Raw genomic sequence first — 57,671 nt, 5'->3', positions numbered from 1 at the left:
TCCCCCCTGGGCACAGCGGCATGGACGAAGCATTCGGTGGTCTCGATCAACTCGTCGAGCCCGCCGACCCTGATGACCCCTTCGCGCGTTGCAATGGCGTCGAATGTCTCGATCGAGCCCGCGAGCGCGCCGGTGTGTGCCATCGCCGCCGCGCGGCCACCCTCGGAGGCCCCGAGCTTGAGCGCGATCACCGGTTTGCTCGCGGCGCGCGCCGCCTTGCAGGCGTCCCGGAATGCCTTGGTGTTGCGTACGCCTTCGAGGTAGACCACGATCACCTTGATGCTCGGATCCTCGGCGAAATAGCGCATCAGGTCCGGCGTCTCGAGCCCGGCCTCGTTGCCGGTCGTCACCATGTAGCCGACCCCGACACCGCGATCTTCCAAAGCTTGGCGGATCGCCATGACGATGGCGCCGGATTGCCCGGCAATCGCCACCGCGCCCTGTTCCATGGTGACGATACGGTCGTCGATATTGGTGAAGAGCTTTTCGCCCGCGCTCAAATTGCCGAGGCAGTTCGGGCCGGTGACCGCCAATCCCGTCTCGCGCACGGCCGCTTGCAGTTCGGCGGCGAGCTTCTGGCTTTCCTCATCCTGCAACTCGCTGAAGCCCGAAGTGACGATGGTGGCCGAGCGCGCGCCGGCCGCGGCGGCGTCGCGGATCACTTGCACGGCAAAGCGCGCCGGCACCAGCACCAGCACGTGGTCGGGTTTTTCCGGGAGGCTTGCAAAGTCCTTGTAGCAGGGGACACCCCAGATGGCGTCGCGTTTGGCATTGACCGGATAGAGCCCGCCCTCGTAGCTGTATTTGACCAAATTGTTCCAGATGCGCTCGGCGTAGTTGCCGGGCTTGTCGGTCGCGCCCACCAGCACGATGTTGCGCGGATGCAGCATGGCGTGGATGCCCTTGACGATGTCGCTGGCATCGGGCGCCGGAGACCATGGGCGCGACGAAGCTGAGGCGGCAGATACGCGAGCTTCCATGGTGTGACCTCACCTGTTGTTCTTGTTGGTGGTGCGTCACTCTGTTCTATGGCGAGTTCTTCGGACTGGCAACCACGTGGGCAGGTATGCCGTGCGGTGGAATGAGCGCGCGTCAAGCCCTGGTGGTGATCGACATCTTCGGATCTCTGCTCGCGCCGTGGTTCAGTATCTCAGCATGCCGAGTTTGTAGGCGTAGTGATAGGCCAACTGCTTCGCCAGATAAGGAGCGATGGCGCGCCGGATCTGCATCTGTGTCGGTTCGAAGCCGAGAACGCGTCGCCGCAGGACGCCCATCTCCCTGACGCCGACCGCATAGGTGGATGCCGTCTTTTGTGCGTCATGGATTCGGAAGCAGGCGAGAAATCGCGGCAAGCGTGCGAATTTGAATCCTGCGGCTTGCGCTCGAAGGATGAAGTCCCAGTCCATCGCGTAGTGTAAACTCTCGTCGATCGGCCCGATCCTGTCCCACACGCGCTTGCGCCAGAACATCGTCTCTTGCGGAATGTAGTCGGCATATCGCAACGCCTTGCCGTCGTGGGGCGGCAGCACGGCGCGGCCGACCTCGAGTCCCTCGCGATCGATGAAGACGCGATGGCCGTAGACGACGTCGACATGCGGATGTGCGATGAAGTAATTTGCGACATAGGCAAGCGTCCCGGGCAGCAGCATGTCGTCGCTGTTGAGATAGGCCATGATCTCGCTCTCGATGCCGGCGAAGCCGAGATTGATGGCGCTGGATTGCCCCTTGTCCGGCTCGCTCCTCCAGCGCAGGCTATCGCCGCGCCCCTTCAGGAGATCGAGCGTGCCGTCGATCGAGGCGCCGTCCTGCACGTGATAATACAGGTCCGGATAGTTCTGGCTGACGATGCTGTCGATCGTGGCGTCGAGATATGGCGCATGGTTGTAGCTCGGCGTGACCATCGCGATTCGGGGCGCGCCCGGATGGATCGCAGGTGCTGGCGGGAAAGCCGTCAGGTTGAGCAGACGCGGCGGATATTGCTCGAAGGTCCACATCGGCGGGCGGCGCCAGAGGCTCCGAAGCGAGGAGCGTCTTTGCCCGGCGGCGATAAGATCCTGGTTCCTCTCCAGGAGCGCGACGCGGTTTTCGAGCTGTTCGAGACGCTGCCTGAACTCCTCATCCATCCCCGTTCTTCTCGCAAATTGCAGCGAAAATGCTCAATGGGCCATTCTGATAGGTCTCCCGTCGACGGCGCCGGTTCACGGGTTCCATCATGCGGGATTGTCCCTACAGGCCGGGCGGATTCAAGAGGGGGGTGCGGATCGATTGCGAACCGCTATTCATCGGTTCCGATCAGGGTGGCATGCAGGATGTAGCGCTCGGGGCCGGACACGACGGCGTCGAACGGCCAGCAGGTCGCGAGCACGAGTTCGGCTGCCCGTGCCGCAGGATCGATGCCCGAGGCATCGAAGCGAACCACAGCGGAGGAATCCGCGCGAAAACGAAAGTGCTTGCCATCACTGCGTGTGACATCGATCAAGTCACCAATGGCGACATTCCGCAGGAAGCGGAAATGAGTGTCGCGGTGCGCTGCATATACGGCAACACCCCGCTCGCCCGCGTCAGCCGTTTGGCGGATATGGCCGGGACCGAAAGCGAGCGCCTGGCCGCTCGCGCCTTCCAGCACGATCGCGCTGGCGCCGATCCGCCTCACCTCGATCCGCGCGACCGGCCATGTGTCGGCCCATGACCATGGCCTGACCACTTCGCCGGTCGCAACGCTCTTGTCGAACGCGCGCTCCAGCAGCACCTGCGCGAGCCACGCCTTCGCATGGATGTAGGCGCCGTCGCCGAACAGGATGATGCCGATCAGGGCGAGAGCCAGGGGAGAGATGAAGCGGGGCATTGTTTCCACACTCGTCATTGCGAGCGAAGCGAAGCAATCCAGAATCTTTTCGCGGAGGCAGCCTGGATTGCTTCGCTGCGCTCGCAATGACAACAAAAAGGCGCGCGCGGCCGTTGGTGTGGGACGGGCAGCCGCGCGCGCTAACAGAGGAGTTCGGGGAGCTCCTCTCTCAAGCGGCGTCAGTGAGCAAGGACTGACGCCGGTTGAACACGAACAGGATCATGGCGAGCAGGATCAGGATCACGCCTGCGGTCATCTTCAACTCGGCCGAGGTCGCGGTCTTGGGCAGGCGGATCGTATCGGTTGCCGCCGGCGTCGGCCGCCTCGTGGCCGACTGGCTGCGCGCATCGGCGTGACGCTCGCGGAGTTGCGCCGGGACCTGCTGGCGTTCGCCAAAGACCTTCGCGAAATCCCAGCCGGCCGGCAGGTTGATCGGCAATTCGCTGAGCTTGAGCGGCTCACCCTCGGGACGGCTCGGCGTCTTGTCGACCGCGACGAGGCTGGTGAGTCGGGTGACGATCTGATGGTCGAGCGCCAGTGCCAGGATCGCCTTGTCGGAATCTTCGGGCGTCATCTCGCGCACGGTGCGCGCCACTTCGGCATCGTCGATCTTGCGCTTGGCCCAAAGCTTCGACAAGCCTTTGCCTTCGGCCGCATTTTGCAGCGGCAGCGTCACCGACCATGGGCGGTCGCCGACGCGGCCCTTGATCTCGACCGAGCCCGCGAGCGTGTCGAGCTTTGCGGCCAGCACCAGCGGCTCGTCGCGATAGACGTCGGGAATGATCGTCGGTGTGACGTCGGCCTTGGCTTCGGAGAACTTTGCGCTCAGGCCGGTCACGGCCGGGTTCTCGAGCTTGGCAAACAGGCCGCGCATGCGCTCCTCGATCTGCTCGACCGAGCCGATATGGGTGAAGGCACCGCGGCCGAGCTCGGCGGCGCGCGTCATCAGATAGGTGTTGGGCGCCGACCCGATACCGACCATGAACACGCGCGAGCGGCCGCGCATCGCCGTGATCGTTTCGAACAATTGCTGCTCGTTGCCGATCGCACCATCTGTCAGGAATACGACCTGGCGAACCATGCCGGCGTCGCCGAGCTTGTCGGTCAGCGCGGCCCGCATCGCCGGCACCATCTCGGTGCCGCCACGCGCCTGCAGCGCGCTGACGAACGAGGTGGCTTCACCGACACGCTCGGCATCCGCCGCCACGGAGGCCGGAAACAGCACGTCCATGGTGTCGTCGAAACGGATGACATTGAAACGGTCGGTCGGCTGGAGACGGGAGAGCGCGTAGGTGAGGCTCGCCTTGGCCTGAACGATCGACGTGCCGCCCATCGAGCCGGAATTGTCGATCACGAATATCACCTCGCGCGGCCGTGGCTTCTGCGTCGCCTGCTCGGCGGCGGGCGGGGTGACGAAGGCGAGCAGATAATCGGTGTCGCCGACGCGCTCGCGGAATAAACCAACCGACGGCGCCTTCGCGGCGGCCGGCTTCCAGGTCAGTTCGAAATCGCGGTCGGCAGGCACGGCACCGTCGGCAAGCGTGACGATTCGCGTCGTATTGTCCGGGCTCTCGACCTTGACGTTGTGGTGGGGGCTCTTGACCTCGCCGAGCGCAAAGCCGGCGTTCAGGCGTATCGTGATGCTGGTCGGGTTGACCGGTGCATTCCTGGCGGGATCCAGCACGGGCGGCGAGATGCGGTCGCGGTCCGGCACCGGGTCCGAATTCGTCGCGCCCCAGCCGGAGCCATCGTTGCGGAAATCGACGCTCTGGACGATCGGCGCCGGATTGTAGCGCGGTCCGACCACCAGCGGCAGGCGCAGCGAATATTCGTTGCCGGATTGATGCACCGGTTCCTGATACTCGATCTGCACCAGCACGGTTTCTCCGGGACCGATATTGGCGACCGAGTTGGTGAAGATATTCGGCCGCTCCTGTTCGGTGAGCGCGGCCTTCTGGCCGGCCCGGCGCGCCTCTTCGTAGATCACGCGCGCCTGCTGCCGCTCCTTGATGTCGCCGACGATGACGCGATTGCCGACCACCATCTTCAGCGAATCGACGGCACCGCCGGCGGGGAGCGGATAGACATAGGTCGCCTCGGCCCAGTCCTTGGTCGGATTGCGGAAGATCTGGGTGACGCGGGCGCGCAATGTCGGGCCCGACACCGTGATGTCGACGTCGATGCCGAGGCGGATCGCTTCCGTGTAGGCGCCATCCTCCTTCAGAAGCAGGGTGCCGGACTTGGCGTCGCCGGGCTGAAGCAGGCTGGCCTGCTCCGTCGTCGCCGACCAGCCCGGCTCCAAGCTCACCAGCAGCGCCACGAAGGCGACCAGCATCACCGCGATGCCCTGCGCCAGAAGGAACAGTCCGACCACGATGAGTCTGCCCAGCCAAGGGTGTTCGTTGCTGTCCGTCGTGTCGTAGGTATCCATTTGGCCTGCTCCCGAGGATGTTTGCTGGCTCTGAGCATCGGCCAGGACGGCGCGGTTTCGCGAGCAGAATGATCGGCAATGTTCCGCCACGGCCGGCCCGGCCGGCCGCCTCCGAGATGGCCAAGTGCGGTTTTGTGCTGGTTTGTCCGCCCTGCTAGGATGCTGTCCTGGAGCAGAGCCACGATGCAGACGCAGGACAAATTCACCGACAAGCAGCTTTCGGACGAGCAGAGCCGCGAGATTGCGGAGACCATCCGTGAGGAGCTCGCCAGGCGCCGGATCTCCCGGCAGGCGCTGGCCGAGCAGGCCAAGCTCAGCCTGTCGACGCTGGAGAAGGTGCTCGGTGGCCGACGGCCGTTCACACTGGCGACCACAGTGCGGCTGGAGCAGGCGCTGGGCGTCTCCCTGCGCAGAAGCGCCGCCGTGGTGACGCCTCCGGCCGCAAACGATGTCGCGCCCGACAGCCTCGGCTCCTATGCGCATCGCGCGGTGACCTGGCTCGAGGACGTCTACATCACGTTGCGACCGTCGTTCGGCGACAAGGACGCGATCTTCGCCTACCGCACCGAGATCGTCTGGGAGCCGAAGGTCTCCTCATTGGTGTTCCGCGAGGGGGAGCGGACCGATGCCGCCTATGAACACACCGGCGAGGTCGCCGTGCCGCATCAGTCCGGCTTCATCTATCTCGTCATCATCAAGCATGGCCAGCATCGCGTAATCACCGTGTCGCGGCCGACGGTCGCCGGCGAAATGTACGGGATCATCTCGACGCTCCGCGCCGGCCCCGGCTCGCAGCTGACGCCGATCGCAGCGCCGATCGCCTATGTGCCGCTTCGAAACTTCGCGAAGCCCTCGCTGGGTCGGGTCGCGCCCGGCGATGCCAACCATGAACTGTACCAAAAGCACCTGCGCCGAACGGTGGAAGAATCGTTCGCGCTGTTTCTGTCGGTATAGTCCGCAGGAAATTATCCGGAATGACGCGGCATGCGTCTATAAGGGGACATGCAGGACGCGCCCGCACTCGATGACGGCGAATCTCCGCTGTTCTCAATCATTATCCCGCTCGAATCTCACCGAGGGCAGTGGGAGATGTCCTGGCTCGGCTGGACGTCGCAGACTGCCGACAAATCGCTCTACGAGATCATTTTGGTCGTGCCACCGGATTTCACGGCACGCGAGCAGTTGAAGACGCTGGCCGGCAACAGGGCTCGACTCGAATTCACCGATTCCGAACACGACATCGGGCTCTGCGCATTTGGCGCGACGAAGGCGCGCGGCAGCTATCTGTTCTTCACGGAATCGCACTGCCGGCCCGAACCCGACGTGATCGAACTCTGCATTCGCGCGATCGATGCTCATCCCGACTGGGCCGGCTTTTCCTGCCGTTCGATCCCGATCTGCCATAACCGGTTATCCGTGGCAGAGGCCGCCATGTACAAGGCCGACATCGAGTTCGGTATGAAGCAGCATCCCTGGCGCAAGGTGCTGGATCAGTGTTTCGTGACGCGGCGAGACGTCTACTGGGAATGCGGCGGCCTGCGCGAAGAGCTCGGTCATTTCGCCGAATGGGTGCTTGCCGCCGCCTATCACGCGAGAGGCCATTCCATAGGCTATCTCGAGGAGGCGCGCTTCCATCACTACTATGTCGGCGAGATCGACGAGCTGAAGCAATTCACGCTCGACTTCGTGCAAGGCGAGATTCGCTATCTGAGCGAGGCCCGCAACGATCCCGGCAGCGAGCTGCTCGACGTTCCGATCGAGTGGAGCTCGCGGAGTGAGGCCGGCACGTCGCTCGCCCGCAATGCACTGAACGCGCTCCTGCGCTACAGCCTCGCTGGCGGCGGCCGAGGACGGTCTGGCGAGAAATTGCTGGCGTTATGGCGTTGGGCCGTGCCGGCGCTGCTCGGCGATCTCGGCGCGCGCGCTTTCACGCGGCTGGGGGCATGGCACGCGCGGGCCGTGCTGGTCGTTCTGACGGCCGCCGGATCGAGCGAGGCGATCGCGCGATGGATGCGGCGATACATCGCTGCGCTGATCCGGCATCAGAGACTCGATTGCATTCATCGTCTCGGGCGAGATGCGCGGTCTGTCGACGGCTTTCTTGGTGGCCACGTTATCGCGCAGATCGGATTCCATGCCGAGGAGTTCTCCGCCGGTTACACTTTCCGCTGGAGCGAACCGGAGGCTGCCGTGCGCATCAAGGGGATGCCTGGCCGCACCATCCTTCGCGTTCGAAGCCCCGCGCTTCGCGCGCCGCTGGATACGATCGACACGCGATTCTATGTCGACGGCACGCCCGTCGCTCCCGAGGCGGTCGCGACCGGTTATGACGGCTACACGCTGAGACTCGATCTGCCGCCGTCAGGTATCGCCACCCTCGCCTGGGCATGCCCTGTGTTCAGGGGCGTCGGCGATTCTCGTCGTCTCGGTCTGGCCGTCGCGGGCATCGACGTCGGCCACGACATAATCGAGGTCGAAAGCGCGGGACCCCCCCGCGCTCGCCGAAGAGAATAGCGGCCCTTCATGAAAATTCGTTAAAATTCCCTGGGGTTTCTTCTGGGGTGGAGCAGGCATGTCACAAAAGAAAAGCGCCCGCGAGAGGAGCGCTTTCATCAGGCGTTGGCGGCTTTCTTGTCGACTTCGGAAGTGACCGAGAATTCCTTGCGCAAGGTCGGCTTGTGGATCTTGCCGGTGGCGTTGCGAGGTAACGCGTCGACGAAGCGGACCTGGCGTGGACATTTGAACCGCGCGAGATTCGCCGCGCAGTGTGCGAAGACATCGGCCTCGGTCAACCGCTGGCCGGGCTTGGCCGCGACGATGGCGAGGCCGACCTCGCCCCATTGCACATCGGGAATGCCGATCACGGCGGCTTCCGCGATGGCGTTGAGTTGGTGCAGGACGTTCTCCACTTCGGCCGGATAGACGTTCTCGCCCCCGGAGATGTACATGTCCTTCCAGCGGTCGACGATGTAGTAAAAGCCTTCCTCGTCGACGCGTGTCGCGTCTCCCGTGTGCAGCCAACCGTCGGTGAACGACGTTTTGTTCGCCTCCGGCCTGTTCCAGTAGCCGGGCGTGATGTTCGGTCCCTTGACCCAGAGTTCGCCGAGCTCGCCGACATCGGCGTCGCTGCCATCAGGACGTACGATGCGCACTTCCGTGTGCAGCACCGGCTTGCCGGCGGAGCCGGCTTTCCGTGCCGCATCCTCGCGGTCGAGCACCAGCACGGCCGGCGAGGTCTCGGTCATGCCGTAGCCCTGCTGGAGCGCGACGCCGCGCGCCTCCCACACCTTGAGCAGCGGCACCGGCATTGGTGCACCGCCGACACCGCCGACGATGAGCCTGCCGAGGTCGGTGGTCGCGAAGGCCGGATGCTGGGCCATAAACTGGTAGATCGCGGGCACGCCGAAGAACACGTTGATGCCCTGCGCGGGATCGTTGATCAGACCGAGCGCCGCGCCGGGATCGAAGGCGCGCATGATCATCACGGTGCCACCGGCATGCAGCACCGGGTTGGTGTAGCAGTTCAGTCCGCCGGTGTGGAACAGCGGCAGCACGGTGAGCAGCACCGAGGACGGCCCGATGCAGGCGGGGCCGCCGAGATTGACGCAATTCCAGAAGGTCATGCCATGGGTGATGGTGGCGCCCTTGGGATGACCCGTCGTGCCGGAGGTGTACATGATGGTCGAGACGTCATCGAGGGTCACCTCCTCGATTTTCTCGAGTGGCTTTGCGGCGGCGATGCCGGCCTCGTAAGTCCCGCCGGGGCCAAGCAGCAGGCTCGTCTCAATGCCGCAGAGCCTTGCCACGGCAAGCGCCGTTTCGGCGAGATCGGTGTCGTGGATCATCACCTTCGGGGCGCAATCTGCGGTGATGAACTGGAGTTCGGGAACGGTGAGCCGGGTGTTCAGCGGCACGAAGATCGCGCCCAGCCGGCCGCAGGCGAATTGCACCTCCAGCGTATCGGTCGCGTTCAGCGCCAGCACGGCGACCCGCTCGCCGCGCGAGACATTCAGCGTATGGCGCAGAAATGAAGCGAGACGAGAGATACGCGCATCGAGCTGCGCATAGCTGAAGCGGCGCCCGCTCGCGAGGTCGATCACCGCGATCTTGTTCGGCGTGCGGCGGCCATAATGGGCGATCCAGTCATAGTAACGAACGGCCAAGAATTCCTCCCTCGGCGGTTTGGTGCCGCCCGCGTCCCTATTGCCATGCACCATGCCCGGCATGGCCCTGGGGCCAGCCGGAGTTTGTGCACCACGCCTTTTTTTGATCCGGAGTTGGCGCGCGAGCGGTGAAAATCGTCTTGCGTTGAGTTGCTAGAGCGGGCGCTGCTCGGAAGCGGCCGCCGGCCAGCCACTCCGCGCAAGTGAGCCGCCAAGGTTCCGGCCATGGTGGACGAGACGAATCCGCCAGCGAGGCGAGAGTGCGATGATGAGCCCGTTCTATACCGTCGAGCATGACGCCTTTCGCGAGGTGATGCGTCGCTTTGTCGACAAGGAGATTGCGCCCTTCGCCCACGAGTGGGACGAGGCCGGCGAATTCCCGCGCGCGCTCTATCGCAAGGCGGCCGAGATCGGGCTCTTGGGACTCGGTTTCCCCGAGGAATATGGTGGGATCGCCGCCGACCAGTTCATGAAGATCCTCGCCAGCCAGGAGCTGGCGCGGGCTGGCGCCGGCGGCATCAGCGCCAGCTTGATGAGCCATACCATCGGTTCGCCGCCGGTCGCGCGGGCCGCGCGCCCCGAGGTCAAGGCGCGCGTGCTGCCTCAGGTGCTCGCGGGTGAGAAAATCTCAGCGCTCGCGATCACCGAGCCGGGCGGCGGCTCCGACGTCGCCGGGCTTCGGACTAAGGCGCGGCGCGACGGCGATCACTACGTCGTGAGCGGCGAGAAGACCTTCATCACCTCGGGTATGCGTGCCGACTATCTGACCGTTGCGGTGCGCACCGGCGGCGAGGGCGCCGGCGGCGTCAGCCTGCTCCTGATCGAGGGGGATACGCCCGGCCTGTCGCGGACAAAGCTGAAGAAGATGGGTTGGTGGGCCTCTGACACCGCGACGCTGCATTTCGACGAGTGCCGCGTACCGGCGGAAAACCTGATCGGCGAGGAAGGCCATGGCTTCAAGATCATCATGCGGAATTTCAACAGCGAGCGCATGGGCATGGCGGCGGGCTGCACCGCGTTCGCGCGCGTCTGCCTCGACGAGGCGATCGCCTACGCCAAGGAGCGCAAGACCTTTGGCAAGCCGCTCGCGCAGCACCAGGTGATCCGCCACAAGATCGTCGACATGGCGCAGAAGGTCGCCGCTTCGCAAGCGATGCTTGAGATGCTGGCCTGGCGGCTGGAGCAGGGCGACAGCCCGGTCGCCGAAATCTGCATGATGAAAAACCAGGCGACCCAGACCATGGCATTCTGCGCCTCGGAGGCCGTGCAGATTTTTGGCGGCGCAGGCTTCATGCGCGGCATCAAGGCGGAGCGCATCTATCGTGAGGTCAAGGTCAACGCGATCGGCGGCGGCACCGAAGAGATCATGAAGGATCTGGCGTCGCGGCAGATGGGGTTGTGAAGGACGCCGTCTTTCCGGGGCGGCGCGTAGCGTCGAACCCGGAATCCATCGAGCCGCAGATGTCGCAGAAGAATGGATTCCGGGTTCGCGCTTCGCGCGCCCCGGAATGACAAAGGGAAAGCAATGCTGTTCACCGCCGACCACGACGAGATCCGCCGTTCCTTGCAAAAATTCATCGCCAACGAGATCAATCCGCATGTCGATGAATGGGAAAAAGCCGACATCTTCCCGGCGCACGAGCTGTTCAGGAAGATGGGCAGCCTCGGCTTTCTCGGGCTGAACAAGCCGGTCGAATTCGGCGGCTCCGGCCTCGATTACTCCTACGCGCTGATGATGGCGGAGGAACTCGGCGCCATCAATTGCGGCGGTGTGCCGATGGCGATCGGGGTGCAGACCGACATGGCGACGCCGGCGCTGGCGCGGTTCGGCTCGGACGAGGTGCGGCGGGAGTTTCTGGCGCCCTCGATCTCGGGCGATTACGTTGCCTGTATCGGCGTCTCCGAGCCCGGCGCAGGCTCCGATGTCGCATCGATCAAGACCAATGCGCGCGGGGACGGCGACGATTATGTCATCGATGGCGGCAAGATGTGGATTACCAACGGCACCCAGGCCGACTGGATCTGCCTGCTCGCCAATACCGGCGACGGACCCGTTCACCGCAACAAGTCGCTGATCTGCGTGCCCATGAAGACCAAGGGCGTCACCGTCGCGCGCAAGCTCGACAAGTTGGGCATGCGCTCCTCCGACACTGCGCAGATCTTCTTCGACAACGTCCGCGTGCCCAAGCGCAACCGGATCGGCGAGGAGGGCAAGGGCTTTACCTACCAGATGATCCAATTCCAGGAGGAGCGGCTCTGGGGTGCGGCGGCCTGCCTGAAGGCGCACGAATACATCATCAACGAGACCATCGAATACACCCGCAATCGCAAGGCCTTCGGGAAGTCGATCCTCGACAACCAGGTGGTCCACTTCAAGCTCGCGGAGATGCAGACCGAGGTCGAGCTGCTGCGCGCGCTGATCTATCGCGCCGCCGAGCAGCTGGTCGCCGGCGAGGATGTCACGAAACTGGCGACCATGGCCAAGCTGAAGGCCGGCCGGCTCGGGCGCGAGCTCACCGACGCCTGCTTGCAATATTGGGGCGGAATGGGCTTTACCAACGAGACGCCGGTCAGTCGCGCCTATCGCGATAGTCGCCTGACATCGATTGGCGGTGGCGCCGACGAGGTCATGCTGATGGTCCTGTGCAAGATGATGGGCACGCTGCCCGGCAGCAAAGGAAGTTCCTGATGATCACGCTCTATCATTGCGACGCCGCGCGCTCGTTCCGTCCGCTCTGGATGCTGGAGGAGATGGGGCTGCCCTATGAATTGAAGATGCTGCCATTCCCGCCGCGGGTCTTCGCCAAGGAATACCTCGCGCTCAATCCGCTGGGCACGATTCCCTTCATGGTCGATGGCGAGACGAAAATGACCGAGTCCTCCGGCATCTGCCACTATCTCGGCACCAGGCATGGACCGACGCCACTGATGGTCGGACCCGAAGATCCCGCCTATGGCGCGTTCCTGAACTGGATGTATTTCAGCGACGCCACGTTAACCTTCCCGCAGACGCTGGTGCTCCGATACACCCAGCTCGAGCCGGAAGAGCGCCGCAATCCGCAGGTCGCCGGCGACTATGCCAAGTGGTTCTTGGGCCGCCTGCGCGCGGTCGAGGCAGCCACCGCAAATACCGAGGCCTTGTGCGCGGGCCGCTTCACTGCCGCCGACATCGTGATCGGCTACGCGCTCCGCCTCGCGGACAATATCGGGCTCGCCAAGGATTTTGGGCCAAATGTCGCAGCCTATTGGGCGCGCTTGCAGCAACGCGATGGCTTCAAGCGCGCGGTTGCTGCGGAGCAACAAGCCGGCGTCGAGCAGAACGTGGCAGCAAGAGTGAGGGCGTAATTATCGTCCTGGCGAAAGCCAGGACCCATTACCCCAAGGATTTGTTTGGCGACGAGTCGCGGTTGTCGCCCTGGCGCTGCAACTTCCCACTGGAGTAATGGGTCCTGGATCGGCGCTCCGGTCCGCTGCGCTTGTCCAGGACGACGATGTTGGCACGAGTTCCGGGTCGTCCACCACGCTCCCGGACTGCCGCTGTTTTGCGCTTCATGATAGCGCTATCCCGCCGTGACAGCGCCCAGATTTCCGCTAAGGTGACCTCCGTCCGCAGCGGCCAAAGAGCCGCGCGAGGAGGATCCCAATGGAAGATACCGGTCGCGAATCCGACCATTTGATGCTGATCACGCCGGAGCGGGTGTTCTATGCCGGCCTGCTCGGCCGCCCCCGCAAGCGAACGCCCGGCTGCTGTCATGTCTATGTCGCGGTCAAGGGCAGCCTGCATCTGACGATCGACGATGCCCTCGCCACCGGCGAGCTGTTCGTTACCTTGCCGAACCAGCGGCATTCCATTGCCAGCGACTACCGCACCGCGATCAGCGTGACGCTGGAGCCGGAGAGCATGCCCGATGGCGTGATCGAGATCCTGGCCGAGCGGCTCACCGGACCCGACAGGGCCGTCTATGCCCGCAAGATCCTCGCCGCCTACGCGCTGCTGCGCCAGCGTCGCTACGGCGACATCACCACCGCCGAATTCGACGAGATGTGTTTTGGCGAAGCGCTGCCGCGCCGCGTGCTCGATCCCCGTGTGACGCGCGCGGTCGCCCGGATCGGCCGCTTCACGGGTGAACCTGTGACGGCGGACACTTGTGCGGCGGACGCCGGACTCTCCGCTTCGCGTTTCCTGCATCTGTTCAAGGAAGAGACGGGTATCTCGTTCCGCTCCTTCCGCGCCTGGAAGCGTGCGCGTCACCTGCTGCACTTCGCCAACCAGGACCTCAACCTCGCCCATCTCGCGCAGGACATCGGCTATCCCGATTCCACCCATTTCAGCCACTCGATCCGCCGCTTCTACGGCCTGAAGCCGCGCGCGATCTTCGTCGGCTCGCGGGATCTTGCGATTTATCGCAGCACCGAGACGGTGAGGCTGGCGGAGGCGAGTTGATCGCTTCGTATGGTGGATTAGCCGAAGGCGTAATCCACCAATTCTGCCTCCGAGGAAGCTTAAGAGGTGGGTTACGCCTTCGGCTAACCACCCTACGGCATCTCGTTTTCCAGCTTCTCCGCGCAAGAAGCCGCATGCCGCCCATCACATGATCGCAAACGTTGAATTATCAACGTGCGAGACATTCAAGGCATGAGCGACAAGGCTGTCATCACCTGCGCGCTGAACGGCGTGCTCACCGACCCGAAGCAGCACAACGTGCCTGTGACGCCCGAGCAGATGGCGCGCGAGGCCAAGGCTGCGTTCGATGCCGGCGCGTCCATCATGCACATCCATCTGCGCCAGCAGGCACCGGACAAGGGGCATCTGCCGTCCTGGGAGGTCAGCGTCAGCAAGGAGATCCAGCAGGCGATCCGCGAAGCCTGCCCCGGCGTGATCATCAACCACACCTCGGGCGTCTCCGGGCCGAACTACAGCGGTGCCCTGGATTGCATCCGCGAGACCAGGCCGGAGATCGCCGCCTGCAATGCCGGGTCGCTGAACTATCTGAAGGTGAAGGCCGACAACAGCTGGGCCTGGCCGCCGATGATGTTCGACAATGCGGTCGAGAAGGTGAAGGATTACCTCGACGTCATGAACGCGATCGGCACCATCCCCGAATTCGAATGTTTTGACGTCGGTATCGTCCGCTGCGTCGGCATGTACCGCCAGGTCGGCATGTACAAGGGCCCGCTCGAATATAATTTCGTGATGGGCGTCGCCTCCGGCATGCCGTCGGATCCCGATCTGTTGCCGATCCTGATCAAGCTGAAGCGTCCCGAAGGGCATTTTCAGGTCACCGCGATCGGCCGCGAAGAGATCTGGCCGCTGCACCAGCGCTGCGCCGAACTCGGCGGTCATCTGCGTACCGGTCTCGAAGATGCCTTCTATCTCGCCGACGGCAAGAAGGTGACGTCGAACGGCCAGCTGATCGAGGCCATCGCCGCCTGCGCCCGCCGTGCCGGCCGCGAGATCGCGAGCCCGGCGGAAGCGCGGAAGATTTTTGGGACGAATCGCTGAATGTAGCCCCAGCCGTCATTGCGAGCAAAGCGAAGCAATCCAGAATCTTTCTGTTGAGGCAGTCTGGATTGCTTCGTCGCTTCGCTCCTCGCAATGACGGGTAGGAAATAATCATGTCCATTCTCGAAAACACCATTTCCCCCGGCAGTGCCGCCTATCGCGCCAACCGCGACGGCATGCTCGGCCTGATCGACCGCATGCGCGCGCTGGAAGAGCGCACGCGTGCGGCGTCGGCGGCGGCGAAGGATCGCTTCCACAAGCGCGGCCAGCTGTTGCCGCGCGAGCGCGTCGCGCTGGTGCTCGATCCCGGCGCGCCCTTCATCGAGCTGTCCACGCTCGCCGGCTACATGTTCGACGTCTCAGATCCGGACAAAAGCGTGCCCGGCGGCGGCGTCATCGCCGGCATCGGCTTCGTCTCGGGCATCCGCTGCATGGTCAGCGCCAACGATTCCGGCATCGATGCCGGCGCGCTTCAACCTTACGGCCTGGACAAGACGCTGCGGGTGCAGGAGCTCGCGCTGGAGAACAAGCTGCCCTACGTCCAGCTGGTTGAGAGCGCAGGCGCCAATCTCCTGCGCTACCGCGTCGAAGACTTTGTCCGTGGCGGCAACATCTTTCGCAACCTCGCGCGGCTTTCGGCGGCCGGGCTGCCCGTCGTCACCGTGACGCATGGCTCTTCGACCGCCGGCGGCGCCTATCAGACCGGCCTGTCGGATTACATCGTCATGGTCCGTGGCCGCACCCGCGCCTTCCTCGCCGGGCCGCCGCTGCTAAAGGCCGCCACCGGCGAGATTGCAACCGAGGAGGAGCTTGGCGGCGCCGAGATGCACACGCAGGTTTCCGGTCTCGGCGATTATCTTGCCGAGGACGACCGCGACGCCCTGCGCATCGCGCGCGAGATCATGGCGGCGCTGGAATGGGAGCGGCCGGACAAGGGAGCCGCGCAATACAAGCCGCCGCGCTACGACCCGGACGAGCTGCTCGGCATCATGCCGATGGACCACAAGCGCTCCGTGGACATGAAGCAGGTCATCGCGCGCATCGTGGATGATTCCGACTTTACCGAGATGGCGCCGAACTACGGCCCGGCCACCGTCTGCGGCCATGCCCGCATCGAGGGCCAGGCGATCGGCATCGTCACCAACAACGGCCCGCTCGATCCGGCGGGTGCCAACAAGGCGACGCATTTCATCCAGGCCTGCTGCCAGACCCGCACGCCACTCCTCTATCTGAACAACACCACCGGCTACATGGTCGGCAAATCCTACGAAGAAGCCGGCATGATCAAGCACGGCTCCAAGATGATCCAGGCGGTGACGTCGGCGACGGTGCCGCAGATCACCATCTATTGCGGGGCTTCGTTCGGCGCCGGCAATTACGGCATGTGCGGGCGCGGCTTCCATCCGCGCTTCTGCTTCTCCTGGCCCAACGCCAAGACCGCCGTGATGGGCGGTGAGCAGGCCGCCGAGACCATGGCGATCGTCACCGAAGCCGCCGCAGCCCGCCGCGGCAAGCCGGTCGAAAAAGAAAAGCTCGATGCGATGAAGGCGCAGATCATCGGCGTGTTCGACGGCCAGATGGACGTGTTCTCGACCAGCGCGCGCGTGCTCGACGACGGCGTGATCGATCCGCGCGACACCCGCGCGGTGCTGTCGGAAGTGCTCGCCATCTGCCGCGAGGGCGACGCGCGCACACCCCAACGCATGCAGTTTTCGGTGGCTCGCCCATGAGGAACGGTTCAACGCAGCACCGGCCGTTCTTCAAGGTCCTGATCGCCAATCGCGGCGAGATCGCGCTGCGGGTGATGCGCAGCGCGCGGCGGCTCGGCCTCGGCGTCGTCGCGGCCTATTCGGATGCGGATAGCAATGCGCTTCATGTGCAACAGGCCGATCAGGCCGTACGCATTGGCGAGCCGCTGCCGGCGCAGTCCTATCTCAACATTCCCGCGATCGTTGCGGCCGCAAAGGCCAGCGGCGCGGATGCCGTTCATCCCGGCTATGGCTTCCTCGCCGAGAACGAGGAGTTTGCGCAGGCCTGCAAGGATGCCGGGCTCGTCTTCATCGGCCCCTCGCCGCAGGCGATCGAGGCGATGGGTAACAAGGCCGGTGCCAAGGAGATCATGAAAAAGGCCGGCGTCCCCGTCGTGCCCGGCTATCAGGGCGCAGACCAGGGCGACGAGGTGATGCTCGTGGAGGCCAAGAAGATCGGCTTCCCCGTGATGATCAAGGCGGTCGCCGGCGGCGGCGGGCGCGGGATGCGGCTCGTGGCGGATGCCAATTCGTTCCCCGACGCACTGCGGAGCGCGCGGTCCGAGGCGAAGGCGGCGTTTGGCGATCCGACGGTGATCCTCGAACGCGCCATCCAGAATCCCCGTCACATCGAAATTCAGGTGTTCGGCGACAGCCATGGCAATGCCATCCATCTTGGCGAGCGCGACTGCTCAGTGCAGCGGCGGCACCAGAAGCTGATCGAGGAGGCACCGTCGCCCGCAGTGACGCCGGAACTGCGCGGAAAGATGGGCGAGGTCGCGGTCGCCGCGGTGAAGGCGCTGCGCTACGAGGGCGCCGGCACGCTGGAGTTTCTGCTCGACGCGAGCGGCGAATTCTATTTCATGGAAATGAATACGCGCCTCCAGGTCGAGCATCCCGTGACCGAGGCGATCACCGGGCTCGATCTCGTCGAATTGCAGCTGCGCGTCGCGCGCGGCGAGCCGTTGTCGGTCAAGCAGCAAGACATTCACTTCACAGGCCACGCCATCGAGGTGCGGCTGTGCTCCGAGGATGCCGCGCATGATTTCATGCCGCAGTCCGGGCGCATGGCGCGCTGGCAGGTGCCTGACGGCATTCGCGTCGAGCACGCGCTGCAATCAGGCTCCGAGATTCCGCCGTTCTACGATTCCATGATCGCCAAGGTCATCGGCCATGGCGCGACACGCGAGGAGGCGAGGGCGCGCCTGATCGTCGGCCTGGAGCAGCTCACCGCTTTCGGCGTCACCACCAATCAGGTCTTCCTGATGGCATGCCTGCGTCATTCCGGCTTCGCCAAAGGCGAGGCGACCACGGCGTTCATTGGCGCGCACCGCGACGAGTTGCTGGCGCCGCGCGCGGACGCCGCATTCGATATCGCTTTGGCCGGCCTGCTGCTCTACGTCACGAACCCGCAGGCACCGGCGTGGCGCCGCGGACGGAGCCTCGCGGCAACGTTCCCGCTACCGGCGAAGATCGAGATCGCAGGCCATGGGTATGAGCTCGAACTCTGGCGCGAACGCGATGGCAGCTACATTGTTGGCAGCGACGGCCGGCAGGACAAGTTCGAGATCGACCAGCTCGATTTCGACGTGATCCGCTTCCGCCATGACGGCGTGACGGACAGCGCGAAATTCCTGCGCGACGGCGACCGGCTGTACGTCCAGCGCCGCGGGATCCCGGTCGCTGCCGCCGATTTCACGCTCGCCGCGCCAAAGGCGGCCGCAAGCAACGGCGGCGACGGCAAGGTCCGTGCCGCCATGAACGGCCGCGTCGTTGCCGTCCTGGTCAAGCCGGGCGACCGCGTCACCGCCGGTCAGCCGGTGCTGACGTTGGAAGCGATGAAGATGGAGCACGTCCACAAGGCCGGCATCGATGGCGTCGTCGCCGCGATCGACGTCGCCGAGGGCGAGCAGGTGACGACGGGGAAGATTGTCGCCGAGATCGGGGCTGGATAGAGCGGCAAGTGTAGCTATCGTAGGGTGGGCAAAGGCGCGCAGCGCCGTGCCCACCATCGTGCGGCGATTGCGATTGAATGGTGGGCACGCTTCGCTTTGCCCACCCTACGGCATCGCATTTGGTCGCCCCGTCCCTTCGTTGAGCAAGCACGCCACCCGGTGCCCGTCACCGGCATCCACCAACACCGGCCGCTCCATCCTGCATCGCTCCATCGCAAACCGGCAGCGGGTGTGAAACGCGCATCCCGGCGGCGGATTGACCGGGCTTGGCACGTCGCCGTCGACCAGCGGCACGAGCTTTTTGGCGAGGGGGTTGGCGACCGGCACCGAGGCGAGCAGGGCCTGTGTGTAGGGATGCCGCGGATTGCGGAACAGCTCGTCTTTGTCTGCAATCTCGACGATGCGACCGAGATACATCACGGCGACGCGGTGGCTGATATGGGCGACCACGGCGAGGTCGTGCGCGATGAAAAGATAGGAGAAACCGTGCTGCCGTTGCAGATCGATCAGGAGGTTGATCACCTGCGCCTGGATCGAGACGTCGAGCGCGGAGACCGGCTCGTCGCAGACGATCAGGCGAGGCCCGAGCGCCAGCGCGCGGGCGATGCAGATGCGCTGGCGCTGGCCGCCGGAGAATTGGTGCGGAAAATTGCGCATCTGGTCGGGCCGCAAGCCGACCTGCTCGAACAGCTTTGCGGTACGCGCCTCCAGTGCCTTGCCGGTCGCAAGGCCATGCACAGCCAATGGCTCGCCGACGATGTCGCCTGCGGTCATGCGCGGGTTGAGCGAGGCGAACGGATCCTGGAATACGATCTGCATCGAACGGCGGTGCGGCCGCAGCGCGGACTTGGAGAGATGGGTGATGTCTTCGCCCTCGAGCCGGATCTGGCCTGAGGTCGGCTCCACTAGCCGCAGCACGCTGCGAGCCACCGTCGATTTGCCGCAGCCGGATTCGCCGACGAGGCCCAGCGTCTCGCCGACCCCAACCGAGAACGAGACGCCGTCGACCGCATGCACCGTGCCGATTTGCCGACGCAACACGCCGGCGCGCACCGGATAGTGCTTCTTGAGATCGGTGACTTCGAGCAGTGCCTCGGTCATGCCACCTCCGCAATCTCGGCCGCGCGCCAGCAGGCGGCGAGATGGCCGCCGCCCCAATCGATGAGCGGCGGATATTCGGCCTCGCAGCGCTTGATCGCGAGCTTGCAGCGCGGCGCGAAGGCGCAACCCTTTGGCAGCCGCACCAGCGACGGGACCGTGCCGGGAATTTCGTTCAGCCGCGCCGGCGCGACGACGCCCGGCGCCGGCACCGTCGGGATCGACGCCATCAATCCGCGCGTGTAGGGATGTTTCGGCGCGGCGAACAGTGCCTCGACGCTCGCTTCCTCGACCTTCCGTCCCGCATACATCACGATGACGCGCTGCGCGGTCTGCGCGACGACACCGAGATCATGGGTGATCAGCACGAGGCCGGTGCCGAGTTCTTTCTGAAGGTCCAGGATCAGCGCCAGGATCTGCGCCTGGATGGTGACGTCGAGTGCGGTCGTCGGCTCGTCCGCGATCAGCAGTGCCGGCCGGCAGGCCAGCGCCATCGCGATCATCGCGCGCTGGCGCATGCCGCCGGAGAGCTGGTGCGGATATTCGCGCGCGCGCCGCGCCGGCTCGGGGATGCGCACCAGGCGCAGCATCTCGACTGCGACATCCTGAGCCTCTCGCTTCGACATCTTCCGGTGCAGCCGCACGGCCTCGACGATCTGGTCGCCGATTCGCATCACCGGATTGAGCGAGGTCATCGGCTCCTGGAAGATCATCGAGATGCGGTTGCCTCTGACGGCGCGCATCTCCGTTTCGTCCAGCGCCAGAAGATCAGTGCCTTCAAGCATGACGGAGCCGCCGACAATGCGGCCGGGCGGATCCGGCACCAGCCGCATCAGCGATAGTGCAGTGACGCTCTTGCCACAGCCGGATTCCCCGACGATCGCCAGGGTTTCGCCGCGCATCACCGTGAAGGAGACATCGTCAACGGCCTGGAAGAGACCGGAGTTGGTGAAGAACACCGTCTTCAGGTTCTTCACCTCGAGCACGAGATCGGATTTATCAGCCATCAGCCGCGCTGCCGGGGATCGAGGATGTCGCGCAAGGCGTCGCCGAACAGATTGGCGCCGAACACCGCGAGACTGATGGCGATGCCCGGGAAGATCACCAGCCAGGGCGCCGTGCGGACATATTCGGCGGCCGATTCAGAGAGCATGCGGCCCCAGGACGGGTACGGCTCGGGAATGCCGAGGCCGAGGAAGGAGAGGGAGGCTTCGGTGAGGATGGTCGAGCCGAGCTGGGCGGTCGCAAGCACGATCAGCGGCGCCAGCGTGTTCGGCAGCACGTGGCGGAGCGCAATGCGTACCTCGCTCATGCCGATCGACTTGGCGGCCTCGATGAATGGCAGCTCGCGCAGCGCCAGCGTGTTGGCGCGGATGACGCGCGAGACGGTCGGGATCAGCGGAATGGCGATCGCAATGATGACGTTCGGCAAGGATGGCCCAAGCGCTGCGGTCATGATCAGGGCGAGCACCAGAAGCGGCAGCGCCTGGAGAACGTCGGACACACGCTGGAATACGAGATCGACCCAGCCGGAGAGATAGCCGGAGGTCAATCCGACGATCACTCCGATGCTGCCGCCGAGCGCCGTCGAGCCGATGCCGACGGCGAGCGAGATCCGCGCGCCATGAATGATGCGGCTGAAGACATCGCGGCCGAATGCGTCCGTGCCCATCCAGTGGGCCGGGCTTGGACGCGCCAATGCCCTGGCGGCGTCGATCGTCAGCGGATCGTAACGCGCGATGAAGTCGGCGAATATCGCGGTGAACACGAACAGGGTCATGATGACGAGCCCGGCTGCACCCAGCACATGCCGCTGCGCCAAAAACAGCACGCGGCGCCAGCCGACGGTCGCGTGCGCCCCGGCGCGCCTCAGTTCAACGTCATAGTCGATCGCAGCCAACAATCTCTCCTAATCCGTGTACCGGATACGCGGGTCGAACACGGCGTAGAGCATGTCGACGATGAAATTCGCGCTCACCACGACGATGGCAATCAGCATCACCAGGTTCTGCACGATCGGATAATCGCGCCAGCGTATAGCCTCGACCAGGAAGCGGGCGACGCCGGGGATGTTAAACACGGTCTCCGTCACGATAAGGCCACCGATCAGGAACGCTGCCTCGATGCCGATCACGGTGATGACGGGCAAAATCGCGTTCTTGAGCGCATGCTGATAGTTCACGGCGGCGTCCGATGCGCCCTTGGCACGCGCGGTGCGGATATAGTCCTGCCGCAACACCTCCAGCATCGAGGATCGCGTGATCCGCATGGTCAGTGCCGCGCTGCGGAAGCCGACGGCGGCGGCGGGTACGGCGTAGGTCGCGAAGGCTTCCAGCCAGGTCTGCGGATTGGGATTGAAGATTGGCATCTGGTTGAACATCGCCACCGAGGCGGTGAGGATGAGCAGGCCGAGCCAGAACGAAGGCAGCGACAATCCGCTCAGGCTCACCACACGCAACGCGTAATCGAGCCTCGTTCCCTGTTTCACCGCGCTGATCACGCCCAGGGGAATGCCGATCGACGCCGAGAACAACAGCGCCAGGCCGGCGAGCCGTGCGGTGATCGGAATCCGTGGCAGGATTTCCTGAAGCGCCGGCTTCTCCGAGACATAGGAGTAGCCGAAATCGCCGCGCAGAAAACCGCTGATCCAGTGCCAATATTGCACCACCAGTGGCTGGTCGATGCCGAGCTCTTTCTCCAGATTGGCTTTGTCGGCGGGATCGACATAGCCGGCCGCGGCAAACAGGATGTCGACGATATTCCCGGGAACGATACGCAGCAGGAAGAAGATGACGACCGAGATCCCGAACAGGGTCACGAGCATCAGAAACAGGCGCCGCACCAGATAGGCAAACATCCCGCGCCCTCCTGTCGAGCCGCTAGTCGTCAGTCTTGCGCGCTACTTGTCGAGCCAGACGTCCTCGTAGCGAAAGCCGTTATAGGAGCTGTTCGACATGATCGTCACGCCCTGGACATAAGGCTGCCAGCAGGTGCCGGCCCGCGCATGGAAGATGATCGGGCGGGCGACATCCTCCTGCAGCTTCTTGTCGATGTCCCAGACCAGTTGCTTGCGCTTGCCGACGTCGATCTCCTGCGATTGCAGGTCGAACAGCATCTCGATCTCCTTGTTGCAATAATTGGTGTAGTTCCGCTCCGAGCCGCAGGAATAGTTTTCGTAGAAAGACTGGTCGGGATCGTCGACGGAATTGCCGGTCAAGTTGAGGCCGAGCATGTAATCCTTGCGTGCAACCTTCGGGAACCAGTTCGCGGTTTCCACGACGTCGAGCTCGCCGTCGATATAGATGCTCTTGAGCTGGTCGATCAGGATCACCGCGGGATCGCGATATTCCGAGAGATTGCGCGTCGAGACCTTCACCGCCAAGTGCTTGTCGGGACCGTAGCCCGCCTTCTGCATCAGCTTCCTGGCCTCATCCCGGCTCGCATTCACGTTCGGGCCATAGCCTGGAATGGTCTCCAGCTTGTCCTTGGGCATGCCCCAGATGCCCTGCGGCGGCGGCAGCATAGTGCCACCGATATCGGCCTGGCCTTCGAACAGGATGTCGACGAAGGCCTTGCGGTCGAGCGCCATCGCCATGGCCCGGCGGATCTCGATGTTGTCGAACGGCGGGGACGCCGAATTGACGATGATGTTGGTCGAAACGTTGGTCGGCTCGACGACGCAGAGGGCGTTCGGCGCCTGCGACTTGATGTCCTTGAGGAGCGGGATCGTGATGTGCGTCGGGAAGGTCATGTCGAACTTGCCGGCGACGAAGGCGAGGATCGCGGTGGAGCGGTTCGTGATGATCGTGTACTCGATGCCGTCGAGATAGGGCAGGCCCTTCTTCCAATAGTCCGGGTTTCGCGTCAGCTTGATCGATTCATTGGCCTTGAACTCGACGAATCTGAACGGGCCGGTTCCCACCGGATGGGTGCGCATCTCCGCCGGCGAGACGTGACAGGGATAGATCGGCGTATAGCCGGATGCGAGCATCGCCAGCAGCGAAGGCTGCGGCCGCTTCAGATCGAAGGAGACCTCGAAATCACCGTTCGGCGTGACATCGTTAACCTCGCTGTACCAGGCTTTGCGCGGATTCTGCCGCAGCTTTTGTTGCGATTTGCCCATCAGGAGATCGAAGGTGCATTTGACGTCGGCCGACGTGAACGGCTTGCCGTCATGCCACTTGACGCCCTGGCGCAGTTTGAAGGTCAGCTTCTTGTTGTCGCCGCTCCAGGACCAGCTCTCGGCCAGCTCTGGCCTCAGGGTATCAGGGCTATTCTGCGCAATGTGCTGGTCGTAGATGACGAGATTGTTGAACACTCCCATGAAGGGCACGTTGATCGAATATGTCGCGCCCTCCAGGATGGACGCATTGGCCGGGCTGTCGCGGTGATACATCCGCAGGATCCCGCCCTGCTTTGGTTCGCCGGCCGATGCGATCGTCGAAAACGCCAGCAAAGACAGCGCCGCCGTCGCGGCGAGCGCCCGTACGCTCCGCATCCTCGTCCTCCCTGGACTTAGTCTTTTCGGCCTTTTGGCCTGTTTGTCAGGACGATAGCGACGCAGGCGCGGTGAGGCAACCGGCAAGGACGGAGGGCCTCTCGGCAATTCGGATGACGGCGGGCGCACGAGCGGTTCTCTCACAAATTGTGAGAAGTGCCTCCGGCGTCGTCCTGGCGAACGCCAGGACCCATTACCCCAGGGAGGTGTTTGGCGAAGATTGGTCGCTCCGGATTGCTACCTTCTTCAGTTGTGAGATCACGCGGTATGGGTCCTGGCTTTCGCCAGGACGACAGCTGCGACTTCACACAATCCGCGACGCCTTGTTCCCCCAATACCGGTCCCGCAGCAGCCGCTTGTACAGCTTCCCCGTCGGCAGCCGCGGCAACTCCTTCTCGAAATCGACCGTGCGCGGCACCTTCTGCCGTGACAGCGAGGCCCCGCAGAATGCGATCAGCTCTTCCGCGAGCGCCTCGCCCGGCACGACGCCGGGCATCGGCTGCACCACGGCCTTCACCTCTTCGCCGAGATCGGGATTGGGCACGCCGAACACGGCGGCGTCCGCGACCTTCGGATGGGTGATCAGCAGATTTTCGCATTCCTGCGGATAGATGTTCACGCCGCCGGAGATGATCATGAAAGTCGCGCGGTCGGTGAGGTACAGGAACCGATCGGCATCGACATAGCCGACGTCGCCAACCGTGCTCATGCTGCCGTCGGCCGAGCGCGCTTCCTTGGTCTTCTCCGGGTCGTTGAAATATTCGAACGGTGAGGCCGTCTTGAACCAGACCTGACCCGGCGTGCCTGTCGGGCATGGCTTCATGTTTTCGTCGAGAATATGGAGGTCGCCGAGCAGCACCTTGCCGACGGTGCCGCGATGGGCCAGCCATTCCGCGCTGTCGCAGGCGGTGAAGCCAAGGCCTTCGGTCGCACCGTAATATTCGTGGATGATCGGTCCCCACCATTTGATCATGTCGTCCTTCACCAGCGCCGGGCAGGGCGCGGCGGCATGGATCGCGATCTCGAGCGAGGAGAGGTCGTAGCGCGTGCGCACCTCCTCCGGCAGCTTCAGCATGCGCGAGAACATCGTCGGCACCAGCTGCGTGTGAGTGATACCCCATTGCTCGACGAGCTGGAGGTAACGCTCGGGATCGTAATTCTCCATGATGATCGCGGTGCCGCCCATCCGGATTGTCAGGTTGACCGCGGCCTGCGGCGCGGAGTGATAGAGCGGCGCCGGCGACAGATAGACCATGCCCTCGCGATAGTGCCAAAGCTTGGTCAGGAAATCGAACAGCGGCAGATTGTGCTTCGGTGGCTCCTCCGGCAGCGGCCGCAAAATGCCTTTCGGCCGTCCCGTTGTGCCCGATGAATAGAGCATCGCGGTACCCAGACATTCATCTGCAATCGGCGTCGTCGGCAGATCGGCCGTGACCTCGGCGAGGCCGACGATACGGTCACTCTCGCCGGGGCCGTCGGCGACGACGCAGAGCTTGATATCGGGGCAGGCCTTGATCGCCTCCCGTGCGATGTCGAGCTTCGCCATCGACGTGATCAGGATCTTCGACTGGCTGTTGACGAGGAGATAGGCGAGCTCGCCCGGCGTCAGGAAGGAGTTGATGCAGGTGTAGTACAGCCCGGAGCGCTCGCCGGCGCCGCAGGCTTCGAGATAGCGCGAATTGTTCTCCATGAAGATCGAGTAGTGGTCGAGCCGCTTCAAGCCGTGCCTGCGGAACAGATGCGCCAGACGATTGCTGCGCGCCTCCAACTCGCGATAGGTGACGGCCTCGCCGCTCGCCGCCATGATGAAGGCGGGCTGGAGCGGACGCAGGCGGGCATGCTGACCTGGATACATCGGTCCTCCGGCTTTAGATCATGCGGCAAGAAGCAGGATTTCGCGCACCTGCGCGGGACCGTCGATCTTGCGCGGGTTGCGCGGCACCCAGGGTGTGCGCATCGCCTGTTCGGCGATGGCGTCGAAATGCTCCGGCGTGACGCGTACATCGGCGAGGCTGCGCGGCATGCCGAGCGAGCGGATGAAGGCATCGAGCACGTCGGCCGCCTTGTGACCCGGAAAGCCCATTGCGGCCGCGACGATCATCTGGCGCTCGGCATTGTCGGGCGCATTCCAGCGCATCACGGCCGGCAGCATGATGCAGGAGGTGTAGCCATGCGGCACGTCGAAGGCCGCGCCCAGCACGTAGCCGATGCCGTGGCTTGCGCCCATCGGCACGCCGGCGGCGAGGGCGCCCATCGACAGCCAGGTGCCGATCTGCGCATCCATGCGCGCATCGAGGTCAGCAGGGTCAGCCTTCACCCGTGGCAGCGCGTCGGCGAGCATCGCGAGGCCCTTGACCGACTGCGCGTCGGCATAGGGATGCGTCTCCGGCGAGCAGATCGCCTCGACGCAATGATCGATGGCGCGGATGCCGGTCGAGAGGAACAGCCATTCCGGCGTGTGCACGGTGATGGCGGGGTCGAGAATGGTCGCGCGCGGCACCGTCAGCGGATGGCGCAGCATCTGCTTCACGTGCGTGCTGCGGTCGGTGACGCCAGCGATCGCGCTGAACTCGCCGCCGGCGATCGTGGTCGGCACGCTGATCTGGCGCACGACAGGCGCCGTCATTTCCGGCGCGACGCCCTTGTGCACGCGGATGCGCTCGATGCCGTCGACATCGTCGATGCCGTTGGCGAGGCAGAGCTGCACCGCCTTGGCGCCGTCGGTGATCGAGCCGCCGCCCACGGTGACGATCAGGTCGGCGCCGGCCTCGCGCGCCGCATTGGTGGCGGCGATCACCGCCTCCCGCGGGGTGTGCGCCGGCATGGCATCGAAGACGCCCGCGCAACGTGCGCCCAGGGCTTGTGTGATCTTCGCGATTTCGTCGGTCTGCCGGTTCAGCGTGCCCGACACCATCAGGAAGGCACGGCGCGTCCCCAGCCGGTCCATCTGGGCGACCACGGCCTCGGCCGCGGGGTGGCCGAACACGACTTCCTCGATCGCGCCGTAAACGACACGTCCCTGATGCACGTCTGTCCTCCCCGGACAATTCGTCTTGTTTTTGTGGGGGTAGTCTAACCGCGCTGGCGGCATTCGTCATGCGCGAAGACGCTGTCGCTCTCTCCTCTCCCTCTCCCGCTTGCGGGGGAGGGCTGGGGTGGGGGTGTCTCCGCGTCGGGATTGTCGAGAATTGCGGAGGATGTCCCTGCGTGGTGAGAGCCCTCACCCGCCGCGCGCGGGACGATGCTGCGCATCGCCCGGGGCGCGTCGGCCCCTCCCGCAAGCGGGAGAGGGGAGCAAGCCCGCGCTCCTCGTGAAATCCATATGCGATTGCCTTGCGGTTTACCGGGAGAGGCAAACAAGCCCTGTCAACCCGTCATCCGGCCAGGGCATTCCTCCGAGCATTGCCCGCGCTTTGGTCTTGAAGAGTTCATGATTGAAACCCATCTTGTGGCGCCCGCGGGTACAAGCGTACCCTGCTTTTTCCGCGGCTTTGATGCGAGGACCTGGGATGACTGGACCGGACGGAAGCGAGCAATTTGTCAAAACGCACGATTTCGTTTCGCCTCGGCCTTACGCCATCGTCGGCCTTCTCGCCGCGGCCTTTGCGCTCACCGGTTGCGGCCAGCCGGCCTCGCAAGCGAGTGCTCCCCCGCCGGCGCCGGTGACCGTCGCCCAGCCGGTCAAGCGCACCGTCACCGATTGGGACGAGTTCACCGGCCGCTTCGAGGCGGTCGAGGAGGTGCAGGTCCGCCCGCGCGTCGGCGGCTTCGTCAACTCCGTCGAATTCCAGGACGGCGCCATCGTCCATCAGGGCGATCTGCTCTACGTCATCGACCCGCGTCCATTCGAGGCGGTGGCCGAGCAGGCAGACGGCCAGCTCTCCGATGCGCGCGCCAAGGTGGAGCTTGCCAAGCGCGAGCTCGACCGCGGCCTCAATTTGGTGCAGACCAGCGCGGTCTCCGAGCAGGCCGTCGACCAGCGACGCCAGGCCTTACAGGCCGCGCACGCCGCGGAGACGCAGGCCGCTGGCGCGCTGAAGGCCGCGCGGCTCAACATCGAATTCACCCATGTGACCGCGCCGCTCACCGGCCGCGTCAGCCGCCATCTCGTCAGCCCCGGCAATCTGGTGCAAGGCAGCGATACCGGCTCCTCGACGCTGCTCACCTCGATCGTCGCGCTCGATCCGATCTACGTCTATTTCGACATGGATGAGGCGACCTTCATCAAATACAGCAAGCTGTGGTTCGAAGGTAAGCGCCCGAGCTCGCGCGACACGGCGAACCCGGTGCAGGTGACGCTGGCCGGCGAGAGCAAGCCGTCGCATGAGGGTACCATCAACTTCCTCGACAACCGCCTCGACGTTTCCACCGGCACGCTACGCAGCCGCGCCGTGGTCAAGAACACCGATCTTTCGATCCTGCCCGGTCAGTTCGGGCGCATCAGACTGATCGGCAGCGCGCCCTATGAGGCGCTGCTGATCCCCGACGTCGCGGTCGCAACCGACCAGTCCCGCAAGATCGTGTTCGTGGTCAAGCCGGACGACACCGTCGAGGCGCGTCCCGTGACGCTCGGGCCGCTCGACGAGGGCCTGCGCGTGATCCGCGAGGGATTGAAGGCGGACGACCGCGTCATCGTCAACGGCATCCAGCGCGCCCGCGTCGGTGCCAAGGTCGCTCCGCAGACGGCACCAGCGCCCGCCGGTGGCAAATCATGAATCTTGGCCGTCTCTCCATCAACCAGCCCATCCTGGCCATGGTGCTGTCGATCGTGCTGCTGATCGTCGGCGCGCTCGCCTACACCACGCTGCCGGTCTCCGAATATCCGCAAGTGGTGCCGCCGACCGTCGTGGTCACTACGCAATATCCCGGCGCCTCCGCGCAGACCGTGTCCGACACCGTTGCCGCTCCGATCGAGCAGCAGATCAACGGCGTCGAGGACATGCTGTATCTCTACAGCCAGGCGACCTCGAACGGCCAGCTCACCATCACCGTCACTTTCAAGCTCGGCACCGACCTCGACAAGGCCCAGGTGCTGGTGCAGAACCGCGTCGCGATCGCGCAGCCGCAACTTCCGGACGAAGTGCAGCGCAACGGCGTCGTCACCCGCAAGAACTCGCCCGACATCCTGATGGTCGTGTTCATGCTGTCGCCCGACGACACGTTCGACCAGCTCTACATTTCCAACTATGCGCTGCTCCAGGTTCGCGACCAGCTGCTGCGGATCGACGGTGTCGGCGACATCCAGATTTTCGGCGCGCGCGATTATTCGATGCGGCTTTGGCTCGACCCTGACCGGATCGCCAATCTCGGCCTGACTTCGGCCGAAGTGCTCGCCGCGATCCGCGCGCAGAACGTGCAGATCGCGGGCGGCCAGATCGCCGAACCGCCGATCGCCGACCGCGCCTTCCAGCCGAACCTCACCTTCACAGGGCGTTTGAAAGACCAGAAGCAGTTCGAGGACATCCTGATCAAGGCCGGCTCCGACGGCCGCACGGTACGCCTGCGCGACGTCGCCCGTATCGAGCTCGGTGCTCTCGCGTACTCCACCAACAGCTTCCTGCTGCGCAAATCGGCGGTCGCGATGCTGGTGACGCAGCGGCCGGGATCGAATGCGCTCGCGACCGCGAAGAACATTTCGGACACGATGGCGAAGCTGAAGGAGACCTTCCCGAAAGGCCTCGACTTCAATATCGGCTACAACCCGACCGAGTTCATCGCGCAGTCCGTCCATGAGCTGATCAAGACCATCTACGAGGCCATGTTGCTCGTGGTCATCGTGGTTCTGGTGTTCCTGCAAGGATGGCGGCCCGCGATCATCCCGATCATCGCGATCCCGGTGTCGCTGGTCGGCACCTTCGCGGTGATGGCGGCGCTCGGCTTCTCCATCAACAATCTCACGCTGTTCGGTCTCGTTCTCGCCGTCGGTATCGTGGTCGACGACGCCATCGTGGTGGTCGAGAATGTGGAGCGGCATCTCGAGCACGGCATGAGCCGGCGCGACGCCGCGCTGAAGACCATGGAGGAGGTCGGCGGCGCATTGGTGTCGATCGCGCTGGTGCTCTGCGCGGTATTCGTCCCGACGGCGTTTCTGGGCGGAATTTCCGGTCAGTTCTTCCAGCAATTCGCCGTCACCATTGCGGTCGCAACCGCAATCTCCTGCTTCTGCTCATTGACGCTGTCGCCGGCGCTGGCCTCGCTTCTTCTCGTTCCGCACGAGGAGAAGCGGCCGCCGGCGCGCTGGAATTTTCTCGCACGCGGCTGGAACGCTTTCACGGGCGTGTTTAACCGCGTGTTCGACCGTCTCGCGCATGGCTACGCCGGCCTCGCCAATTTCGTGATCCGGCATTCGGCGGTGATGATCCTGATCTACGTCGTGCTGATCGGCAGCGCCGGCTGGCTGATCGGGACCACGTCGCAAGGCTTTATTCCGGCACAGGACCGCGGCTACGTCATCATCTCCGTGCAATTGCCGGGCGCGGCGTCGCTGGCACGCACCACCGAGGTCGTGCGCGAGATCGAGCGGATCTCGCTGGATACGCCGGGTATCATCCGCGTTGCCGCTTTCGCCGGCTTCTCCGGCGCGACGCGCACGCAGGCAGGCAATGCAGCGGCGCTGTTCCCTGTTTTCGACGAGCCAGAGGCGCGGATCAAGAAGGGGCTGACTGCGAACGCCATCACGGCCGAGTTGCGCAAGCGGCTCGCTGCAATCCAGGGCGCGTTCATCATTGTCATTCCGCCGCCGGCCGTGCCCGGCATCGGCACCGGCGGCGGCTTCACCATCCGCATCCAGGACCGCCAGGGACGCGGGCCGGAGCTGCTCGCCGCGGCCACCGACGAGCTGGTCGCCGCGGCGCGCAAATCGCCGTCGCTGCTCGCTCCCACGGTGTTCTCGCCGTTCTCGGCCAACACGCCGCAGCTCTTCGTCGACATCGACCGCACCAAAGCGCAGAAGCTCGGCGTTCCCATCGCCAACATCAACGACACGATCCAGACCTATTTCGGATCGACCTATGTCAACGACTTCAACCTGTTCGGCCGCACCTACCACGTCACCGCACAGGCCGACTTCCCGTTCCGGAAAGAGCCGAGCGATCTTGCGCGGCTGCGGACGCGCAACGCCTCCGGGGACATGGTCATGCTCGGCAGCGTGGTCGACTTCAAGGATGTTTCCGGCCCTGACCGCGTCGCGCGCTACAATCTCTATGCAGCATCCGAGCTCCAGGGCGAGCCAGCCCCGGGTACCAGCTCGACCACTGCGCTCAACGCGATAAAGAAGCTCGCCGACGACACCTTGCCGAGCGGCTTTACCTTCGAATGGACCGATCTGTCCTATCAGCAGATCACCGGCGGCAATGCGGGACTGCTGGTGTTCCCGATCTGCGTGCTGTTCGTCTATCTCGTGCTCGCCGCGCAATATGGCAGCTGGACCTTGCCGTTCGCGGTGATCCTGATCGTGCCGATGTGCCTGCTGGCCGCCACCATCGGCGTGCGCATCATGGGGCAGGACGTCAACATCCTCACCCAGATCGGCTTTGTCGTGCTGGTGGGCTTGGCGGCGAAGAACGCGATCCTGATCGTGGAGTTCGCCCGCGACATCGAGAATGAAGGCAAGCCGCGGCTGGAGGCCGTGATCGACGCCTGCCGCCTGCGCTTGCGGCCGATCCTGATGACGTCCTTCGCTTTCATCCTCGGCGTGCTGCCGCTGGTGATCTCGTCCGGCTCCGGCTCGGAGATGCGGCAGGCCGTCGGCGTCGCCGTGTTCTTCGGCATGATCGGCGTCACCTTGTTCGGGCTGTTGTTCACGCCGATCTTCTACGTCGTGGTGCGGAACCTGGCCGAGGGGAAGAACGAGGGCAAGCCGAAGGCGGTGGGCTGATTCCTCTCCATGTCGTCCTGGCGAAAGCCAGGACCCATTACCCCCAGGGAGTGGTTGCTGTGCGAGCTGCTCACTCCGAGACTTCGCCAAACTGCTCCCTGGGGTAATGGGTCCTGGATCAGCGCTCGCTCCGCTCGCTTGTCCAGGACGACGGCAATTCATCAAAAATGGCCGCGCCCATACTAACGGCCTAGGCCGAAATGGATGGGCAGGCGCGGGGTTCTTCACTAGTATCCGCGCGATTTCAAAACAGAAAACTGCTGGGAGCTAACACATGAAATCAGCCCTTTTGGCCGTTGTCGCAATTTCGGCTTTGCTGCTGGCCGCGCCGGCCTCCGCCCAAGGCGTCAAGATCGGCATCCTCAACGACCAGTCCGGCGTCTACGCCGATTACGGCGGCAAATGGTCGGTCGAAGCCGCCAGGATGGCGATCGAGGATTTCGGCGGCGAGGTGCTCGGCCAGAAGATCGAGCTCGTCACCGCCGACCATCAGAACAAGCCGGATCTCGCGACCTCGATCGCGCGGCGCTGGTACGACGTCGAGAACGTCGACATGATCACGGAGCTGACGACCTCATCGGTCGCGCTCGCGATCCACGAGCTCTCGAAGGAAAAGAAGAAGATCGACATCGTCGTCGGCGCTGCGACCTCGCGCCTCACCGGCGATGCCTGCCAGCCCTACGGTTTCCACTGGGCCTATGACACCCGCGCGCTCGGTGTCGGCACCGGCGGCTCGCTGACCAAGGCCGGCGGCGACACCTGGTTCTTCCTCACCGCGGACTACGCCTTCGGCTACGCACTGGAGAAGGACACCAGCGAGATCGTCGCCGCCAATGGCGGCAAGGTGCTCGGTTCGGTGCGCGTGCCGCTCAACTCCTCGGACTTCTCCTCCTTCCTGCTCCAGGCGCAGAGCTCGAAGGCGAAGATCGTCGGCCTTGCCAATGCCGGCCTCGACACCACCAACTCGATCAAGCAGGCGTCCGAGTTCGGCATCGTCTCCGGTGGCCAGAAGCTCGCGGGCCTCTTGATGACGCTCGCCGAAGTGAACGGCCTCGGCTTGCAGGCCGCGCAAGGCCTGGTGCTGACCGAGGGCTATTACTGGGACATCAACGACCGCACCCGCCATCTCGGCGAACGCTTTCTCAAGCGCACCGGCCGGATGCCGAACATGATCCAGGCCGGCACCTATTCGGCAACGCTGAGCTATCTCAAGGCGGTCAAGGCCGCCGGCAGCAAGGATCCGGATGCAGTCGCCAAGAAGCTGAAGGAGCTGCCGGTCGACGACGATTTCGCGCAAGGTGGCAAGGTGCTCGAGAACGGCCGCATGGTCCACGACATGTATCTGTTCGAGGTCAAGAAGCCCTCGGAATCGAAGAAGCCCTGGGACTATTACAAGCAGCTCGCGGTCGTTCCCGGCGAGAAGGCGTTCTTCACGGCCAAGGAGAGCGGCTGTCCGCTGACGAAATAGGATGACGGCGGCTTAAAAAGCGCGATGTCGTCCTGGCGAAAGCCAGGACCCATTACCCCGATAGCGACTTGTTGAAACAAGCTGTCGCCACCATCGTGCCCATAGCTGCGCCCTGCGGCTATGGGTCCTGACCTTCGCCAGGACGACGGCGGGGCAAGTGGACGCATGTCGGCTACCTCACACCAGCCGCAGCACCGCCGCTCCCAGCGCCCCGGCCCACAGCGCAATGGCCGCGATACCCTGAATAAAAAATCCCGGGCCGCGTTTTGCTGCGGCCTTCGAATAGCCGATGAAGTAGACGATGCGGCCGACGATCCAGAGCGCGCCGATCGCCGCCGCGCCGGAATCGCTGATATAGATAGCGAACAGCCAGAGCGACGGCAGGAAGATCGGCATCCATTCCAGCGTGTTCATCTGGATCCGGAACGCGCGCTCGAAATCCGGATGGCCCGCCATCGCCGGCGCCTTGACGCCGGTTTTGGTGCGCGAGCGCGACACGTTGATGGTGATGAAGAAGTAGAACAGGATCGTCAGCAGCGTGACGAGGGCAGTGAGGTGATACATAACGGATTCCTTGGAGGACGCTGCGCTTCAATACCCGGTCAGCTCGAGATAGCCAACGCCGTCATGCGTGCCGGTAAAGCTGATCGGCCCTTCCCAATAGGAAAAACCGGTCCCCATCCACGCCTTTGGATTGAGCGGCTTGCACTGGATCGAGAACGACCGCGAGGGGATCGCGATCTGCCACTCCACCGGCAGCTTGCGCCCGGCCACCTCAGCCGTCGCTTTCGGAATCATCCGGATATCGGCACCCACGATCATCTGCGTGTCGCCTGTGGCGCTGATCCAGTTGCCGAATGGATAGTCCATGCCGTCCTTCTGCCGCAGCCGGTATAGCATCAGCTTGTCGCCGGACGCGAGATGCAGCGACAGCCAGTCCCAGCCGGTCTGGTCGGTGTCGAGCGGCTGGCTGCTCCATTCGCGGTCCATCCAGGCCTGGCCGGAAACATCGACCGGCCTATCATCGATGGTGAGCGTGCCGCGGGCGCGATAGAACGGCTGGCTGTAATAGTAGGAGGCCTGTCCGCGCTCCGACTTGCGGCTGTAGCCGCGATCGCCCTGCAGCACCACGGGACGATCGGCCTCGAGCGTCAGCGCGTAACTGAAGTCGGCGCCCGAGGCCTTCAGCGTCAGCGGCGCCAAAGCGCGATCTTCGGTGCGCTCGGATCCGTTCATCGCCCAATCGTCGATCCAGGCTGAGAACGGTTTCGCCGTGACGCCGGCCTGTCCCACGCCGCCGCGTGAAAATAGCTCGTTGAAGCGGTGGGTGTCGGCCCGCGTCACCGCCGCATGCGCCATCCACACCTGCTGGTTGGCCCAGCCCTCGCCCTGCGGTCCCGGCTGCGTCGCCTGGCGAAACAGCGTCCATTGCAGGCCGCAAGCCGCGCCGCTGCTGTCGACGAGATTCGCCGTGAGATACCACCACTCGATGCGAAACTCTGGATGCGGGCCGTGATCGGCGGGGAAGGAGAACGTCTTTCCCGGCTCGACCTTCGCAAAGCCGTCGGCGGTTTCACCGAGGCCGGCATAGCCTTGCGCATGTGTCCGTCGCGCGAGAGCGAGGGCGGCAATGCCGCCGGCGAAGGTGCGCCGCGAGATCCTGTCAGCGTTCATTGGCAAACACCTTGACGAGGCTCGCCGGCTGCATCCGCGCCAGCCGTATCATTGGCAGCAGCGCGGCAAGCAACGAGGCGAACAGCGCGACCGCGACCAGCTCGACCAATTGCAACGGAAACACATGGAACGGCAGCCGCCAGCCGAACGCTTTTACATTGACGATCGCGATCAGGCACCACGCCACCAGCAGCCCGAGCGGCACGGCCAGGAGTGACGTGAACAGCGCGACCGACAGCGTCTTGGTCAGTTCGATCGCGGCAAGGCGGGGCCGCGTGATGCCGATTGCCCAGAGCGGCGCAAGCTGCGGCAGGCGCGAATTCGCCAGCGTGAGAAGGCTGGTCAGCAGCGCGATCCCGGCGACGCCGAGCGTGAACGCATTCAGCGCCGACGTCACCGCAAAGGTGCGGTTGAAAATGCGGATCGATTCCGCCTTCACCGTCGCCTGGTCGGCGACGCTGCGGTCGTCGAGCGCAAATTGCTTCTGCAGCGCCATGATCAGGCCGGGGATATTCTCCTTCGCGACAATCAGGCCGATGCGGGTCTGCGGCGTCTGCGGAAACTGCCGGATCAGCGCCGCGACATTCACCGCAAGCTGTCCCTTGGGGTTGCCGTAGTCGGCATAGATGCCGACGATGTCGAGCTCCCAGGTCCCGCCTGGCGCCGGGACGTCGATGACGTCGCCGACGCGGACGTTGAGTCGGCGGCTCAGCTGCTCGCTGATGAACGCGGCATTGCCGGGTATGAGTTGTGTCCAGGCACGGGGCGCGGCTTCGAGCAGCGGCCAGCGCTCGCGATAGAGTGCATGATCGGGCAGGCCGAGCAGTTCCACCGGCTGCCCCTGAACCTGCGCCTCGGCGCGTCCGCCCGACAGGATCGCCTGGACATCGCTGCGCTCCTTCAGCCAATTGCGGATCGCGACGCCTTTCGCATTGTCGGAGGCGCTGATGTAGACGTCGGCTGCGAGCCGCCCGTCGAGCCAGCCGACAAAAGTGCGGCTGAACGTTTCCACCATGGTGGATACCCCGACATTGACGGCGAGCGCGAGCAGCAGCGCCATCAGCGCCAGCGACAATCCCGAGAGCTGCTGCCGGCTATCCGCCCAGAACCACAGGGCGAGCGGCTGTCGCGCGAAACGCTGCCCGGTCCGCAGGATGATGTCGAGGAAGGCCGGCAGGATCAACGCGGCGCCCAGCATCAGCGCTGCCAGCACGCCAAAGCCCGCGATCAACGATTGCCCGTACTGGAGCAGCAACAGCGCGACCGCGAACACGGCGCAGGCAGCCCCGCTTTGCAGGATCAGCCAACGGCGCTGCCGCTGTTGCCAGGCGCGCGGCTGCGCGGTCGCCAGCACCGGCATCCTGACAGCCTTGATCAGGCTGGTCGCCGCGGCCGCCAGCGCGCCGGCAATGCTGATGCCGATCCCGGCGAGCCACCATTCGGGTCGCAAGCTGAGCTGCCCCGGGATTTGCGCGCCATAGAGTCCCCGCAGGGACGCCGCGACGTCGGGCAAGAGCGCAGCCGCAATGAAATAGCCGCAGGCAAGCCCGATCAGGCCTGCGACCAGCGACAACGCCACGAGTTCGACCACCAGCACGGTGTTGACCAGTCGCGCCGAGGCACCGCAGGCCCGCAGCGTGCGCAGCATCGGCAGCCGCTGCTCGAAGGCGAGACCGACGGCAGAATTGACGATGAAAAGACCGACGAAGAACGACAGCAGGCCAAACGCAGTGAGATTGAGGTGAAAGCTGTCGGTGAGGCGCTCCAGCTCGGTCTCCGCATTGGGCTCGACCCGCTGCAAGCGGTCGCCGACGACGCTCGCCAATGGCGCGGGCTTGCCCCTGGGCTTGCCGATCAGAAGTCGCGAGATTTGCTCCGGCTTGTTCAGCAGCCGCTGCGCCACGCCGATATCGACCACCAGCACGTCGGGCACAAGCTGCGGCAGCACGCGCAGTGGCGGCAGTTTTGCGCCGCTGCTGATCGCTGGTGCCGCGCCCTCCTGCTCCTGCAAATCGTTCAGCGTCTCCCGTGCCACCAGCGTCTGGCCCGGCGGCGCGATGAAGTTGCTCAGATCGGCGGCGCCTAGGCGCGGTGCATTGCCGACATCGACCGGCAGCGTCACCGGCTCGATGCCGAGCAGCCGGACCGAGCGCCCGTTGACCTGGATGCGTCCCTCCAGCATCGGTGAGACCGGCCAGCCGGCGCGGCGGAGCTTGACGAACAGCTCCTGCGGAAAAGTCGCGGCGTCAGGCGCGACCAGCATCGGCGTGCGCGCGCCGCCGAAGGTTGCCGCGGCGCGGTCATAGGCGTTGCGGGCCTGCTGGTTGATCGCCTGCACGCCGCTCCACAGCGCGGTCGCCGCGATCAGCCCGATCAGGAGCGTCGCGAACTGCATCTTGTGGCGCCGCCAATGGCTGAGCAGCACGGCGAGGACCCAGAGCGCGCGCCTCATGCGATCCGCCCGGCATGCAGATTGACGTGGCGATCGAGTGTCGCGGCCAGATGCAGGCTGTGCGTCACCATCAGAAAGCCGCAGCCGGTGCGCGTGACGAGGTCGCGCGTCAGGGCAAGCACGTCCTCGGCGGTGGCCTCGTCGAGATTGCCGGTCGGCTCGTCCGCCAGCAGCAACGACGGCTTTGTCGCCAGCGCCCGGCCGATCGCGACGCGTTGCTGCTGTCCGCCTGATAATTGTTCTGGATAACGCTTGAGCAGGCCGCCAAGCCCGAGACGCTCGATCAGCTCTTTATACCAAGCTGCATCGTACCGGCCGGCGATCCGCGCCTGAAACACCAGATTATCCCCGACCGACAGGCTCGGGATCAGATTGTACTGTTGAAACACCAGGCCGATCCGGTCGCGGCGCAGGCCCGCGCGTCCCGCATCGGACAATTTGGTGACCTCGGTGTCTTCCAGTTGGATCGTGCCGCCATCGGCGGCATCGAGCCCTGCGATCAGGTGCAGCAGCGTGCTCTTGCCGCTGCCGGATTCGCCGGTCAGTGCGACGCGTTCGCCGGCCTTGAGGTCGAGATCGACGCCGCGCAGGACATGGACCGGCTCACCGGCCGAAGAGAACGTCTTGGAGAGGTTTCGGATGCTCAGCACGATGAATGGCGCCGGACGGAATTAGCGGAATTGCTGCGTAGCACACTTGCTGCGGAAATGCCGGGTTGCGTTGGTATTGAAGCCGTTGTTAGCTCCTAAGAGGACTACATCAAAAAAGTGCCAAAAACGGACGACGGGGAGAATGATGAGCGCTCAGGGAACGCCCGAGGTGGCGGGCAAGACGACTGGAACGCCTAAGGGCGCCTGGACCGTTACATTTCTGCTGTTTCTTTTCATGCTGGTGAACTTCGCCGACAAGATCGTCGTCGGTCTCGCGGGCGTTCCGATCATGACTGAGCTGAAGCTCGAGCCCGAGCAGTTCGGTCTGCTCGGCTCGTCGTTCTTCTTCCTGTTCTCGATCTCTGCGATCGTGGTCGGCTTCATCGTCAACAAGGTGCCGACGCGCTGGGTGCTGCTCGCGCTCGCGGTGGTCTGGGCGCTCGCGCAGTTTCCGATGGTCGGCACCGTCTCCTTCACCACGCTCCTGATCTGCCGCATCGTGCTCGGCGCCGGCGAAGGCCCGGCCTTCTCGGTCGCTGCGCATGCGATCTACAAATGGTTTCCCGACGAGAAGCGGACGCTGCCGACCGCGATCCTGTCGCAGGGCTCGGCCTTCGGCGTCATCCTCGCTGTGCCGGCGCTGAACTGGATCATCGTCAATCATTCCTGGCACTATGCGTTCGGCGCGCTCGGCGTCGTCGGCCTGATCTGGGTTTGCGCCTGGCTCGCATTCGGCAAGGAAGGCCCGCTGGAGGACACACAGGCTCAGGCTGCGGCCGAGACGAAGATTCCCTACCTTCAGCTACTCACCTCGCGCACCTTCCTCGGCTGCGTCGCGGCGACCTTCGGTGCTTACTGGGCGCTGTCGCTCGGGCTGACCTGGTTCACGCCGTTCATCATCAAGGGCCTCGGCTTCTCGCAGAGCCAGGCCGGCTGGATCTCGACCCTGCCCTGGGTGTTCGGCGCCACCATTGTGATCCTGACCGGCTGGATCTCGCAACTGATGATGGCCCGCGGCTCGACCACCCGCGTCGCACGCGGCGTGCTCGGCTCCGTGCCGCTGGTCATCGGTGGCCTGATCCTGGCCGCGATGCCGCATGTTCAGGGCGCGGGCTTTCAGCTCACCTTGCTTGTGGTTGGAACGGGCTTGTGCGGAGCGATCTACGTGGTCTGCCCGCCGATGCTCGGCGAGTTCACGCCGACGTCGCAGCGCGGCGCGATCCTCGCGATCTACGGCGCGCTCTATACGCTCTCGGGCATCATCGCGCCCGCCGTGATGGGCACCGTGATCCAGCGCGCCGGCAGCATGCTGGACGGCTACATGACCGGCTTCACCATCAACGCCGCGATCATGGTCGGCTCCGGTGTGCTCGGGCTGCTCCTGCTCTGGCCGAACACGGAAAAGGCCAGGCTGACCGGCACCGCCGCGCCGCAGGCCAGCGCGCTGAAGGGCGCGGTATCGCCGACGTAAGGGGCCACTTCAGTCAACCCAATCACAACGTCATCCCCGCCCCTGTGCGCAATTGCGCGCAAGGCCGGGGCGACAATTGAGCTTGTTGCTCAAGCAGCGATTGGCCGCTTCCGCTCCGTGAACGGCGACAGCACCACGGTCGCGACCATGAAGATCACCGACGCCCCGAACACCCAATGCGGCGCGCTCTGGTCCATGATCCAGCCGAACAGCAGCGGGCTGACGATACCGCCCAGATTGAAGCCGGTGGAGACGATGCCGAAGGCGCGCCCCGCAGCACCGGGAGGGGCGGCATTGCGCACCAGCATGTCGCGCGAGGGCGCGATCACGCCGGAGAGGAAACCCGCTGCCGCCATCGTGGCGGTCAGCGCCCAGCCCGGCAGCGTGACCAGCGCGATCAGCAGCACGATCGCCGCGTTCGCGGCAAAGCAGGCGGCGGCGACATAGCCGTGGCGCTCGGTATGGTCGGCGAGAAAGCCGCCCGCGAGCACGCCGGCGGCGCTTGCACCGAGGAACGCGGTGAGCGCGACATTGGCCACGGAATAGGTCACGCCATAGCCACTCATCAGCGCCACCACGCCGAAATTGTTGATGCCGGCGACCGACAGGCTGAGCAGCATGAACAGCGCCGTCAGCGTGATCAGCGCCGGCGTGATCACGGCTTGTTTTGGTGCGTTCTCGGTGCCCGGCTTCGTCTTGTGCGCGCCGGCATCGGGAATGTTCATCGTCACCAGCAGCAGCGCGACCAGAACACCGATCGCCCCCGATGCGATCAGCGCGCCGGCACCGCCAGATACGGTGACCAGCGCGGCGACGATCGCCGGCGCCACCGCGCCGCCGAAATAGCCGGCAAAGGTATGGATCGAGAAAGCACGGCCCATCCGCGCTTCGTCCATGTGCTCGGCGAGAATGGCGTAATCGGCGGGATGGTAGACGCTGTTGGCGAGCCCGAGCAGCACGGCGCAGGCGATCAGCGAGGCATAGCTGAGGTGCAGGCCGAGCAGGATCAGCGCGAGGCCGCCAAGCGTGAGGCCGCCCAGCAGGATTCTTCGCGCACCAAAATGGTCGACGAGATAGCCGGTCGGCGCCTGCGTCAGCCCCGAGACCACGGCCGACACGGTCAGTGCAAAGCCGAGCTCGACATAGCCGACGCCGAGTTGATTCTTGAGGAACGGAAACAGCATCGGCAGGACCAGCAGATGGAAATGGCTGACCCAATGCGCGACCGAGATTCCCGTCAGCGTGCGTAGCGCGCTGTCCGCCTTGCCTTGTTGCGGTGCGGCGAGAACGTCGACCATTGCAGTTCCGTTTCACGTCCTTTGGAGACGCGCAAACTATCGGGCAGAGCGGTTATTTGTCCATGAACGCAGGCGCATGGCAGGTAGTGTGGGTGGGAGATTCCCCGCCGTCGTCCTGGCGAAAGCCAGGACCCATTACCCCAGGAAGCAGTTTGGCGAAAACTCGTGGTCCGGTACTGCGACCATCCACGATCGAGAGATCACGCGGTATGGGTCTTGGCTTTCGCCAGGACGACAGTTGAGAGCGAGGCAAGAGCCGAGCCCTCAAAACGGCTCGTCATCCGGCCCGTAGCGGTCTCGCTTTGGTGTCGCGATGTCGCCGTCTTCGTAATCATCGTCTTCGGTGTCGCGCGGAGGCGGAGGCTTCTTCGCCTTGTCTTTTGCTGGCGTGTCGTCCGCAATTTTGGGCGGCGCGCTCGGCTTGCCGATCTTGGCCATGGCTGGTCCCGGATGGTGATGCTGCGGCCGATCCTATCCGGAAGATATGTGCGGTTCCTGACTTATCTCAAGTCGTCAGTGCACCACCGGCCCGCCGGCCTTCTTCCAGGCGTCGATGCCGCCGGCGATGTGGGCGGTGTTGGTGAGCCCGGCCTCCTTGGCGGCGGCGACGGCCATCGCCGAGCGTTCGCCGAAGGCGCAGAAGAACACGACGCGGCGGCCGGTGGCGGCCGCGACCTCGCGCAGCATGCCGCCGGGCTTGAGGCTGTCCTCGACGGACGGATAGGGCGTATGCAACGCGCCTTCGAGCATGCCGTGCTTCATCCGCTCATTGGTCTCGCGCAAATCGACCAGCAGGATATCGGGACGGCCGAGGCTGCGGATCGCCTCGACGGCGCGGAGCGCGCGGCCCTCTTTCTCCAGCTCCTCCTGGTGCAGGCCGACATGCATGTTGGCGGGCACCGCAACGTCCATCATCTTCGGATTGGGCAGCTTCAGATTGGCCATCAGCTCGATATAGTCGTCGACCGAGCGAACCTGGAGCCGCGGATTGTAGCGCTTCTCCTCGCCGATGGTGGAGACGGTGTCGCCCTTGTAGTCATGCGCTGGGAACACCATGGTCTCGTCGGGCAGCTTCAGCAGCCGATTGAAAATAGACTCATACTGCGCGCGCGAAGAACCGTTCTGGAAATCGGTGCGGCCGGTGCCGCGGATCAGCAGCGTGTCGCCGGTGAAGACGCGGTCGCCCATCAAATAGGAATAGGAATCGTCGGTGTGGCCGGGCGTGTACATCACGTCGAGCGCCAGGCCCTCGATCGTCACCTTGTCGCCGTCGGCAACCCGCATCGCCACCACGTCGGCCTTGGTCTGGTCCCCCATCACGGTCATGCAATGGGTGCGGTCGCGCAGCTCGCCGAGGCCGGTGACGTGGTCGGCATGGAGATGGGTGTCCACGGCCTTGACCAGCTTGAGATCGAGCTCGCGCAGCAGCTGGCAGTAGCGGTCGACCTTCTCCAGGACGGGATCGAGGATCAGCGCCTCGCCGCCGGGGCGGCTCGCCAGGAGATAGCTGTAGGTACCCGAAACACTGTCGAAGAGCTGACGGAAGATCATGGCAAGACCCGGCGTGAATTACCCGGAGATTCTACTACATTTCGGGCTCACAAGAGAAGCAATTCACTACGCAAGCAAGAAAATTTGGAAGATTTTTATTCCTGTGACCGGCGAGTGGGCGTCACTTGGCCACCGCTGTCATTCCCCGCGAAGGCGGGGAATCCAGTACGCCGCGCCCTTTCCGTATCCCTCGCGGTCTCGGAGTACTGGATCGCCCGCCTTCGCGGGCGATGACACCGACTGTGCCGCGACGCTTTGCCCCGACAAAAGGCTCAGGGCCGCACCAATGTGTACCCGTTCTCGCTGAGAAACAGGATCTGCCCGACTCCGACCTGCACCGGCGTGGCGGCGGGGATGAAGTCCGGCCGCTTGCCCGTTTCTCGCTCGATCGTGTCGACGGTGTTGAGACAGATGTCGAAGCGTACGCCTTGCGCGATCAGGCTCTCGACCTGCTTGCGGCGCTCGCTGCCTGATAACAGGAGATCGATGCCGGGACCGAACGCCACCACCTCGATTGCGACCTTGTCGGGGTCGTAGGCCTTCAGCAAATTGTTGGCGACGCTGAGCACCAGAGCTTGCTTCCTGGCATCGCCATCGGAGAGCTGCAGCACGATCTTGTGCTCGGCGAACGGCTTGTCCTGGAGCGGCACCTGTTGCGCAAACGCCGGCGGCATCGCCGCCCAGGCGAACAGCGCCAGTAGCATCGCGGATAGGGCTTGCGACCGCATCATCCCTGTCCTGCAATGCCCGGATTACCCTCGACGCCCTTTAGCGTGACGCCGGAGCCGAGCCGCTCCTGAAACATCCGGCCGGACCGCAGATATTTCGCCACCACATCCCACACCGGCGCGCCTTGCTGGCCGTTGACCGAGGCCCAGCCCGCGACCTTGTAGCGGTGGCTGGCACTGAGCGCCTTGCCGCCATTGAGCTTCAGCTCCGAGATGCGGCTGCCGATCGCCGCCGTCGGCGTACAGGTGTAGCTGAGCCCGCCGGCGCGGACCATGTCGCCGCCCTGCTGGTAGTAGGGATCGGTATTGAAGAGATTGTCGCAGACGTCTTCCAGCACGTCCTTGATCTGGGCTCCCGTCATCTCCTGCACATAGGTCTCGGGATAGCTGATCGCGGTTTCCGCGAGCAAATCCTCCATCGTCAGCGCCTGGCCGGACAGCCCGGTGACGCCCCAGCGGAAGCCCGGCGACAGCGCGATCTCGGCGTCGAGCTCGGTGCGCAGCGCGCTGCAGATCAGCTCGTCGACCGGGCCGGCGAAATTGTCGCGGCGATACAGCAGGCGATCGGGCGTCGCGATCTTTTCCGACCAGTCGTTAGCGAAGGGCGCCCGCAACCGGCCGATCAGTTCGGCCATCCCAGGATCGGGTTTCAACAGCTCGGAATAAACCGGCAGCAGATGATATTTGACGTCGCCGACCTTGCCTTTTTCGAGCGCGAGATCGAGCACGGCAAGAAATTTTCCGTTGGAGCCGGCATTGGTGACGAGCGTCGTGCCGCTGGCATTCTTCACGGCGATGGGCTGCGGGATCGCATCATGGGTATGTCCGCCGAGGATGACGTCGATGCCGGTGACGCGGCTTGCAAGCTTGAGATCGACGTCCATGCCGTTGTGCGACAGCAGAATGACTGCATCGACCTTGTCGGTGCCGCGCAAGCGGTCGACATGCTTCTGGAGTTCCTCCTCGCGGATGCCGAAGGACCAGTCCGGCGTGAACCGTTTGGGATGCGCGATCGGCACGTAAGGGAAGGCTTGGCCGACGATCGCGACGCGATGGCCGCCGAGCTCCTTGATCAGGGAGGGCTTGAACACGCGCCCCGTCGCCTTGTCGAAGGCGGGGGCGTCGTTGAATGCGGCTTCCTCCGTGAGAAAGACGTTCTGCGCCAGAAACTCGCCCTTGAAGCGCGCGAGATTGTCGCGCAGCGCCTGCTCGCCGTAGGTGAATTCCCAATGCCCGGTCATCGCCTCGATGCCGAGCAGGTTTGCGGCCTCGACCATGTCGCGGCCCTGCATGATGTTGGCGAGTCCCGTGCCTTGCCAGAGATCGCCGCCGTCAACGAGCATGGAGTGTTTTTCGCCGGCATCGCCGCGCAAGCGGTCGATCAGCGTCTTCAGATGGGCGAAGCCGCCGAGCTTGCCGAAACGGCCTGCGGACTTCTCGAACTCGAAGCAGCTGAAGGCATAGGCGTCCGCGCTGTCGGGCCTGATGCCGAAACGGTCGAGGAAGGCGCGGCCGACCAGATGCGGCGGCCGTCCCGCCATCTCGCCGATCCCGATATTGACGCTGGGCTCGCGAAAATAGACCGGATTGAGTTGCGCATGCGTATCGGTGAGGTGAAGGATGCGCGCATTGCCGAACCGTTCGATGTCGTAAATGCTCGCGGCCTCAGCACCGCGCGCAAGCCGTGGCAGGCTAAGCGATGCGGCAGCAAGGCCTGCATTCTTCAGGAAATCGCGGCGGCGGATCGCCATCCAGAAATTCTCCGCGCCCTCTCATGGCCGCAAGGCTGTTGCACAAGCGAACAGTCTAGCGGATTTCCATCGCCTTCCAGGCTTCTTTTTCGGAAATCGCCTGGAAGATCGACGCTTTCGCCAGCGCCTCGGCCTCCCTGGCTGCGGCCACGGCGCGGTCGTAATCGCCGCCATCGGCCGCCTTCTTCGCGGCGGCCAGCGTCGAGACGGTCACGGTCCACTGGTTGCGCATGCCGGCGGCCTCCTTGGAGGAGGCCTCGGCGGCGGCATAGGCCGCCTTGTAATCCGCCTCGTTTGCCGCACGCGCCGCCGGCGCGAGGCTCAGAGCGAGCGGCAAGGCAAGCACCACGGCGAGAGCAAGCGACCGCTTCATGGCCGCGCTCCCGGTCCCGATATCGGCAGGCCGTTGGCGACGTAGGACAGGAAATATTCGACGTCGCGATATTCATCCGCCTGCGGCTCCAGCGGAACCGCGCGGGTCTGGCTGTTACAGGTGACGAAGCGGCGACTGGTCGTGCCCATGCCGCTCCATTCGGAGCGGTAGATCGGCATCGCGTTCAGAATGCCGAGCGCCGGCGCCAGGATCTCGGCGCGGATGCGCTCGCCCGGGCTCTGCACATGGCAGCTCGCGCAGGAGAAATTCAATTGGCCGCGGCGGGTGTAGAAATAGCGCTTGCCGTTCTCGAATGCCGCGAGCGCGCGAGGATCGTCGGGGATCTTGATGTCCATCGGCTTGCCGCGCGAGGTGAAGGCCATGTAGGCGGTGAGCGAGGCCATCTCGTCCTTGACGTAGGAATAGGGCGCCTCGCCATTGGCCTCGCGGCAGCGGCTGAGCGCCAGCTCCAGCGTGACGACCTTGCCTTCCTTCTCGTCGAAATAAGGATAGTTCTGGCGGATGCCGATGCCGCCGTTCGGGAAGCAGTCGGCATAGGTCTTGCCGTTCTTGAACGGGGTGGCGAACATTTCCTTGCCGGCGTCGAGCGCGAACTCGTAGGGCGGGAATTCCTCCTTCTCCTGCCACTGCCGCTTCATATCCTCGTTCATGGAATAAGGACCGTTGACGAAATCTTCGTGCTTCACGGTCGGAAACTTCTGGAAGAAGAAGTTCTGGAACGCCTTGGCATCGGCGACGGGATCGACCTTGTCGGCCGCCACCACGCGCGGAGAGGTGAGGGCCAACGCGACGAGCGCGGCGCTCAACGAACCAAGCAGGATGGAGGTGCGGGCCTTCATCACGAAATCTTCGCGGTGGTCGTGTCCGACGCACCCTTGTTATCCGTCCAGGAGACCTTGAGATCGTCGCCCTTCTTGGCCCCCTTGAAGCTGAACTTGACATAGGGGTCCTTCGAGACCGCGGTGCCCCAATCGGCAACGAAGACGTCCTTGCCGTTACATTCGAATTTCAGCTGCTGGATGTAATGCGCCGGGATCAGCTCGCCCTTGGCGTCCTTGACGAAGCCGGTATCCATGGGGTGCTGAATCAGCGCCTGCACCTCGGTGATGTCGCCGTTGGCGGTGGCGCGGACGCGAATGCTGGATGCCATCTCGATCTTCCTCGCTTAGCCGCCGCAGCCGCCGACGGTGACCTTGACCTCTTTGGTCGCGCTGTAGAGCTTGCCGTCGGCCTCCACGATCGCAACGACGTTGGTGGTCTTGGCCATCTTCAGCCGGTTGGCGACAGCAGGGATCGTGCCTTCGGGAATCGTGTAGGACGCGGCCAGCGCGCTGGGATTCTCGGCCACGAAGAACGAGATCGAGGTGACCTTGTCGAGCGTCGTCGCCACCGAGATCGGCACCACGCCGCCGTTCTCGGCGATCTCGGGGGCGTCCAGCTTGACCTTGTCGGACGGCTCGGCGGTTTTGCCGTACAGCGCCTTGATGGCGTCCGCCTCGCTCTTCTGCTTGAAGGCCTCTTCGGGATATTTGTCGTTGGCCGCAGCGCGCGCGGGCGCGGCGCCGAACGGCAGATTGCCGAGGCCGAGCAGCGCGACCGAGGCTGCGCCCTGAAGGATCAGGCGCCGCGTCGCGCTTGGGCCGGTGAGTGTGGTCATCTCGGGTCTCCCAACCAAATCTCGTGGCGTGCCTGAAGTCACAGGGTCTGCAGGAAATCAACGATCGCGCTGATCTCCTGTTCGGTCAAAATCCGGTTCCGGCCGAACGGCGGCATCATGGTCTGCGGATTGCGCTTGGACTCGTCGAAGATGATCGCGGCCAGCTCGTTGCGATCGGGGTACTTGGCCTTGAGGTCCTTCAGTTCCGGCCCGATCGTTCCCGGCAGGTCGCCACCCTTGATCACGTGGCAGGTCAGGCAATTGCCCTTGCCGCGGTCGAAAGCGAGTTTCTGGCCGTCGGCCACAGCGGACTGCGCCCACGCCGGGCTGGCGAGGCCGGCGGCAATGGCCAGCAAGATGAACAGAACGGGCGTCCGGGAAAAGGCGGTCACGGCGTTATTCCGAGGCGTTATATCGATGGTCTCGATCGCGAAATAGAAGCGTTTCCAAAGCACAAAGGGCACCGCCTGACAATCAAGACTATGCACGCGACAAAATGAAGTTAATATCTTCCCCATTGCAACTAATGAGATTATTTGTTCAGCCGATTTGGCCCGAGAGTTTAGGGCCGTGGCGCGGGCCGGCTGTTTCCCGAGCGTTTGGGCGCTCAACCTGTTTTCATCGCGTTCTCGTTTTTTCAAGGGGACCTCACTTGGCTGAATATGTCGTCGAATTCGGCAGGGATGGCGGTCGGGTCGAGTCGGATGGTCGGCTCGATGCGCCGGCATTTCATCGCAATCACGAGCCGCTCTGGGCGGCGCTGGAGAAGCATCTCGCCGGCTGCACCGGCAACGTGGTCGAGCTCGGCAGCGGAACCGGCCAGCACGTGGTCTACTTCGCCCGTCACACGCCTGGCCTGATCTGGTGGCCCAGCGATCTCAACCAGCGCCACCTCAAGAGCATCGAGGCCTGGCGTGTTCATTCAGGCCTGAAAAACATCCGCTCGCCGCTGCGGATCGATCTCACCGATCCGGACTGGTGTCCGGAGATGAAAAGCGGGCAGGCACCGTCGAGTCTTGCCGCATTGTTCTGCGCCAATGTCATCCACATCGCGCCATGGAGCGTCGCCGAGGGCCTGTTCGCCGGCGCCGGCCGCTATTTGCGGGCCGACGGCAAGCTGTTCCTCTACGGTCCGTTCAAGCGCGGCGGCAAGCACATCGCGCTCAGCAACGCCGTGTTCGACACCTCCTTGCGTGAAGGCAATCCCGACTGGGGCGTGCGTGACATCGCCGATGTCGAGGCGCTCGCGCGCGGCGCAGGTCTTCGCCTTGTCGATACCATTGACATGCCAGCGAACAATCTCACGCTGGTGTTTTCGCGCTAAGCCCAGACGGCGCTGCGCTCCCTCCCTCGCCTGCGGGGGAGGGTTGGGGAGAGGGTGTCTCCGCAATGGGGTATTCCCTAGAGGATAGAACCCTCACCCGGCGCTTCGCGCCGACCTCTCCCGCAAGCGGGCGAGGTGCACCGCCTGCTGCGCTCCCACTGATTCAATCAAGAGGTCGTCAGCCCTCGCCGTCCTTCCACCCGATCTTCTCCTTCAAGAACCGAAAGCCAATCACCTCGAACCCGGCGCGCTCCTTGTTGTCCTTGCCGTAGCCGTGGCCGCCCGCTTCAGGCTCGTAGAACCAGGCCTCGTAGCCCATGGCCTGGAGCTTTGCCGCCATCTTGCGCGCATGCCCGGGATGGACACGGTCGTCGCGCCGCGTGGTGGCGATCAGGATCGGCGGATAGGGCTGGCCGGCTTTGACGTTGTGATAGGCGGAGTAGGTCTTCAGCCAGTCCCATTCCTCGGGCTTGTCGGGATCGCCATATTCCGCGATCCAGCTCGCGCCGGCGAGCAGCTTCGTGTAGCGGCGCATGTCGATCAGCGGGATGGTGCAGAACAGCGCGCCGAAACGTTCGGGGTATCGCACCAGCATGTTGGTGATGAGGATGCCGCCGTTGGATCCGCCCTGCGCGGCGATGCGCTTTGCCGTCGTCACGCCGCGGCGGACGAGATCGGCGGCAACGGCGGCGAAATCATCGTGCGACAGCTTCTTGCCGGCGTATCGCCCCGCATCGTGCCAGCGCGTACCGAATTCGCCGCCGCCGCGCAAATTCGCCTGCACCGTGGTGCCGCCGCGCTCCAGCCACAGCTTGCCGAGCGACGAATTGTAGTACGGCTTCACGGCGAGGCCGAAGCCGCCATAGGCGCTCGTATAGACCGGTGCATCGCCGGTCTCGCGAGCGGGGCCGGTCTGCACATAGGGAATGCGCTCGCCGTCGATCGAGATCGCCTCGTGCTGGGTGACCACGAGGCCGTCGGCGTTGAATGTTTTCGGCGCCTGCTTCAGCACGATCGGGCTCGCGACGCCGCGCTCGATGAGCAGCAGCGACGGCGGCGTCAGCGGATCCTGCACATTGGCAAGCAGGTCGCCGTTGCTCTCGGAGGGATGGCGATCCAGCGGCCAGATGTCGACCACGCCGATCTGCGGCAGGCCGCCAAGTGATTCGCGGCTCCAGCTTGTGGCGGACGGCGTGCAGATCTCGAATTGCGGCTGGAGCTCGTCGAGGATCGACAGCACCAGCCTGCCCCCGGCCCAGAACAGGCCTTGCAGGGCACGGCGAGGTTCGGGCGCGAACAGCACCGCGAAATCGCGGCTGCCGGCGAGGAAGGCCGGGAGCGAGATGCCGAGCACGGTGTCGGCGGCATAGGTTCTGCCCTCGATCGACCAGGCCTCGCGCAGCTTCATCGCGAACCAGTCGCCATGCGCCTGCAACCAGATGCCGGTCGGCAGATCGAGCTTCGTCGTCGTGCCGTCGGCGTCGCGCAGCCAGAGCGCATGATTGAAGAAGTCGATCTGGTCGACGATCCAGCTGCGCGGGGCCGCAGCGGTGTCGTCGACGATGCCGGAGATCGCCATATGATCGGCCGTGGTCTCGATGATCATTTGCGCCTGATCGACAGGCTGGCCGCGCCGCCACAGGCGAACCGTTCGCGAATATCCCGAGCTCGTCGCCATGCCTTCGCCATGGGCGCTCGACAGCAGCAGCGTGTCGGCATCGAGCCAATCGGCGCCGCCCTTGGCTTCCGGCAGCGCAAATCCGTCCGCCACGAAACTCTTGGTGCCGAGGTCGAATTCCCGCAAGGTGACGGCGTCGCTGCCGCCGCGCGACAGACTCAAAATGGCGCGCGCGCTTCCCGGCTGAGTGGTGATGCCGCTCAGCAGCCAGTCCTCGCCTTCGCGTGCCGCGAGCTGGTCGACGTCCAGCAGGATTTCCCACGCGGGATGCGATTTGCGAAACTCGGCGAGCGAAGTCTTCCGCCACAAGCCGCGCGGGTTGGTGGCGTCCTTCCAGAGATTGTGCAGTTCGTCGCCGCGCCGGCTGACATAGGGAATGTTGTCGGGACGATCGTAGATCGCCGCGAGCATGTCGCGGTCGCGCGCGAAGGCGGTCCCGCCGAACGCGTCGAGCGTCAGGCTGTTCTGCCGCGTGACGAAATCGAGCGCCTGCTTGCCTTCGACCTCCTCCAGCCAGAGCCAGGGATCGTCGTCGGGAGCGCTGAGCGTAGGCCTGTCGTCGACGGACATGAACGAAACTCCGGAAGGTCGCGGCGGATAGGATTTGATCGAGCGCAAGCCGTCAAGTGCGCGGCCCATTATCATCGGCCCGATTGCGTCAGAGGCATGGCCTGCGCCCGTTTGCGCCGGTTGCCCGCCCTCTCGCGTCCCGCCATAGTGGCGGGAATCAAGCGAGCCTTTGAAAGCCTTTGAAGCCCCTCGAAAGCCCGTTGGGGCGGAAATGCCGATGCTGGATGTGACTGCAACCAATGAGATCGCCGCCGACGCCCGCGTGCGTGCCAATGTGGTGCGCCTTGCCGCCGCGCAGGCGCTGACCGGCGCCAACTCGGCGGTGATCTTCGCAACCGGCGCGATCGTCGGCGCGACGCTCGCGCCCGACGTCTCGTTCGCAACCGTGCCGATCTCGATGTATGTGCTCGGCCTCGCCGCCGGCACGCTGCCGACCGGCGCGATCTCGCGCCGCTTCGGCCGCCGCGTCGCTTTCATCGTCGGCACCGGTGTGGGCGCGCTGACCGGTCTGCTCGGCTGCTTCGCGATCCTGCACGCTTCGTTTCCGTTGTTCTGTCTGGCGACTTTTCTCGGCGGCCTCTACGGCGCGGTGGCGCAGTCCTACCGCTTCGCTGCCGCCGACGGCGCCAGCGCGGCGTACCGGCCCAAGGCGGTGTCCTGGGTGATGGCGGGCGGCGTGTTCGCCGGCGTGCTCGGTCCACAGCTCGTGCAATGGACCATGGATGTCTGGCAGCCCTATCTGTTCGCCTTCAGCTTCCTGGTCCAGGCGGCTGTCGCGCTCATCGCGATGGGCATCGTCGCCGGGGTCGACATGCCGAAGCCGGCAGCGGCCGATCTTCACGGCGGGCGGCCGCTGCTCGAGATCGTGACCCAGCCGCGTTTCATCGCGGCGGCGCTGTGCGGCGTCATCTCCTATCCCATGATGAATCTGGTGATGACCTCGGCGCCGCTCGCCATGAAGCTGTGCGGCTTGAGCGTTTCCGATTCCAATTTCGGCATTCAATGGCACATCGTCGCCATGTACGGGCCGAGCTTCTTCACGGGTGCGCTGATCGCCCGCTTCGGCGCGCGGAAGGTTGTTGCCGCCGGCCTGCTGCTGGAGGCCGGCGCGGCCAGCATCGGCCTGTCCGGCATCACCGCGATGCATTTCTGGGCCACGCTGATCATGCTCGGCATCGGCTGGAATTTCTCCTTCATCGGCGCCTCCGCGCTGGTGCTGGAGACGCACCGGCCGCAGGAGCGCAACAAGGTGCAGGCCTTCAACGATTTCCTGGTGTTCGGCATGATGGCGATCGGTTCGTTCTCGTCCGGCCAGTTGCTCGCCAGTGACGGCTGGTCCGCGGTGAACATGGTGGTGTTCCCGCCGGTGCTGCTCGGGCTCGCCGTGCTCTCGCTGGCGTCCTTTGCCCGCCGCCGCAAGGCGCGGCTCGACGCGGCCATGGGCGAGTTCCCGGACGCGATCTGAGATGGCGGGAGGCTGTCAGCAGCGTTGATAGTTCGATCCAGGCCGAAGTGATTTTCGGGGCGAGTTGCTTAGATGTCATCATGGCCGGGCTTGTCCCGGCCATCCACGTCTTGGGCGCCCGGATCGAAGAACGAGGATGCTCGGAACAAGTCCGGGCATGACGGAGTAAGCGGCATGCTCGACAATCCTCAACATCCCACGATCGACGAGTCCTCTCTCCGCTACGAAGGCTGGCGCATCGTTGCGGTCTGCTTCCTGCTCGCGACCTTCGGCTGGGGGCTCGGCTTCTACGGCCAGAGCGTCTATGTCGCCGAGCTCCAGCGCGCGCACGGCTGGTCGGCCTCGCTGATCTCGTCCGGCACCACGTTCTTCTATCTGTTCGGCGCGCTGCTCGTCGTCTTCGTCGGCGAGGCCGTCAACACATACGGCCCGCGCCTCGGCCTGATCGCGGGGACGCTGGCGATGTCCGCCGCGGCGGTCGCGATCGGCGCGGTGCGTGAGCCGTGGCAGCTTTATCTCGCGAACGCCGTGCTCGCCTTCGGCTGGGCCGGCACGAGTCTGGCCATGATCACCAACACGATCAGCCTGTGGTTCGACCACAAGCGCGGTATGGCCATCAGTCTCGCGCTGAACGGCGCAAGCTTCGGCGGCATCGTCGGCGTGCCGCTGCTGGTGACGTTGATCGGCCATGTCGGCTTCGCCAGCGCGATGTTTATCGTCGCCGGCGCCATGCTGGCGTTGCTCGTGCCGGTGATCCTGGTTGTCGTCGGCCGCCCGCCCGATCTCCATGGCCGGCGCGCCGCGACGAAAACGAAACCGCAATCGTCGGCGCAGATTCGCAGCCAGGCGTTGCGCGATGTCGGCTTCCTCACGGTGACAATTGCCTTTGCTTTGGTGCTGTTCGCGCAGGTCGGCTTCATCGTCCACCTGATCTCGTTCCTCGATCCCGTGATCGGGCGCGAGCGCGCGGCCGTCGCGGTTGCGGTGCTGACCGCGATGGCGGTGATCGGCCGGGTGCTGTTCTCGCTGGTGATCGACCGCCTCAATCAGCGGCTTGCCTCGGCGCTGTCGTTCCTGAGCCAGGCCGTCGCGCTGTGTGTCGTCATCAATCTGCACAATGACTATTTGCTGATCGCCGCCTGCGCGTTGTTCGGCTTCTCGGTCGGCAATCTCATCACGCTGCCGTCGCTGATCGTGCAGCAGGAATTCGATTCCGCCTCGTTCGGCGTGCTGATCAGCCTCAACACCGCGATCAACCAGGTGACTTATGCATTCGGCCCCGGCGTGGTCGGTTTTCTGCGCGATTTCTCCGGTGGCTATGAGCTGCCGTTCTATTTGTGTATTGCGCTGGAGCTGGTAGCGGCGGCGCTGATCATGGTGCGGGGGAAGCCGCATGCGACGACTGCGTAGAGGCGCGGCGTCGCTTCAACATCCTCCGTCATTGCGAGCGCAGCGAAGCAATACAGACTGCTACTGCGGAAAGATTCTGGATTGCTTCGTCGCTTCGCTCCTCGCAATGACGAGGAGAGAGTTGAGTTTAAGCCTCCCGCTGCTTCAGCAGCCCGTCCACATCCAGCCGCTTCGTAAACATCGACAGCTTGCCATCCGGCCCGAACGGCCATTGCTCCCGCGGCTTGTCCCAATACAGCTCCACACCGTTCTGGTCGGGATCGCGCAAATACAGCGCCTCGCTGACGCCATGGTCGCTCGCCCCGTCGAGCGCAATGCCGGCCGAGAGCACGCGGTGCAGCGCATCCGCCAGCGCGGGCCGCGTGGGGTAGAGGATCGCGGTGTGATAGAGCCCGGTCGTGCCTGGCGGTGGTGGCGAGCCGCCCTTGCTCTCCCAGGTGTTGAGCCCGATGTGGTGGTGATAGCCGCCGGCCGAGATGAAGGCCGCGCCGGAGCCCATGCGCTGCATCAGCTCGAAACCGAGCACGCCGCAATAGAAGCCGAGCGCGCGATCGAGATCGGCGACCTTGAGATGGACGTGGCCGATCCTGGTGCCGGCGGCGACGGCTTGGTTCTGCGACATGCGGCTGCTCCGTTGATGGACTCCACATAAGCCCGGGCTCGGAACAGTGCTACTGACCTATCCCGAAACCCAGCGTTTCCGGATAGGCAACTTACGACAGCTCCCGCGCCTCGCCCTCCGGCAGCTCGAACTCGAACGTGTTCAGCGTCATCGACACCAGCGTGTAATAGCCGCAGAGACCAATCACCTCGACCACGCCGCGCTCGCCGAGCAGCTTTACCGCCTCATCATAGAGACCCTTCTCGACGCCATGGCCCTCATGCAGCGACTTCGCGACGTCGTAGATCATCTTGCCCTTGGGATCGTCGAAGACAGGCGTGCGGCGGTCGCGGATCGCGTCGATGATGTCGGGGTCCATGCCGCCGGCAAGCGCGAGGCGCTTGTGCGCGTACCATTCGTAATGCGCGGTCCAGTGCCGCGCCGTCACCAGGATCGCGATCTCCGAAAGTTTTGCGGGGAATATCGTGTCGTAGCGCAGGACCTCGCCGAGCCGCGTGGCATGACGGGCCATGTCGGGACTGTTCAGCCACGCCATCATCGGTGCCGGCGGCTTGCCGCGCTTGCCGGCAATCGACTCGTCATAGGTCTGCCGCTGGCTCTCGTTCATTTCGCCAGGCGAAAGAAGCTTCAGGCGCATTGTTGTTTCCTCTTTGTTTTCAAGCTCGCCGTGGCCGCGACTATAGCGGATGCGTGACACGGAAGTGGTTGAATTCCGCGGGAGCTTGGCCCAGAGTCGTGCCCAACAAGCCGATTTTGAATGATGGAAACGACCCATGACTGACTCCAGGGCCAGCGAGACTGAGACCGCCGATCTCGAAACATTCCGCAGCGAAACGCGCGCCTGGTTGGAAGCCAATTGCCCGCCGGAGATGCGCAAGCCCGCAACGTCCGACGCCGACGTGTTCTGGGGCGGACGTAACGCAAAATTCTCGTCCGAGCCGCAGCGCATCTGGTTCGAGCGCATGCGCGACAAGGGCTGGACCGTACCCGATTGGCCGAAGGAGTACGGCGGCGGTGGCCTGAGCGCCGCCGAGCACAAGGTGCTGCGTGCGGAGATGGGACGAATCGGAGCGCGCCCGCCGCTGTCGAGTTTTGGCATCTGGATGCTCGGGCCGGCGCTGCTGAAATACGGCAACGACGCGCAGAAGAAAGAGCACCTGCCGAAAATCGCAGGGGGCCTGATCCGCTGGTGCCAGGGCTATTCCGAGCCGAACGCCGGCTCCGATCTTGCCTCGCTGCAGACCCGCGCCGAGAGCGACGGCGACGATTTCGTGATCACTGGGTCGAAGATCTGGACGTCCTATGCCAATTACGCCGACTGGATCTTCTGCCTCGTCCGCACCGATCCCGCCGCGAAGAAGCATGACGGCATCAGCTTCATCCTGTTCGACATGGCCTCGAAGGGCGTCTCGACCAAGCCGATCCTGCTGATCTCCGGCTACTCGCCGTTCTGCGAGACGTTCTTCGACAATGTCCGCGTGCCGAAATCGCATGTGGTCGGCACCGTCAATCGCGGCTGGGACGTCGCGAAATATCTGCTCCAGCATGAGCGCGCGATGATATCAGGCATGGGCGAGCGCGGCGTCGGCCGTCCGCTAGGCCAGATCGCGGCCGATTCCATCGGCACCGATGCGCTGGGACGGCTCGACGATTCCATGCTGCGCGGCCGGATCGCCAGCTTCGACGTCGATGAAGCCGCCCTTGCAGCCTGCGCCGAACGCGCGGTCGATCTCGCCAAGGCGGGGCAGGCGCATCCGGCGTTCTCGTCGGCAATGAAATATTACGGCACCGAGCTCAACAAGCGCCGTTACGAGATCCTGATGTCGGCCGGCGGTGTCGATGCGCTGGAATGGGAGAGCGAGCGCTCCAGGCAAGGCGCCCGTCCGCGCGCCTGGCTGCGCACCAAGGCCAACTCAATCGAGGGCGGCACGACCGAGGTCATGCTCGGCATCGTCGCCAAGCGCATTTTGGATTTGCCGGGGGCCTAGCAAAAGTCCTCATCCTGAGGAGCGGCCGTCAGGCCGCGTCTCGAAGGATGAGTGGGGCCTGCATGGTTCGAGACGGCGCTTTGCGCCTCCTCACCATGAGGTTCAACCACCGAATTCAGTCGAACCGCATTTTGTTGGAGCCCGTCATGGCCCTCGTCCTCACCGAAGAACAATCGATGCTCCGCGACAGCGCGCGCGGGTTGATCAGCGACAAGGCGCCGGTGTCGCATTTGCGCCATCTGCGCGACAGCAAGGACCCCACCGGCTTTTCCAGGGAGTTTTGGCATTCCTTCGCCGAGATGGGCTTTGCCGGCTTGCTGGTGCCGGAAGAGTTCGGCGGCAGCGGCCTCGGCTATGTCGAGGCCGGCGTGGTGATGGAGGAGATCGGCCGCACGCTGATGCCGTCGCCCTTCCTCGCCACCAGCGTGGTCGCGGCCTCGGCGCTGAACCGTGGCGGCAATGCCGCGCAGAAGTCGGAATATCTGCCGAAGATCTCCAACGGCTCCCTGCTGGCGACGCTTGCGGTCGACGAGGGTGCAAAACATCGCCCGCTTCAGACCGGCCTCCAGGCCGTGCGCGCCGGCAATGGTTTCAGGCTGTCCGGCGCCAAGGCGCTGGTGGTCGACGGTCACGTCGCCGACCTTCTCATTGTCGCGGCACGCACCGCCGGCTCGGCCGGCGAACGCGAGGGGCTGACGCTGTTCCTGGTCAACCCCAAGGCCAAGGGCGTTGCGATCGAGCGCACCATCATGGTCGACGCGCACAATGCGGCGCGGATCGAGCTTGCCAATGTCGAGGTCGACGCCGACAGCGTGCTGGGCGAGATCGACCAGGGCGCCGCACTGCTCGACGGCGTGCTCGATATCGGGCGCGGCGCGGTAGCCTCCGAAATGGTCGGCTTGAGCGAAGAAGTGTTCAACCGCACCGTCGAGTACCTCAAGAGCCGCAAGCAGTTCGGCAAGTTGATCGGCGAATTCCAGGCGCTGCAGCACCGCGCCGCCGAACTCTATGTCGACATCGAGATCACCCGCGCCGCCGTGATGAAGGCGCTGCAAGCGCTCGATACGGACGTCGCCAAGGCGGCGTCAAGCGTCGCAGTGGCAAAAGCCCGCGCCGGCACCACCGCCACGCGCGCGGTGCAGGAAGGCGTGCAGATGCATGGCGGCATGGGCATGACCGACCAGTTCGACATCGGCTTCTTCATGAAGCGCGCGCGCGTGTGCGAGGAATTGTTCGGCGACGCCAATTACCACACCGAGCAGCTGGCGAGGGCGCGGGGGTATTGAGGCGAGACGGGTGTGAGGTCCAGGGCGTCGCCTCACAGGCGGTGGGGGGGGGGGGGGGGGGGGGGGGGGGGGGGGGGGGGGGGGGGGGGGGGGGGGGGGGGGGGGGGGGGGGGGGGG

General features: G+C 64.5%; 47 protein-coding genes (1 of these 47 running past the window's edge). 18 read left to right on the top strand and 29 right to left on the bottom strand.

Features of this window, described 5'->3' with window-relative positions:
* The 4 genes from AC0L3K_RS31985 to AC0L3K_RS31970 all read right to left on the bottom strand — a co-directional run.
* Window positions 1–980, bottom strand: partial view of an acetate--CoA ligase family protein gene (locus AC0L3K_RS31985; protein ID WP_473367538.1) — the 5' end (the start) only. It extends 1,240 nt beyond the left edge of the window; 980 of the gene's 2,220 nt are visible here — the first part of the coding sequence; it begins with the start codon at window positions 978–980; its stop codon lies beyond the left edge, outside the window.
* Window positions 981–1,142: 162 nt separating this feature from the next.
* On the bottom strand, window positions 1,143–2,123 hold the full coding sequence (locus AC0L3K_RS31980; protein ID WP_007598061.1) for a glycosyltransferase family 2 protein: 981 nt from the start codon (window positions 2,121–2,123) through the stop codon (window positions 1,143–1,145).
* A gap of 152 nt (window positions 2,124–2,275) precedes the next feature.
* The gene (locus AC0L3K_RS31975; RefSeq protein WP_473367537.1) at window positions 2,276–2,845 is read right to left on the bottom strand and encodes a class GN sortase; all 570 of its coding nucleotides are present in this window, start codon (window positions 2,843–2,845) and stop codon (window positions 2,276–2,278) included.
* Between the two features lie 169 nt (window positions 2,846–3,014).
* Entirely contained in the window at window positions 3,015–5,276 is a 2,262-nt protein-coding gene (locus tag AC0L3K_RS31970) for a marine proteobacterial sortase target protein (protein WP_007598059.1), read from the bottom strand.
* A gap of 183 nt (window positions 5,277–5,459) precedes the next feature.
* Between AC0L3K_RS31970 and AC0L3K_RS31965 the strand changes: the two genes are divergently transcribed.
* Together AC0L3K_RS31965 and AC0L3K_RS31960 are read left to right on the top strand one after the other, a co-directional pair.
* Window positions 5,460–6,230: a helix-turn-helix transcriptional regulator gene (locus AC0L3K_RS31965; protein ID WP_007598058.1), complete on the top strand. Its 771-nt coding sequence runs from the start codon at window positions 5,460–5,462 to the stop codon at window positions 6,228–6,230.
* 135 nt (window positions 6,231–6,365) lie between these two features.
* Window positions 6,366–7,790 carry a glycosyltransferase family 2 protein gene (locus tag AC0L3K_RS31960; protein ID WP_473367536.1) on the top strand — a complete coding sequence of 475 codons (1,425 nt, stop codon included), beginning with the start codon at window positions 6,366–6,368 and terminating at the stop codon, window positions 7,788–7,790.
* 98 nt (window positions 7,791–7,888) lie between these two features.
* On the opposite strand, the gene AC0L3K_RS31955 is transcribed toward AC0L3K_RS31960, so the two are convergent.
* Window positions 7,889–9,439: an acyl-CoA synthetase gene (locus AC0L3K_RS31955; protein WP_473367535.1), complete on the bottom strand. Its 1,551-nt coding sequence runs from the start codon at window positions 9,437–9,439 to the stop codon at window positions 7,889–7,891.
* A 265-nt stretch (window positions 9,440–9,704) separates the two neighbouring features.
* Here AC0L3K_RS31955 and AC0L3K_RS31950 point away from each other — a divergent pair, with 265 nt between their 5' ends.
* From AC0L3K_RS31950 to AC0L3K_RS31920, 7 genes are all read left to right on the top strand, one after another.
* Window positions 9,705–10,841: an acyl-CoA dehydrogenase family protein gene (locus AC0L3K_RS31950; RefSeq protein ID WP_354200189.1), complete on the top strand. Its 1,137-nt coding sequence runs from the start codon at window positions 9,705–9,707 to the stop codon at window positions 10,839–10,841.
* A gap of 123 nt (window positions 10,842–10,964) precedes the next feature.
* Window positions 10,965–12,128, top strand: coding sequence for an acyl-CoA dehydrogenase family protein (locus AC0L3K_RS31945; protein ID WP_354200188.1), 1,164 nt, complete (start codon window positions 10,965–10,967; stop codon window positions 12,126–12,128).
* Complete coding sequence (locus AC0L3K_RS31940) at window positions 12,128–12,784, top strand: glutathione S-transferase family protein (RefSeq protein WP_007598049.1); 657 nt, start codon at window positions 12,128–12,130, stop codon at window positions 12,782–12,784. The genes AC0L3K_RS31945 and AC0L3K_RS31940 overlap by 1 nt, the downstream gene beginning before the upstream one ends.
* A 298-nt stretch (window positions 12,785–13,082) precedes the next feature.
* Complete coding sequence (locus AC0L3K_RS31935; RefSeq protein WP_219679664.1) at window positions 13,083–13,883, top strand: helix-turn-helix domain-containing protein; 801 nt, start codon at window positions 13,083–13,085, stop codon at window positions 13,881–13,883.
* Between the two features lie 192 nt (window positions 13,884–14,075).
* Complete coding sequence (locus AC0L3K_RS31930) at window positions 14,076–14,942, top strand: beta-keto acid cleavage family enzyme (protein WP_354200187.1); 867 nt, start codon at window positions 14,076–14,078, stop codon at window positions 14,940–14,942.
* A 113-nt stretch (window positions 14,943–15,055) separates the two neighbouring features.
* A complete protein-coding gene (locus AC0L3K_RS31925) occupies window positions 15,056–16,672 on the top strand; it encodes an acyl-CoA carboxylase subunit beta (RefSeq protein WP_219679651.1) in 1,617 nt (538 codons plus the stop codon).
* Complete coding sequence (locus AC0L3K_RS31920; protein WP_473367534.1) at window positions 16,669–18,645, top strand: acetyl/propionyl/methylcrotonyl-CoA carboxylase subunit alpha; 1,977 nt, start codon at window positions 16,669–16,671, stop codon at window positions 18,643–18,645. Before AC0L3K_RS31925 ends, AC0L3K_RS31920 begins: the two co-directional genes overlap by 4 nt.
* A 105-nt stretch (window positions 18,646–18,750) precedes the next feature.
* On the opposite strand, the gene AC0L3K_RS31915 is transcribed toward AC0L3K_RS31920, so the two are convergent.
* From AC0L3K_RS31915 to AC0L3K_RS31885, 7 genes are all read right to left on the bottom strand, one after another.
* Complete coding sequence (locus tag AC0L3K_RS31915; protein WP_473367533.1) at window positions 18,751–19,746, bottom strand: ABC transporter ATP-binding protein; 996 nt, start codon at window positions 19,744–19,746, stop codon at window positions 18,751–18,753.
* Entirely contained in the window at window positions 19,743–20,750 is a 1,008-nt protein-coding gene (locus AC0L3K_RS31910) for an ABC transporter ATP-binding protein (RefSeq protein WP_473367532.1), read from the bottom strand. Before AC0L3K_RS31910 ends, AC0L3K_RS31915 begins: the two co-directional genes overlap by 4 nt.
* The gene (locus AC0L3K_RS31905) at window positions 20,750–21,643 is read right to left on the bottom strand and encodes an ABC transporter permease (protein WP_007598041.1); all 894 of its coding nucleotides are present in this window, start codon (window positions 21,641–21,643) and stop codon (window positions 20,750–20,752) included. Before AC0L3K_RS31905 ends, AC0L3K_RS31910 begins: the two co-directional genes overlap by 1 nt.
* Before the next feature lie 9 nt (window positions 21,644–21,652).
* Window positions 21,653–22,600 carry an ABC transporter permease gene (locus AC0L3K_RS31900; protein ID WP_219679636.1) on the bottom strand — a complete coding sequence of 316 codons (948 nt, stop codon included), beginning with the start codon at window positions 22,598–22,600 and terminating at the stop codon, window positions 21,653–21,655.
* Window positions 22,601–22,642: 42 nt separating this feature from the next.
* Window positions 22,643–24,241: an ABC transporter substrate-binding protein gene (locus AC0L3K_RS31895; RefSeq protein ID WP_473367531.1), complete on the bottom strand. Its 1,599-nt coding sequence runs from the start codon at window positions 24,239–24,241 to the stop codon at window positions 22,643–22,645.
* A gap of 304 nt (window positions 24,242–24,545) precedes the next feature.
* A complete protein-coding gene (locus tag AC0L3K_RS31890; RefSeq protein ID WP_354200181.1) occupies window positions 24,546–26,096 on the bottom strand; it encodes an AMP-binding protein in 1,551 nt (516 codons plus the stop codon).
* Between the two features lie 18 nt (window positions 26,097–26,114).
* Entirely contained in the window at window positions 26,115–27,269 is a 1,155-nt protein-coding gene (locus AC0L3K_RS31885) for an iron-containing alcohol dehydrogenase (protein WP_219679626.1), read from the bottom strand.
* 481 nt (window positions 27,270–27,750) lie between these two features.
* On the opposite strand from AC0L3K_RS31885, the gene AC0L3K_RS31880 reads away from it, so the two are divergent.
* The 3 genes from AC0L3K_RS31880 (at window position 27,751) to AC0L3K_RS31870 (ending at window position 33,585) form a co-directional block, all read left to right on the top strand.
* A complete protein-coding gene (locus tag AC0L3K_RS31880) occupies window positions 27,751–28,956 on the top strand; it encodes an efflux RND transporter periplasmic adaptor subunit (RefSeq protein ID WP_007598036.1) in 1,206 nt (401 codons plus the stop codon).
* On the top strand, window positions 28,953–32,117 hold the full coding sequence (locus tag AC0L3K_RS31875; protein ID WP_007598035.1) for an efflux RND transporter permease subunit: 3,165 nt from the start codon (window positions 28,953–28,955) through the stop codon (window positions 32,115–32,117). Before AC0L3K_RS31880 ends, AC0L3K_RS31875 begins: the two co-directional genes overlap by 4 nt.
* A 274-nt stretch (window positions 32,118–32,391) precedes the next feature.
* On the top strand, window positions 32,392–33,585 hold the full coding sequence (locus AC0L3K_RS31870; RefSeq protein ID WP_473367530.1) for an ABC transporter substrate-binding protein: 1,194 nt from the start codon (window positions 32,392–32,394) through the stop codon (window positions 33,583–33,585).
* A 177-nt stretch (window positions 33,586–33,762) separates the two neighbouring features.
* Here the strand turns inward: AC0L3K_RS31870 and AC0L3K_RS31865 are convergent, their stop codons facing one another.
* From AC0L3K_RS31865 to AC0L3K_RS31850, 4 genes are read right to left on the bottom strand one after another with little or no spacing between them, the layout of a single operon-like run.
* Window positions 33,763–34,149: an MAPEG family protein gene (locus tag AC0L3K_RS31865; RefSeq protein ID WP_007598033.1), complete on the bottom strand. Its 387-nt coding sequence runs from the start codon at window positions 34,147–34,149 to the stop codon at window positions 33,763–33,765.
* A 27-nt stretch (window positions 34,150–34,176) separates the two neighbouring features.
* Window positions 34,177–35,259 carry a lipocalin-like domain-containing protein gene (locus AC0L3K_RS31860; RefSeq protein WP_473367529.1) on the bottom strand — a complete coding sequence of 361 codons (1,083 nt, stop codon included), beginning with the start codon at window positions 35,257–35,259 and terminating at the stop codon, window positions 34,177–34,179.
* Window positions 35,249–37,711: an ABC transporter permease gene (locus AC0L3K_RS31855; protein WP_473367528.1), complete on the bottom strand. Its 2,463-nt coding sequence runs from the start codon at window positions 37,709–37,711 to the stop codon at window positions 35,249–35,251. The genes AC0L3K_RS31860 and AC0L3K_RS31855 overlap by 11 nt, the downstream gene beginning before the upstream one ends.
* Window positions 37,708–38,361, bottom strand: coding sequence for an ABC transporter ATP-binding protein (locus tag AC0L3K_RS31850; protein WP_473367527.1), 654 nt, complete (start codon window positions 38,359–38,361; stop codon window positions 37,708–37,710). The genes AC0L3K_RS31855 and AC0L3K_RS31850 overlap by 4 nt, the downstream gene beginning before the upstream one ends.
* A gap of 145 nt (window positions 38,362–38,506) precedes the next feature.
* Here AC0L3K_RS31850 and AC0L3K_RS31845 point away from each other — a divergent pair, with 145 nt between their 5' ends.
* Entirely contained in the window at window positions 38,507–39,832 is a 1,326-nt protein-coding gene (locus tag AC0L3K_RS31845; protein ID WP_007598027.1) for an MFS transporter, read from the top strand.
* Between the two features lie 89 nt (window positions 39,833–39,921).
* Here AC0L3K_RS31845 and AC0L3K_RS31840 read toward each other — a convergent pair whose 3' ends face one another.
* From AC0L3K_RS31840 to soxX, 10 genes are all read right to left on the bottom strand, one after another.
* The gene (locus tag AC0L3K_RS31840; RefSeq protein ID WP_473367526.1) at window positions 39,922–41,130 is read right to left on the bottom strand and encodes an MFS transporter; all 1,209 of its coding nucleotides are present in this window, start codon (window positions 41,128–41,130) and stop codon (window positions 39,922–39,924) included.
* 264 nt (window positions 41,131–41,394) lie between these two features.
* A complete protein-coding gene (locus AC0L3K_RS31835) occupies window positions 41,395–41,568 on the bottom strand; it encodes a hypothetical protein (protein WP_007598023.1) in 174 nt (57 codons plus the stop codon).
* 75 nt (window positions 41,569–41,643) lie between these two features.
* On the bottom strand, window positions 41,644–42,681 hold the full coding sequence (locus tag AC0L3K_RS31830; RefSeq protein ID WP_007598021.1) for an MBL fold metallo-hydrolase: 1,038 nt from the start codon (window positions 42,679–42,681) through the stop codon (window positions 41,644–41,646).
* Window positions 42,682–42,953: 272 nt separating this feature from the next.
* Entirely contained in the window at window positions 42,954–43,412 is a 459-nt protein-coding gene (locus tag AC0L3K_RS31825) for a DsrE family protein (RefSeq protein ID WP_354127053.1), read from the bottom strand.
* Window positions 43,409–45,160, bottom strand: coding sequence for a thiosulfohydrolase SoxB (soxB, locus tag AC0L3K_RS31820; RefSeq protein ID WP_473367525.1), 1,752 nt, complete (start codon window positions 45,158–45,160; stop codon window positions 43,409–43,411). Before soxB ends, AC0L3K_RS31825 begins: the two co-directional genes overlap by 4 nt.
* Window positions 45,161–45,215: 55 nt before the next feature.
* Complete coding sequence (locus tag AC0L3K_RS31815; protein WP_007598015.1) at window positions 45,216–45,533, bottom strand: hypothetical protein; 318 nt, start codon at window positions 45,531–45,533, stop codon at window positions 45,216–45,218.
* The gene (soxA, locus tag AC0L3K_RS31810; protein WP_473367524.1) at window positions 45,530–46,393 is read right to left on the bottom strand and encodes a sulfur oxidation c-type cytochrome SoxA; all 864 of its coding nucleotides are present in this window, start codon (window positions 46,391–46,393) and stop codon (window positions 45,530–45,532) included. The genes AC0L3K_RS31815 and soxA overlap by 4 nt, the downstream gene beginning before the upstream one ends.
* Window positions 46,393–46,704, bottom strand: a complete 312-nt coding sequence (soxZ, locus tag AC0L3K_RS31805; protein WP_204513134.1) for a thiosulfate oxidation carrier complex protein SoxZ — start codon at window positions 46,702–46,704, stop codon at window positions 46,393–46,395. The genes soxA and soxZ overlap by 1 nt, the downstream gene beginning before the upstream one ends.
* 15 nt (window positions 46,705–46,719) lie before the next feature.
* The gene (gene soxY, locus AC0L3K_RS31800; protein WP_473367523.1) at window positions 46,720–47,211 is read right to left on the bottom strand and encodes a thiosulfate oxidation carrier protein SoxY; all 492 of its coding nucleotides are present in this window, start codon (window positions 47,209–47,211) and stop codon (window positions 46,720–46,722) included.
* Window positions 47,212–47,249: 38 nt separating this feature from the next.
* Complete coding sequence (gene soxX / locus AC0L3K_RS31795; protein WP_473367540.1) at window positions 47,250–47,603, bottom strand: sulfur oxidation c-type cytochrome SoxX; 354 nt, start codon at window positions 47,601–47,603, stop codon at window positions 47,250–47,252.
* Between the two features lie 260 nt (window positions 47,604–47,863).
* On the opposite strand from soxX, the gene AC0L3K_RS31790 reads away from it, so the two are divergent.
* Window positions 47,864–48,535, top strand: a complete 672-nt coding sequence (locus AC0L3K_RS31790) for a DUF938 domain-containing protein (protein WP_007598007.1) — start codon at window positions 47,864–47,866, stop codon at window positions 48,533–48,535.
* 178 nt (window positions 48,536–48,713) lie between these two features.
* Here the strand turns inward: AC0L3K_RS31790 and AC0L3K_RS31785 are convergent, their stop codons facing one another.
* On the bottom strand, window positions 48,714–50,783 hold the full coding sequence (locus AC0L3K_RS31785) for a prolyl oligopeptidase family serine peptidase (RefSeq protein WP_473367522.1): 2,070 nt from the start codon (window positions 50,781–50,783) through the stop codon (window positions 48,714–48,716).
* Between the two features lie 217 nt (window positions 50,784–51,000).
* Here AC0L3K_RS31785 and AC0L3K_RS31780 point away from each other — a divergent pair, with 217 nt between their 5' ends.
* Window positions 51,001–52,248 carry an MFS transporter gene (locus AC0L3K_RS31780; protein ID WP_473367521.1) on the top strand — a complete coding sequence of 416 codons (1,248 nt, stop codon included), beginning with the start codon at window positions 51,001–51,003 and terminating at the stop codon, window positions 52,246–52,248.
* A gap of 174 nt (window positions 52,249–52,422) precedes the next feature.
* Window positions 52,423–53,658, top strand: a complete 1,236-nt coding sequence (locus AC0L3K_RS31775; RefSeq protein ID WP_473367520.1) for an MFS transporter — start codon at window positions 52,423–52,425, stop codon at window positions 53,656–53,658.
* Window positions 53,659–53,785: 127 nt separating this feature from the next.
* Here the strand turns inward: AC0L3K_RS31775 and AC0L3K_RS31770 are convergent, their stop codons facing one another.
* Window positions 53,786–54,280 (bottom strand): VOC family protein, encoded by a 495-nt coding sequence (locus tag AC0L3K_RS31770; RefSeq protein ID WP_473367519.1) that lies wholly within the window; start codon window positions 54,278–54,280, stop codon window positions 53,786–53,788.
* A 91-nt stretch (window positions 54,281–54,371) separates the two neighbouring features.
* Window positions 54,372–54,917 (bottom strand): carboxymuconolactone decarboxylase family protein, encoded by a 546-nt coding sequence (locus tag AC0L3K_RS31765; RefSeq protein ID WP_007597998.1) that lies wholly within the window; start codon window positions 54,915–54,917, stop codon window positions 54,372–54,374.
* Between the two features lie 136 nt (window positions 54,918–55,053).
* Here AC0L3K_RS31765 and AC0L3K_RS31760 point away from each other — a divergent pair, with 136 nt between their 5' ends.
* Together AC0L3K_RS31760 and AC0L3K_RS31755 are read left to right on the top strand one after the other, a co-directional pair.
* Window positions 55,054–56,268 carry an acyl-CoA dehydrogenase family protein gene (locus AC0L3K_RS31760; RefSeq protein WP_007597997.1) on the top strand — a complete coding sequence of 405 codons (1,215 nt, stop codon included), beginning with the start codon at window positions 55,054–55,056 and terminating at the stop codon, window positions 56,266–56,268.
* Window positions 56,269–56,414: 146 nt separating this feature from the next.
* Window positions 56,415–57,554 (top strand): acyl-CoA dehydrogenase family protein, encoded by a 1,140-nt coding sequence (locus AC0L3K_RS31755; protein WP_473254652.1) that lies wholly within the window; start codon window positions 56,415–56,417, stop codon window positions 57,552–57,554.
* The last annotated feature ends 117 nt before the right edge of the window (window positions 57,555–57,671 follow it).

This window comes from Bradyrhizobium sp. MI1.10 (assembly GCF_055811035.1).
Note: the sequence above shows the minus strand (reverse complement) of the source record. Positions and strands in the feature narration are given on the sequence as shown.

Bases quoted from the DNA above. Each gene is read 5' to 3' on its own strand.
- AC0L3K_RS31980 (WP_007598061.1), bottom strand. From the start codon at position 2,123: ATGGATGAGGAGTTCAGGCAGCGTCTCGAACAGCTCGAAAACCGCGTC.
- AC0L3K_RS31975 (WP_473367537.1), bottom strand. From the start codon at position 2,845: ATGCCCCGCTTCATCTCTCCCCTGGCTCTCGCCCTGATCGGCATCATC.
- AC0L3K_RS31970 (WP_007598059.1), bottom strand. From the start codon at position 5,276: ATGGATACCTACGACACGACGGACAGCAACGAACACCCTTGGCTGGGC.
- AC0L3K_RS31965 (WP_007598058.1), top strand. From the start codon at position 5,460: ATGCAGACGCAGGACAAATTCACCGACAAGCAGCTTTCGGACGAGCAG.
- AC0L3K_RS31960 (WP_473367536.1), top strand. From the start codon at position 6,366: ATGTCCTGGCTCGGCTGGACGTCGCAGACTGCCGACAAATCGCTCTAC.
- AC0L3K_RS31950 (WP_354200189.1), top strand. From the start codon at position 9,705: ATGATGAGCCCGTTCTATACCGTCGAGCATGACGCCTTTCGCGAGGTG.
- AC0L3K_RS31945 (WP_354200188.1), top strand. From the start codon at position 10,965: ATGCTGTTCACCGCCGACCACGACGAGATCCGCCGTTCCTTGCAAAAA.
- AC0L3K_RS31940 (WP_007598049.1), top strand. From the start codon at position 12,128: ATGATCACGCTCTATCATTGCGACGCCGCGCGCTCGTTCCGTCCGCTC.
- AC0L3K_RS31935 (WP_219679664.1), top strand. From the start codon at position 13,083: ATGGAAGATACCGGTCGCGAATCCGACCATTTGATGCTGATCACGCCG.
- AC0L3K_RS31930 (WP_354200187.1), top strand. From the start codon at position 14,076: ATGAGCGACAAGGCTGTCATCACCTGCGCGCTGAACGGCGTGCTCACC.
- AC0L3K_RS31925 (WP_219679651.1), top strand. From the start codon at position 15,056: ATGTCCATTCTCGAAAACACCATTTCCCCCGGCAGTGCCGCCTATCGC.
- AC0L3K_RS31920 (WP_473367534.1), top strand. From the start codon at position 16,669: ATGAGGAACGGTTCAACGCAGCACCGGCCGTTCTTCAAGGTCCTGATC.
- AC0L3K_RS31915 (WP_473367533.1), bottom strand. From the start codon at position 19,746: ATGACCGAGGCACTGCTCGAAGTCACCGATCTCAAGAAGCACTATCCG.
- AC0L3K_RS31910 (WP_473367532.1), bottom strand. From the start codon at position 20,750: ATGGCTGATAAATCCGATCTCGTGCTCGAGGTGAAGAACCTGAAGACG.
- AC0L3K_RS31900 (WP_219679636.1), bottom strand. From the start codon at position 22,600: ATGTTTGCCTATCTGGTGCGGCGCCTGTTTCTGATGCTCGTGACCCTG.
- AC0L3K_RS31895 (WP_473367531.1), bottom strand. From the start codon at position 24,241: ATGCGGAGCGTACGGGCGCTCGCCGCGACGGCGGCGCTGTCTTTGCTG.
- AC0L3K_RS31890 (WP_354200181.1), bottom strand. From the start codon at position 26,096: ATGTATCCAGGTCAGCATGCCCGCCTGCGTCCGCTCCAGCCCGCCTTC.
- AC0L3K_RS31880 (WP_007598036.1), top strand. From the start codon at position 27,751: ATGACTGGACCGGACGGAAGCGAGCAATTTGTCAAAACGCACGATTTC.
- AC0L3K_RS31875 (WP_007598035.1), top strand. From the start codon at position 28,953: ATGAATCTTGGCCGTCTCTCCATCAACCAGCCCATCCTGGCCATGGTG.
- AC0L3K_RS31870 (WP_473367530.1), top strand. From the start codon at position 32,392: ATGAAATCAGCCCTTTTGGCCGTTGTCGCAATTTCGGCTTTGCTGCTG.
- AC0L3K_RS31865 (WP_007598033.1), bottom strand. From the start codon at position 34,149: ATGTATCACCTCACTGCCCTCGTCACGCTGCTGACGATCCTGTTCTAC.
- AC0L3K_RS31860 (WP_473367529.1), bottom strand. From the start codon at position 35,259: ATGAACGCTGACAGGATCTCGCGGCGCACCTTCGCCGGCGGCATTGCC.
- AC0L3K_RS31855 (WP_473367528.1), bottom strand. From the start codon at position 37,711: ATGAGGCGCGCGCTCTGGGTCCTCGCCGTGCTGCTCAGCCATTGGCGG.
- AC0L3K_RS31845 (WP_007598027.1), top strand. From the start codon at position 38,507: ATGAGCGCTCAGGGAACGCCCGAGGTGGCGGGCAAGACGACTGGAACG.
- AC0L3K_RS31840 (WP_473367526.1), bottom strand. From the start codon at position 41,130: ATGGTCGACGTTCTCGCCGCACCGCAACAAGGCAAGGCGGACAGCGCG.
- AC0L3K_RS31835 (WP_007598023.1), bottom strand. From the start codon at position 41,568: ATGGCCAAGATCGGCAAGCCGAGCGCGCCGCCCAAAATTGCGGACGAC.
- AC0L3K_RS31830 (WP_007598021.1), bottom strand. From the start codon at position 42,681: ATGATCTTCCGTCAGCTCTTCGACAGTGTTTCGGGTACCTACAGCTAT.
- AC0L3K_RS31825 (WP_354127053.1), bottom strand. From the start codon at position 43,412: ATGATGCGGTCGCAAGCCCTATCCGCGATGCTACTGGCGCTGTTCGCC.
- soxB (WP_473367525.1), bottom strand. From the start codon at position 45,160: ATGGCGATCCGCCGCCGCGATTTCCTGAAGAATGCAGGCCTTGCTGCC.
- AC0L3K_RS31815 (WP_007598015.1), bottom strand. From the start codon at position 45,533: ATGAAGCGGTCGCTTGCTCTCGCCGTGGTGCTTGCCTTGCCGCTCGCT.
- soxA (WP_473367524.1), bottom strand. From the start codon at position 46,393: ATGAAGGCCCGCACCTCCATCCTGCTTGGTTCGTTGAGCGCCGCGCTC.
- soxZ (WP_204513134.1), bottom strand. From the start codon at position 46,704: ATGGCATCCAGCATTCGCGTCCGCGCCACCGCCAACGGCGACATCACC.
- soxY (WP_473367523.1), bottom strand. From the start codon at position 47,211: ATGACCACACTCACCGGCCCAAGCGCGACGCGGCGCCTGATCCTTCAG.
- AC0L3K_RS31785 (WP_473367522.1), bottom strand. From the start codon at position 50,783: ATGTCCGTCGACGACAGGCCTACGCTCAGCGCTCCCGACGACGATCCC.
- AC0L3K_RS31780 (WP_473367521.1), top strand. From the start codon at position 51,001: ATGCTGGATGTGACTGCAACCAATGAGATCGCCGCCGACGCCCGCGTG.
- AC0L3K_RS31775 (WP_473367520.1), top strand. From the start codon at position 52,423: ATGCTCGACAATCCTCAACATCCCACGATCGACGAGTCCTCTCTCCGC.
- AC0L3K_RS31770 (WP_473367519.1), bottom strand. From the start codon at position 54,280: ATGTCGCAGAACCAAGCCGTCGCCGCCGGCACCAGGATCGGCCACGTC.
- AC0L3K_RS31765 (WP_007597998.1), bottom strand. From the start codon at position 54,917: ATGCGCCTGAAGCTTCTTTCGCCTGGCGAAATGAACGAGAGCCAGCGG.
- AC0L3K_RS31760 (WP_007597997.1), top strand. From the start codon at position 55,054: ATGACTGACTCCAGGGCCAGCGAGACTGAGACCGCCGATCTCGAAACA.
- AC0L3K_RS31755 (WP_473254652.1), top strand. From the start codon at position 56,415: ATGGCCCTCGTCCTCACCGAAGAACAATCGATGCTCCGCGACAGCGCG.